Source organism: Mesorhizobium sp. SARCC-RB16n, from assembly GCF_008520305.1.
Taxonomy (GTDB): Bacteria; Pseudomonadota; Alphaproteobacteria; order Rhizobiales; family Rhizobiaceae; genus Mesorhizobium.
The window spans coordinates 80,284-136,774 of the sequence record NZ_ML703280.1; the positions used below are offsets into that span (position 1 = coordinate 80,284).

At 64.7% G+C, this 56,491-nt stretch carries 54 protein-coding genes and 1 pseudogene (2 of these 55 running past the window's edge); 36 read left to right on the top strand and 19 right to left on the bottom strand.

Translation table 11 applies throughout. From position 1 onward, the window contains the following. The 4 genes from C7I87_RS24895 to C7I87_RS24910 all read left to right on the top strand — a co-directional run. Positions 1-9 carry the final stretch of a BA14K family protein gene (locus tag C7I87_RS24895; protein ID WP_149906709.1) on the top strand. Its footprint begins 591 nt before the window's first position, so only the last 9 of its 600 coding nucleotides appear in the window; its start codon lies beyond the left edge, outside the window; it ends in the stop codon at positions 7-9. Positions 10-124: 115 nt separating this feature from the next. Next, on the top strand, positions 125-448 hold the full coding sequence (locus C7I87_RS24900) for a DUF2934 domain-containing protein (RefSeq protein ID WP_149906710.1): 324 nt from the start codon (positions 125-127) through the stop codon (positions 446-448). A 211-nt stretch (positions 449-659) separates the two neighbouring features. Further along, entirely contained in the window at positions 660-947 is a 288-nt protein-coding gene (locus C7I87_RS24905) for a PRC-barrel domain containing protein (RefSeq protein WP_149906711.1), read from the top strand. Between the two features lie 57 nt (positions 948-1,004). After that, positions 1,005-1,154: a hypothetical protein gene (locus C7I87_RS24910; RefSeq protein ID WP_149906712.1), complete on the top strand. Its 150-nt coding sequence runs from the start codon at positions 1,005-1,007 to the stop codon at positions 1,152-1,154. 43 nt (positions 1,155-1,197) lie between these two features. On the opposite strand, the gene C7I87_RS24915 is transcribed toward C7I87_RS24910, so the two are convergent. Together C7I87_RS24915 and C7I87_RS24925 are read right to left on the bottom strand one after the other, a co-directional pair. After that, positions 1,198-1,695 (bottom strand): hypothetical protein, encoded by a 498-nt coding sequence (locus C7I87_RS24915; RefSeq protein WP_149906713.1) that lies wholly within the window; start codon positions 1,693-1,695, stop codon positions 1,198-1,200. A 461-nt stretch (positions 1,696-2,156) separates the two neighbouring features. After that, positions 2,157-4,814, bottom strand: coding sequence for an HD domain-containing protein (locus tag C7I87_RS24925; protein WP_149906714.1), 2,658 nt, complete (start codon positions 4,812-4,814; stop codon positions 2,157-2,159). 327 nt (positions 4,815-5,141) lie between these two features. On the opposite strand from C7I87_RS24925, the gene minC reads away from it, so the two are divergent. The 4 genes from minC (at position 5,142) to C7I87_RS24945 (ending at position 8,997) form a co-directional block, all read left to right on the top strand. Next, a complete protein-coding gene (minC, locus tag C7I87_RS24930) occupies positions 5,142-5,984 on the top strand; it encodes a septum site-determining protein MinC (protein ID WP_149906715.1) in 843 nt (280 codons plus the stop codon). Positions 5,985-6,142: 158 nt separating this feature from the next. Next, a complete protein-coding gene (minD, locus tag C7I87_RS24935) occupies positions 6,143-6,958 on the top strand; it encodes a septum site-determining protein MinD (RefSeq protein ID WP_015316922.1) in 816 nt (271 codons plus the stop codon). Next, entirely contained in the window at positions 6,955-7,227 is a 273-nt protein-coding gene (minE, locus tag C7I87_RS24940) for a cell division topological specificity factor MinE (RefSeq protein WP_023774842.1), read from the top strand. Before minD ends, minE begins: the two co-directional genes overlap by 4 nt. Before the next feature lie 303 nt (positions 7,228-7,530). Beyond that, complete coding sequence (locus tag C7I87_RS24945; RefSeq protein ID WP_149906716.1) at positions 7,531-8,997, top strand: hypothetical protein; 1,467 nt, start codon at positions 7,531-7,533, stop codon at positions 8,995-8,997. A gap of 83 nt (positions 8,998-9,080) precedes the next feature. On the opposite strand, the gene C7I87_RS24950 is transcribed toward C7I87_RS24945, so the two are convergent. Both C7I87_RS24950 and C7I87_RS24955 read right to left on the bottom strand, forming a co-directional pair. After that, positions 9,081-10,322 carry an ATP-binding protein gene (locus C7I87_RS24950; RefSeq protein ID WP_149906717.1) on the bottom strand — a complete coding sequence of 414 codons (1,242 nt, stop codon included), beginning with the start codon at positions 10,320-10,322 and terminating at the stop codon, positions 9,081-9,083. Continuing rightward, positions 10,319-11,047 carry a response regulator gene (locus C7I87_RS24955; RefSeq protein ID WP_140762106.1) on the bottom strand — a complete coding sequence of 243 codons (729 nt, stop codon included), beginning with the start codon at positions 11,045-11,047 and terminating at the stop codon, positions 10,319-10,321. Before C7I87_RS24955 ends, C7I87_RS24950 begins: the two co-directional genes overlap by 4 nt. A gap of 221 nt (positions 11,048-11,268) precedes the next feature. On the opposite strand from C7I87_RS24955, the gene C7I87_RS24960 reads away from it, so the two are divergent. From C7I87_RS24960 to C7I87_RS25015, 12 genes are all read left to right on the top strand, one after another. Beyond that, positions 11,269-11,937, top strand: a complete 669-nt coding sequence (locus tag C7I87_RS24960) for a hypothetical protein (protein WP_149906718.1) — start codon at positions 11,269-11,271, stop codon at positions 11,935-11,937. Positions 11,938-12,037: 100 nt separating this feature from the next. After that, positions 12,038-12,283 (top strand): hypothetical protein, encoded by a 246-nt coding sequence (locus tag C7I87_RS24965; RefSeq protein ID WP_246696398.1) that lies wholly within the window; start codon positions 12,038-12,040, stop codon positions 12,281-12,283. 111 nt (positions 12,284-12,394) lie between these two features. Continuing rightward, the gene (locus C7I87_RS24970; protein WP_149906719.1) at positions 12,395-12,577 is read left to right on the top strand and encodes a hypothetical protein; all 183 of its coding nucleotides are present in this window, start codon (positions 12,395-12,397) and stop codon (positions 12,575-12,577) included. Beyond that, positions 12,561-13,838: an efflux RND transporter periplasmic adaptor subunit gene (locus C7I87_RS24975; RefSeq protein WP_149906720.1), complete on the top strand. Its 1,278-nt coding sequence runs from the start codon at positions 12,561-12,563 to the stop codon at positions 13,836-13,838. The genes C7I87_RS24970 and C7I87_RS24975 overlap by 17 nt, the downstream gene beginning before the upstream one ends. 4 nt (positions 13,839-13,842) lie before the next feature. Further along, positions 13,843-16,998 (top strand): efflux RND transporter permease subunit, encoded by a 3,156-nt coding sequence (locus C7I87_RS24980; RefSeq protein WP_149906721.1) that lies wholly within the window; start codon positions 13,843-13,845, stop codon positions 16,996-16,998. A 10-nt stretch (positions 16,999-17,008) separates the two neighbouring features. Next, positions 17,009-18,508 (top strand): efflux transporter outer membrane subunit, encoded by a 1,500-nt coding sequence (locus C7I87_RS24985; RefSeq protein ID WP_149906722.1) that lies wholly within the window; start codon positions 17,009-17,011, stop codon positions 18,506-18,508. A gap of 58 nt (positions 18,509-18,566) precedes the next feature. Continuing rightward, positions 18,567-19,253 (top strand): aspartyl/asparaginyl beta-hydroxylase domain-containing protein, encoded by a 687-nt coding sequence (locus C7I87_RS24990; protein ID WP_149906723.1) that lies wholly within the window; start codon positions 18,567-18,569, stop codon positions 19,251-19,253. 178 nt (positions 19,254-19,431) lie between these two features. Beyond that, positions 19,432-20,562, top strand: a complete 1,131-nt coding sequence (locus tag C7I87_RS24995; protein ID WP_149906724.1) for an ROK family transcriptional regulator — start codon at positions 19,432-19,434, stop codon at positions 20,560-20,562. Beyond that, positions 20,559-21,362 (top strand): ABC transporter permease, encoded by an 804-nt coding sequence (locus tag C7I87_RS25000; RefSeq protein WP_149906725.1) that lies wholly within the window; start codon positions 20,559-20,561, stop codon positions 21,360-21,362. Before C7I87_RS24995 ends, C7I87_RS25000 begins: the two co-directional genes overlap by 4 nt. After that, a complete protein-coding gene (locus C7I87_RS25005; protein WP_149906726.1) occupies positions 21,362-22,120 on the top strand; it encodes an ABC transporter ATP-binding protein in 759 nt (252 codons plus the stop codon). Before C7I87_RS25000 ends, C7I87_RS25005 begins: the two co-directional genes overlap by 1 nt. A 27-nt stretch (positions 22,121-22,147) precedes the next feature. Further along, positions 22,148-23,116, top strand: a complete 969-nt coding sequence (locus tag C7I87_RS25010) for an aliphatic sulfonate ABC transporter substrate-binding protein (RefSeq protein ID WP_373424764.1) — start codon at positions 22,148-22,150, stop codon at positions 23,114-23,116. 80 nt (positions 23,117-23,196) lie between these two features. Beyond that, positions 23,197-24,693, top strand: coding sequence for a sulfatase (locus C7I87_RS25015; protein WP_149906728.1), 1,497 nt, complete (start codon positions 23,197-23,199; stop codon positions 24,691-24,693). 28 nt (positions 24,694-24,721) lie between these two features. On the opposite strand, the gene C7I87_RS25020 is transcribed toward C7I87_RS25015, so the two are convergent. Further along, entirely contained in the window at positions 24,722-25,267 is a 546-nt protein-coding gene (locus C7I87_RS25020) for a DUF6428 family protein (RefSeq protein ID WP_149906729.1), read from the bottom strand. A gap of 42 nt (positions 25,268-25,309) precedes the next feature. Here C7I87_RS25020 and C7I87_RS25025 point away from each other — a divergent pair, with 42 nt between their 5' ends. The 8 genes from C7I87_RS25025 (at position 25,310) to C7I87_RS25060 (ending at position 32,094) form a co-directional block, all read left to right on the top strand. Beyond that, positions 25,310-25,663, top strand: a complete 354-nt coding sequence (locus C7I87_RS25025; RefSeq protein ID WP_149906730.1) for an ArsR/SmtB family transcription factor — start codon at positions 25,310-25,312, stop codon at positions 25,661-25,663. Then, entirely contained in the window at positions 25,660-26,367 is a 708-nt protein-coding gene (locus C7I87_RS25030) for an aquaporin (protein WP_149906731.1), read from the top strand. Before C7I87_RS25025 ends, C7I87_RS25030 begins: the two co-directional genes overlap by 4 nt. After that, a complete protein-coding gene (gene arsC / locus C7I87_RS25035; protein WP_149906732.1) occupies positions 26,364-26,777 on the top strand; it encodes an arsenate reductase (glutaredoxin) in 414 nt (137 codons plus the stop codon). The genes C7I87_RS25030 and arsC overlap by 4 nt, the downstream gene beginning before the upstream one ends. After that, complete coding sequence (arsK, locus tag C7I87_RS25040; RefSeq protein WP_246696399.1) at positions 26,758-27,996, top strand: arsenite efflux MFS transporter ArsK; 1,239 nt, start codon at positions 26,758-26,760, stop codon at positions 27,994-27,996. Before arsC ends, arsK begins: the two co-directional genes overlap by 20 nt. Before the next feature lie 147 nt (positions 27,997-28,143). Then, positions 28,144-29,025, top strand: coding sequence for an EamA family transporter (locus C7I87_RS25045; RefSeq protein ID WP_149906733.1), 882 nt, complete (start codon positions 28,144-28,146; stop codon positions 29,023-29,025). A 248-nt stretch (positions 29,026-29,273) separates the two neighbouring features. Beyond that, positions 29,274-29,633, top strand: a complete 360-nt coding sequence (locus C7I87_RS25050) for an SPW repeat protein (RefSeq protein WP_149906734.1) — start codon at positions 29,274-29,276, stop codon at positions 29,631-29,633. A 284-nt stretch (positions 29,634-29,917) separates the two neighbouring features. After that, positions 29,918-31,339 (top strand): NfeD family protein, encoded by a 1,422-nt coding sequence (locus C7I87_RS25055; RefSeq protein WP_149906735.1) that lies wholly within the window; start codon positions 29,918-29,920, stop codon positions 31,337-31,339. Beyond that, positions 31,336-32,094: a slipin family protein gene (locus C7I87_RS25060; protein ID WP_149906736.1), complete on the top strand. Its 759-nt coding sequence runs from the start codon at positions 31,336-31,338 to the stop codon at positions 32,092-32,094. The genes C7I87_RS25055 and C7I87_RS25060 overlap by 4 nt, the downstream gene beginning before the upstream one ends. A gap of 100 nt (positions 32,095-32,194) precedes the next feature. Here C7I87_RS25060 and C7I87_RS25065 read toward each other — a convergent pair whose 3' ends face one another. Further along, positions 32,195-35,710 carry an autotransporter outer membrane beta-barrel domain-containing protein gene (locus tag C7I87_RS25065; RefSeq protein ID WP_149906737.1) on the bottom strand — a complete coding sequence of 1,172 codons (3,516 nt, stop codon included), beginning with the start codon at positions 35,708-35,710 and terminating at the stop codon, positions 32,195-32,197. Positions 35,711-35,916: 206 nt separating this feature from the next. Further along, complete coding sequence (locus tag C7I87_RS25070) at positions 35,917-36,777, bottom strand: AraC family transcriptional regulator (RefSeq protein WP_246696400.1); 861 nt, start codon at positions 36,775-36,777, stop codon at positions 35,917-35,919. Between the two features lie 379 nt (positions 36,778-37,156). Between C7I87_RS25070 and C7I87_RS25075 the strand changes: the two genes are divergently transcribed. After that, positions 37,157-38,215 (top strand): helix-turn-helix transcriptional regulator, encoded by a 1,059-nt coding sequence (locus tag C7I87_RS25075; RefSeq protein WP_246696401.1) that lies wholly within the window; start codon positions 37,157-37,159, stop codon positions 38,213-38,215. Positions 38,216-38,256: 41 nt separating this feature from the next. Here the strand turns inward: C7I87_RS25075 and C7I87_RS25080 are convergent, their stop codons facing one another. Continuing rightward, positions 38,257-39,186 carry a LysR family transcriptional regulator gene (locus C7I87_RS25080; protein ID WP_149906740.1) on the bottom strand — a complete coding sequence of 310 codons (930 nt, stop codon included), beginning with the start codon at positions 39,184-39,186 and terminating at the stop codon, positions 38,257-38,259. A gap of 96 nt (positions 39,187-39,282) precedes the next feature. On the opposite strand from C7I87_RS25080, the gene C7I87_RS25085 reads away from it, so the two are divergent. Both C7I87_RS25085 and C7I87_RS36125 read left to right on the top strand, forming a co-directional pair. Further along, complete coding sequence (locus tag C7I87_RS25085; protein WP_246696402.1) at positions 39,283-39,942, top strand: zinc-dependent alcohol dehydrogenase family protein; 660 nt, start codon at positions 39,283-39,285, stop codon at positions 39,940-39,942. Beyond that, entirely contained in the window at positions 39,894-40,289 is a 396-nt protein-coding gene (locus tag C7I87_RS36125) for a zinc-binding dehydrogenase (protein ID WP_246696404.1), read from the top strand. Before C7I87_RS25085 ends, C7I87_RS36125 begins: the two co-directional genes overlap by 49 nt. A 45-nt stretch (positions 40,290-40,334) precedes the next feature. On the opposite strand, the pseudogene C7I87_RS25090 reads toward C7I87_RS36125, so the two are convergent. From C7I87_RS25090 to C7I87_RS25115, 6 genes and pseudogenes are all read right to left on the bottom strand, one after another. Continuing rightward, positions 40,335-42,643 (bottom strand): annotated as a pseudogene (locus tag C7I87_RS25090) (xanthine dehydrogenase family protein molybdopterin-binding subunit). Then, positions 42,640-43,623, bottom strand: a complete 984-nt coding sequence (locus C7I87_RS25095; RefSeq protein WP_149906741.1) for an FAD binding domain-containing protein — start codon at positions 43,621-43,623, stop codon at positions 42,640-42,642. Before C7I87_RS25095 ends, C7I87_RS25090 begins: the two are co-directional and overlap by 4 nt. Continuing rightward, complete coding sequence (locus tag C7I87_RS25100) at positions 43,620-44,102, bottom strand: (2Fe-2S)-binding protein (protein ID WP_149906742.1); 483 nt, start codon at positions 44,100-44,102, stop codon at positions 43,620-43,622. Before C7I87_RS25100 ends, C7I87_RS25095 begins: the two co-directional genes overlap by 4 nt. A gap of 90 nt (positions 44,103-44,192) precedes the next feature. After that, complete coding sequence (locus tag C7I87_RS25105) at positions 44,193-46,451, bottom strand: xanthine dehydrogenase family protein molybdopterin-binding subunit (protein WP_149906743.1); 2,259 nt, start codon at positions 46,449-46,451, stop codon at positions 44,193-44,195. Beyond that, entirely contained in the window at positions 46,441-47,499 is a 1,059-nt protein-coding gene (locus C7I87_RS25110) for an FAD binding domain-containing protein (RefSeq protein WP_149906744.1), read from the bottom strand. Before C7I87_RS25110 ends, C7I87_RS25105 begins: the two co-directional genes overlap by 11 nt. Then, positions 47,496-47,993 (bottom strand): (2Fe-2S)-binding protein, encoded by a 498-nt coding sequence (locus C7I87_RS25115; protein WP_140809919.1) that lies wholly within the window; start codon positions 47,991-47,993, stop codon positions 47,496-47,498. Before C7I87_RS25115 ends, C7I87_RS25110 begins: the two co-directional genes overlap by 4 nt. A 251-nt stretch (positions 47,994-48,244) precedes the next feature. Between C7I87_RS25115 and C7I87_RS25120 the strand changes: the two genes are divergently transcribed. Continuing rightward, on the top strand, positions 48,245-48,871 hold the full coding sequence (locus C7I87_RS25120; protein ID WP_149906745.1) for a TetR/AcrR family transcriptional regulator: 627 nt from the start codon (positions 48,245-48,247) through the stop codon (positions 48,869-48,871). 59 nt (positions 48,872-48,930) lie between these two features. Here the strand turns inward: C7I87_RS25120 and C7I87_RS25125 are convergent, their stop codons facing one another. From C7I87_RS25125 to C7I87_RS25135, 3 genes are all read right to left on the bottom strand, one after another. Then, positions 48,931-49,203 carry a hypothetical protein gene (locus C7I87_RS25125; RefSeq protein ID WP_149906746.1) on the bottom strand — a complete coding sequence of 91 codons (273 nt, stop codon included), beginning with the start codon at positions 49,201-49,203 and terminating at the stop codon, positions 48,931-48,933. Positions 49,204-49,557: 354 nt separating this feature from the next. After that, positions 49,558-49,821, bottom strand: coding sequence for a hypothetical protein (locus C7I87_RS25130; protein WP_149906747.1), 264 nt, complete (start codon positions 49,819-49,821; stop codon positions 49,558-49,560). 115 nt (positions 49,822-49,936) lie between these two features. Continuing rightward, positions 49,937-50,683 carry a DUF899 domain-containing protein gene (locus C7I87_RS25135; protein WP_149906748.1) on the bottom strand — a complete coding sequence of 249 codons (747 nt, stop codon included), beginning with the start codon at positions 50,681-50,683 and terminating at the stop codon, positions 49,937-49,939. Positions 50,684-50,953: 270 nt separating this feature from the next. Between C7I87_RS25135 and C7I87_RS25140 the strand changes: the two genes are divergently transcribed. From C7I87_RS25140 to C7I87_RS25150, 3 genes are all read left to right on the top strand, one after another. Then, positions 50,954-52,174, top strand: a complete 1,221-nt coding sequence (locus C7I87_RS25140; protein ID WP_149906749.1) for a helix-turn-helix domain-containing protein — start codon at positions 50,954-50,956, stop codon at positions 52,172-52,174. A 200-nt stretch (positions 52,175-52,374) separates the two neighbouring features. Beyond that, positions 52,375-53,007, top strand: coding sequence for a Vgb family protein (locus tag C7I87_RS25145; RefSeq protein ID WP_149906750.1), 633 nt, complete (start codon positions 52,375-52,377; stop codon positions 53,005-53,007). 85 nt (positions 53,008-53,092) lie between these two features. Next, positions 53,093-53,923, top strand: a complete 831-nt coding sequence (locus tag C7I87_RS25150) for an aldo/keto reductase (protein WP_149906751.1) — start codon at positions 53,093-53,095, stop codon at positions 53,921-53,923. A gap of 79 nt (positions 53,924-54,002) precedes the next feature. On the opposite strand, the gene C7I87_RS25155 is transcribed toward C7I87_RS25150, so the two are convergent. Beyond that, positions 54,003-54,374 carry an endonuclease domain-containing protein gene (locus C7I87_RS25155; protein WP_149906752.1) on the bottom strand — a complete coding sequence of 124 codons (372 nt, stop codon included), beginning with the start codon at positions 54,372-54,374 and terminating at the stop codon, positions 54,003-54,005. A 160-nt stretch (positions 54,375-54,534) separates the two neighbouring features. Continuing rightward, entirely contained in the window at positions 54,535-54,843 is a 309-nt protein-coding gene (locus tag C7I87_RS25160) for a hypothetical protein (protein ID WP_015316958.1), read from the bottom strand. Positions 54,844-55,406: 563 nt separating this feature from the next. On the opposite strand from C7I87_RS25160, the gene C7I87_RS25165 reads away from it, so the two are divergent. After that, positions 55,407-56,491, top strand: the 5' portion of a protein-coding gene (locus C7I87_RS25165; protein WP_149906753.1) for a helicase HerA domain-containing protein. 418 nt of this gene lie beyond the right edge of the window; only the first 1,085 of its 1,503 coding nucleotides appear in the window; the start codon lies at positions 55,407-55,409; its stop codon lies off the right edge, out of view.

Consider the following 56,491-nt stretch of genomic DNA (forward strand, 5'->3'; position numbering starts at 1 on the left):
TGCGAGTAGCCGCCTGGTGCGGGCGCGCGTTGAAGGCGCCTTGTGATCTCCGACGATCACGCAAATTTTTTGGATCGTTCGCACCAGCGCGGCGTTCATGCCTCACATGAGTGGAGGAATGGATATGAGCGACGACCGCGACGACAAGATCAGGACCCGCGCCTACGAGATCTGGCAACGCGAAGGCGGGGCGCATGGCGACCATGACCGCCACTGGCATCAGGCCGAAATGGAGATCGACAGGGAAGCCGCCCTGCCGCTGACGGCGGACGATGCGCTGCCGCGGACACGCGAGATCGCCAGCACGGACGTGCTGGCAGTCGAGGAGCTGGCCATGCGCGCGGGCATATCGGGCGACGAGGCGCAGGAGCTGCTCGACCGCCTCGGCACCGACCGCGCCGCGATCGAGCAGGCCGCGCGCAGCCTCAAGGCGAGGAAGCGCGGCTAGGTCACGCAATTCCCGAGGGAAAAACCGTTTCACGCTTTTCCTGGAATTGCCCTGACCAGCGCACAAAAGCGCCGCGCCGCCGGCAGCCAATGCCGGCGGAGTGGTGCTTTCTGGCCGGTATTATCCCAAGGCATCAGCGACATGAAATCGGTCGGAACCCTTGGCCGCCTCGGAGGTTCACCCTGTCCCAACCCCGAAGGAGAATGCACTCATGGACCACGCCAATCACGTAAGGCTCCGCCCCGCCGAACTGACACCGGACACGCTTGAAGGCGCGGCCATCTACGGCCCCAACGACGAGAAGATCGGCTCCATCGACCATATGCATGGCAGCGGCCTGGTCGTCATCGATGTCGGCGGCTTCCTCGGCATCGGCGCCAAGCCCGTCGCCGTCGCCGCCAGCGAACTCGATTTCATGCGCGACGAGGACGGCGACGTCCACGCCGTGACCAACTGGACCAAGGACCAGCTGAAAGCCATGCCCGAACACCGCGACTGAGAATTGAGAGGGGCTCGGCGACGGCCGGGCCCTTCGTCTTTTCCAAGGGAGAGACCGATGATCAGGAAGCTGAAAGACGGAAAATACCGGCTTTATTCAAGGAAGAAGGACGAGAAGACGGGGAAGCGGCGGAATCTGGGGACGTTCGATACGCGGGAAGCGGCGGAGAAGCATGAGAAGGAGGTGCAGTATTTTAAGCGGGGGTGAGGGGAATTGTTTGGTGCTCGCCCCTACATCGGCGGGCGTGCGCTCATTCTTTCGCCGGCTCTTCGTAGATGCCGATGATAAGCAGCCATGCGCCCGAAATGAGGAAGGCGAACAAAACGATCGCCCCAAGGGCTGCGATGTAGAGCCCTGCGCTGTGTCCGAGGACGAGCAGAATCGCGCCTGCGACTTCAGCAAGGTAACACATCGTGCCGCCCGCGAGCCGGGGGGCGGTCAGCCCGATGGAACTCATCCCCGACTTGATGGCCACGACATACCCTCTGACAAAGATGAATGTCGCGATGAGCCACAGGAAAAGCCATTCGAGGCCGAGTGCCGGCAGATATTGACCTCCCAGAAGCGCAAGGCTGCATGCCATGAAAATCGCACTGAAGCCCGACAGCATGTTGATTGCTCGGTTCTTGTGCGTTGTGTTGCGGACAATGCGTTCGGGGTTGATCGAGATCGCGACGAAGATCAACCCGGCAAGCCCTGCCGCGCCGCCGCCGACCATGACGAAGAAATTATTCCATTGATCCAACATGACTTGCCCCGCAGGTCTGAGCTTCAGGCGGCTCGATGGAGCCTAGCATAGCTGCGTTCTCGAACTCCACGGGGCGAGACAGCCGACCGGGAGGGCGTCGTTTGGCCGACAGGTCCGGGATCTTGCGGCCTGGCTGCGCCCATCATCGAGCAGCAATCAAGACCCCTGGATCGGCGGATGAGGTGAGGGGTGCACCTTCCCGGGGAAGGCCGATAGCCATGGGAAATTCTGATCGAGGCCAAATCCTGACTGGCGAGATGATCCGCAAACTGAAAGGTGGAAAATACCGGCTTTATTCAAGGAAGAAGGACGAGAAGACGGGGAAGCGGCGGAATTTGGGGACGTTCGATACGCGGGAGGCGGCGGAGAAGCATGAACGGGAGGTGCAGTATTTTAAAAGGGGGTGAGGGGGGCACGATGGGGCTCGCCATCAGCCAAAGGTAAAGGCCCCTCTCTTCAAGTTATAGCGATGCCAAAGACAACCATATCCCAGGCAGCATAAGCCGCTGTCCATTTTTTAACTGCAGTATTCGGGAATTCTCGCCGCTATATAGTCCAAAATCTACGTTGCCGCCTTCGAAGACTAGGTGCTTGCCTTTTGATTTAGCGTAGCGACCAAGGCATCCGATGAAGCTTAATGGCGCAGGCTTACTATCTTCTGGTAATACCCAATATGCTTGAGTGCCGGCGGTATCACCTGCAAGAAGGACATTTTTCAAGGTAACTTCAACTTCGTCCTCGGGAATAACAAATCCAGAACTATGGTTTACCGTGCCCATAATTGCCCATTGATCACGCTGATGATCAGCTGGTTTGATGGGTGCGTAAATCAACTCATTCGCCAAAAGTTTTTCGAAGACATCAGCAACCGTCAACCACTCATTGTCCACGAGGCAATTTGCGATGGCCAAAGGGTCGCCGCCGAAATGTGCGGCGTGTGCCGAGATGAAATTGCGCTCGCGAGCGTCAATGTCAGTGGCAAGCCATTTTTTGACTTGGCCAGTCGCCCATTGCTCGATGACAGGCCGCGACAGCAAGTCGCCAGAATCGCGTCGAGGTCCGCGCGGTGACAGGTCCAAACAGCCAACGAATTGCCTTCCATGGTCGACATGACCCTGTTTTTTCTTACCGAGCCCTCCAATTGTGTATACAGAAAGCTTGGCGCCAGACGGATTCAAAGATGCGCGTCCAATTATTTGCCCGTCGAAAATTATAGGTTCGATTATTTCTAAATTTTCTATAATAGCTTCAGGAATATCCTTTGTTTTTACGCCATTAATTCTCTGAAGCCAATTTTGGCCGTTTTCTTCTACCCAATTAGATGCGATTTTATGAATTTCTTCGTCAGGATCTTGTTTGATAAAAATATCAACATCGATCGCTGGGCATAGCATTTCGACGAGTTCAGGAAGAGTAAACTTCGTAGCGGGTCGCAAGTAAGATTTTCCGTCTTCGTACACCTGCGTCTGGTTGTCTCGATGCAGGATCTTGTCTTTCGTATCTGACGAGACAAAAATATCGACTACGGTAGAATAACTCATCTGGAAGTCTGAGGCGCCTTCCTTAACGATCGGACGCAACGCTAAGCCGGAACTGAAACTGAGCGTTCGTACCGCTGAAGATCCGGCGTCAAACGGTCGCGTGGTTACGTTGATTTCTTGGCTGATCATGAAGACCGAGAAAAAACCAATTCCAAAACGGCCAATCTTCTTGAAATGACTCCCGAGGAAACCCGGGCGCTCCTCCCGCAATGTCCAAGACGACCAACCGCTTTCGCCGAAAGCTAAGAAAGGCCCTGTCAAAACCGCAGACGACATACCGATACCGTTGTCTGCCACTCGCAACCAATAACCATTTTCCCCCGATTCATTCTGACCTGGCCGAAGGTCGATCATTAGCTTGCCGGCGAACTCACTTTCCAAAACCCTACGCGCTCTAACGGCGTCGACGGCGTTTTGTATCAATTCTCTCAGGGGGACGGTGTCGTCGTCTCCGTATAGTCCTCTGCCGCCGAACATTTGCACTATCTTGCCGGTGTCGTTGATCCGTACCTCTGCGTCGATAGGAACCCATCCGTCGGTTTGAACGTGCTTTGAAAAACGCCTAGGGTCAGAAATATCCTTAACTCTCGTGATTTCGAACGGCGGTAGGGAGGCATCACGGAGGACTTGGTCAGAGGCGCGTAATTCGCGATCAGCGGTGTTCGCGAGATCGAAAGCAATCCACCAAGCTCTCGCTTCCTTCTCATTAAATGGCACGGAGCTGGTGACCATGAGCGCACTGGGGTCTTGGGAGTCAGGCGCAATGGACAATCGATTCTGGGCGGTCCAGTGGTCGAGGGAAGCTCCTTCAGGTTGAAGCAGGGCAAACTCGAAATCCGGTGCACGCGCAGCATCGATTTGAATCGCGTCGGCTGTTCGTATCAAAGCTGCAAGTACCATTGGACGAATTAGTCCGCGCTTATGATAAGGAGGAATAGGATTCTTCTGGCGCCCCAGGGATTCCAGCTTTGAGATGCTCCAGTGGTGGCTTGCTGCAATTTCGCCAATTAGCGGGCCGAAATGAGATCGGACCGTCGGGTCGTCAAGAAGGTAAAAATCGGCGCCAAGTACCGGGTGTTTAAATGTGGCGCTGAGAATGTTTTTTGCCTGCCGCGCGTGCAGCGCTCTCAGCACATCGAACAACACAGCCTTTCTCAGCCCAATGGATAGAGTCGCAAGGTCGTCGTTCCTATTACTTTGATCCCCCTGCATCTTGGAGGCAAGCGCATCCTTCCATTCCGGTGTCTTGATTAGGGTCCGTATCCCGCCTTCGAAGGCAAGGACGGTATGGGCTGCGTCATGAATAAGGATCGCGATACCGAAGATGAACGTTTCGATTGGCGACAGCTTGTATTTCTTTCCAACAATGATGTCAGCGCATTCCCATAGGCGTGTAAAGTGAGCCTCATCATGTAGCGTCAAGCCCTCCGCATCCGCTGCGATACGCTTTGCGAGCGAACACGCGCGTTCCCAAGCAACTGAATACATTTCAACAAGATGGGTGGTCGCTTCATCATCGTCGGCGATCTTTCCAAAGGATGCGCGCCATAGCTGCGTTTTTTCGTAGGGTTTTGGCATAGCTTCCTGCTTAAGCAAAATTCCGAGTCGCAAAGCCGTTGTACAATAGATTTTTCTCCTAACAACCGAACGGAACTATGAAAAACGGGATTCGTAAGCGGCTAGCTAGTTTTTAAGCGACTAAGTTGGCGTTACGTCGGCTGTGGCGAACCGCTGCGGGCACGCCCGTCCGAAAACTTCAACTTCTACCGTCATAGAATGAAGCCGAATTCCCCCTAGGGTGGTGCCAGAAAATAGGCTTCCAACGCTTATCTCACCCCCTCCGCATTAACCATTCGTTAACCATTCCCACCCTAGCGTTTACCTCTCAGTAAGGATTCGCTGGCCGTGACCTTTGCCGCCCCCGTCGAAACAAAATCCATTCGCTTTCGCGCCCGTTCTTTCGTGGCCTTCACGCTCACGCCGGAGGCGCCAATTGCGGCTTGGCTGGAGGGGCTGGATCACTGGATCGGCAATTCGCCGGGGTATTTTGCCGGGCGGCCGGTGGTGCTCGATTTGAACACGCTGAAGCCTGAGGTCGCCGATATCGCGCTGCTGGTCGCTTCGCTCGGTGCGCGCGGTATCCGGGTCTATGCCATCGAGCTCGAAGGCGCTTCGCTCGGGCTCGACCTGCCGCCGCTGCTCTCCGGCGCCAAGGAGGCGACTTCGGACGGCCTGCTTTCCGGCCGCAAGGGCAAGGCGGAGGCGGCTGATGAAGCCGGCAAGCTGGAGACGGTGTTTTCGGAGCGCGGCAAGGATGCCGGCAAACCCGCAGAGGGCAGGCCCATCGAAATCAAGGCCGAGGCCGGCAAGGGCAAGGCGGCCAAGGCGGCGGAAGCCGGCGCGGTGGAGGCGGTGCAGGCGGGCACGCTGATGGTCAAGTCGCCGATCCGCTCGGGCCAGTCGATCTTCCATCCGCATGGCGATGTCATCGTGCTCGGCTCGGTCGCGTCCGGCTCGGAAATCATCGCGGCGGGCTCGATCCATGTCTATGGCACGCTGCGCGGCCGGGCCATTGCCGGCTCGCAGGGCAATAGGTCGGCGCGCATCTTCTGCCGCAAGAACGAGGCGGAACTGATCTCTGTCGATGGCTGGTACACGACGGCCGAAGAGATGGAAGGCGTGTCGCGCGGCAAGGCGGTGCAGGCCTTCCTCGAGGGCGACATGCTCGCCGTCGTGCCGCTGAACTAGGGCGGCGCGGTGCTGACGCCCGGTTTCACGGTTCCGGCCTGGGCAGGCGCCGAGGCAAGATCGCCGCGCGCAAGCTTCGGACCGGTTTGGGATGGCATGATGGCAGGCTCTGACCGTGCGGCGCACGGCAACAACAACAGGCAACGGAGGCTTTTTCCATGGGCAAGGTAGTGGTCGTCACATCGGGCAAGGGGGGCGTCGGCAAGACCACCTCGACGGCCGCACTAGGGGCCGCCGTCGCCAAGACCGGCAAGAAGGTGGCGCTGGTCGATTTCGACGTCGGCTTGCGCAACCTCGACCTGATCATGGGCGCCGAGCGGCGCGTGGTGTTCGACCTCGTCAACGTCATCCAGGGCCAAGCCAAGCTGTCGCAGGCGCTGATCCGCGACAAGCGCGTCGACACGCTGTTCCTGCTGCCGGCCTCGCAGACGCGCGACAAGGATGCGCTGACCGAGGACGGCGTCGGCGAGGTGATCGACAAGCTGCGCTCGGTCTTCGACTATGTGTTCTGCGACAGCCCGGCCGGCATCGAGCGCGGCGCGCAGCTTGCCATGCGCTTTGCCGACGAGGCGGTCATCGTCACCAATCCGGAAGTCTCGTCGGTACGCGATTCCGACCGCATCATCGGCCTGCTGGACGCCCGCACCATGCGCGCCGAGCAGGGGGAGCAGATCGCCAAGCATGTGCTGGTCACCCGCTATGACGCGGCGCGGGCCGCGCGGGGCGAAATGCTCTCGATCGACGATGTCCTGGAGATACTGTCGGTGCCGCTGCTCGGCATCATACCGGAAAGCCAGGATGTGCTGCGCGCCTCCAATCTCGGTTCGCCGGTGACGCTGTCGGAGCCGCTCAACAACGCTGCCAAGGCCTATCTCGAAGCGGCAAGGCGGCTCGAAGGCGAAGATTTGCCGGTGGTGGTGCCCTTCGAACGCAAGGGTTTCCTCGACCGTCTGCTCGGAAGGAGGGCCGCATGAGCATCCTCGACCTCTTCAAGCGGCGCACCAGCGCGCCGGTGGCGCGCGAGCGGCTGCAGGTGCTGCTCGCCTATGAGCGCCGCAGCCGTGGCCAGCCCGATCTCGTCTCCATCCTGCGCGAGGAGATCATGGCTGTGATCGCCAAGCATGTGCAGATCGACCAGGACTACCTCCAGGTCTCGATGGACCGCGGCGAGACCATGTCGACGTTGGAAATCGACATCCAGATCCCCAACAAGAGCGCCGTGCCGCTGGCCATGGCGGGGTAATTTTTTACCCTCCCCCTTGTGGGGAGGGTCGATCCGCATCGCGGATCGGGGTGGGGCTGCGCCACCTTCCAAAATGTAGGTTTCCATTTCATGGGGCGAGCGACCTGGGTTCTGTGGTCTCGGCGCCGCCCCACCGACACGCCTTTTACTGACGCGGGCATTGGCTGCTCGCGGCGTCCAAATCGCCAATGTCGGAAATTTACATTTCCCCCCGGGGCCTTCCCTTGCGGAATAAGCGGATGTAAGGATACATATTAGCAGTTTATTAAATATTTGGTTCTGTTGCGTAAGAGGGAGTTCCGTATGAACTTCAAGAGCCTGATCAAGCGTGCTGAAGACGTAGATAACGCACTCCAGGAGCTGCAGGACGATCTGGCGGACGCCCTGGATGCCAGCCTGGACAGCGAATTCGACGAGCCGCCAAAGGGCGACGATGTCCCCGATGTCGCGTCAGGCGCCGACGCCTCGCCACCCCAAGCCGATGCGCCACAAGCGAATGCCGCGGACAATCCGGATGGGGCGGGCAACGCCGACACTGCCGAAACCGCGCCACGACTGACACCCCATGCGCAGACCCGGCTGGCGGCGCTGAATGCCTTCGAAGGGATGTTCCACGACGCCAGGGATTATCTGGACGAGATCAACGGCAAATTGTCGGAGATTTCGACCTCGCACCATCTGACGCGCGAATTCCTCAACATCCTCCACACCGACATTCTTCGCGCCAACGAGCTGGAGCTCGCAAATGCCGGCCTGATCGCGCAGCAGAGAACGCTGTCGGAAAAGCTGCACGACACAGCTGCAAAGCTGCGCGAGCGTGAAGGCGCGTGCGAATTGCTGCAGCAGCGCGAGACGAGCCTGGTCCAGGACCGGGATACGCTTCGCGCAACGCTTGCAGCGGTAAGGCTCGAACTCACGGAGACGGCCAATGCCAACGCCAAACGCGACGCCGAATTCGGCGACATCGCCAACCGGCTGACGGCCAGGACGGTCGAGGCCAACAGGCGCCTGCGCGAGAGCAAGATGCTGCGGGAGAAACATGTCAGCCTGTCGGCCGAGCTCGACAAGGTGCTGAAGCGGGAGAGCCAGGCGCGCCACAGGCTGGACGAGCTTTCCGCAGTCCACGCCAGCGAAGCAGCGCGGCTCGCCGAACTGATGGCGGCGCTCGGCAAGAGCGAGAAAGAGGAGATCCGGCTGCAGAAGGCGCTCGAGGCCACGCAGGCGAAGCTGGCGGAAAAGACCGAGTCGGCCAGCATGATGGAAGGCGACTGGGAAGCCGAACGGGCTCGCGCCCAGACGGAAATGCGTGGATTGCGGTCCGAGATACAAGATCTGGAATCGCGGCTGGAGCGGACCTCGAACGAGAACAGCGCGGCCGTCGCCGAGATCGCCAGGCTCAAGACCGAGCTGGACGACGCAGTGGCCGAAAAGAAGATCGCCGATGAGAGATTGTCCGTGCTCACGCATGAGAACGAAGCCGACAAGCTGAGCCTTTCCAGGGCGAACGCCAATCTTTCGCAGCTGGCGCTGCAACAGGCGTCGGAGGACATACAACGGGATGTCCAGCGGCAGGAATGCGAGGACCTGCGGGCAGAAATCGCGTCGCTCAACGCCCGGATCAAGGAATTGCTGCCCTACGAGCGGCTCCACAAGGTCACCAACGGCCGGTCGCGCGAGGGCGAAGTGGTCGAGATCGCCACCGTGGTGGCCGAGAAAGCCCGTGCAACGAACAGGCGGCCCATCCGCAGGAATCTGCGCGCCACGTCGTAGCTCGCTTCGCGGTCGCTGGCCCCATTGCCTGGCAGCGTCCCGGCTTTGGGCTGCCTTTCACGATGCGGCCGGGCCTCACGCAATCACACCGCCGCGAACACCACGGTCTGCGCCAGCCCGCCGCCCCGGCGGTTTTGCAGCGTCACGGTGCCGCCGTAGCGCTCGATGATTTCCTTGGCGATGGCGAGGCCGAGGCCGGCGCCGGGAATGGATTGCAGGCGGCCGGGGTCGACACGGAAGAAGGGCTCGAACGCCTTGTTGATGAGGTCGGGCGGAATGCCGGGGCCGACATCCGAAATCGAGAGCACGGCGCGCTTGTCGGCGAGGTCGAGCGCGATCGTGCAGGCCTTGCCGTGGGTGGCGGCGTTGACGATCAGGTTGCGCAGCGCGCGGCGCAGGCCGAGCGCGCCGGCGCGCACCGAAACCTTGTCGAGATGCCCGATCGAGACGGAATGACCGAGCATGGTCATCTCGGCGGCGATGTCGCGCACCATCTTTTCCAGGTCCAGCGGCTCGACGGCATCCTGGTTGACCTCCTCGCGCACCAGGCGGATGGCGCTGTCGGCGATGCGGTCGAGTTCGTCGAGGTCGTGCAGCCACTTGTCGCGCTCCTCGTCGAGGAATTCGGCGCGCAGCCGCATGCGCGTCATCGGCGTGCGCAAGTCATGGCCGGCGGCGGCCACCAGCCGCATGCGGCTCTCCATGGCCGTCTTCAGCCTGGACGAGAGCTGGTTCAGCGCATGCGCCGTAGCCTTCACCTCGGCCGAGCCCACCTCCGGCACCGGCGCCAGCACGCCGTCCGAGCCGATCTTGGAGACAGTAGCCTCCAGCATTTCGAGCGGCCGGATCAGCACCGAAGTGAAATAGACCGAGACAGCCGTGGCGCCGGCCACGATCAGCGAGATCCAGCCGGCGAGCACCAGCCATTCGCGCCTGGGCGGATCGATATGGGCAATTTCCAGGATCGCCCAACGGCTGTCGGGCAGGCGCATGGAGGCAAACTGGGTGGGGTCGTCGGCTTTCTCGCTGACGATGGCCTCGAAGTCGAAACCTCGGCGGCGCAGCAGATCATTGAGCATCGCCGTCTCCTGCCGGTCCACCTTGCCATCGGCCGGTCGGTCGCTGAATTGCACCCGCAGCACATCGGGTATGGGCCCCGGCAGCAGCCGCACCACGAGCTCCATCTGCTGTGCAACCCAGGGCACGACGAGTTCCGGCGGCGGCCCGCCGCCGCGCACGCTGAGCACGGCCACCGTCGCCAGGCCGACGACGCCGACGATCGAAGCAACCAGCAACAGGATGAGGCGGCGGCGCAGCGAGTTCACGCCTGCGCCTCCACCGTCTCGACCCGCGCGGTGAGCTGGTAGCCGCCATTGCGCACGGTCTTGAACAGCGGCCCGTCGCCGGTGTCGGTGAATTTGCGGCGCAGCCGGCTCATCAGCACGTCGACCGAGCGTTCGAGCGGGTCGCGCTCGCGGCCTTGCGTGAGATCGAGCAGCTGGTCGCGCGACAGCAGCCGGCCGGGGCGGTCGAGGAAGACTTGCAACAGGTCGAATTCGGCGCCGGTGAGATCGACGGCCGCGCCTTGCGCATCCGTCACCTTGCGGGTGTCCGGCTCCAGCCTGTAACTGGCGAAGCGGTAGGCGCGGGGCGGGGGCGCGGGCGCCGCTTCCTCGGGCGTCGAGCGCCTGAGCACGGCGCGGATACGGGCGGTGAGTTCGCGCGGGTTGAACGGCTTGCCGAGATAGTCGTCGGCGCCGAGCTCCAGCCCGATGATGCGGTCGACATCTTCCTTCAGTGCCGTCAGGAGGATCACAGGGATATGCGGCTTGCGATCGCGCAAGGCGCGGCAGATGTCGAGCCCCGAACCATCCGGCAGCATGACGTCGAGCACGGTCAGGTCGAACTGGCCCGAGGCCAGCTTCTGCTCGCATTCGCGCCGGTCGGCCGCCACCGAGACGCGAAAACCTTGGCCGTCGAGATAGCGCCCGAGCAGCGTCCGGATTTCGCGGTCATCGTCGACGACGAGGATATGGGGTTGTGACTGCATGTACCGTGCCTTGCCCATGATCCTGGGGCTTGTCCTGATTATAGGGAGCGCGCGCGCAAGCGGCATGGAAAATTGCAACGCAATGTTTCTGGCCGGCTCATGGAAACATTCGGAAACAAATTGCCCTTTTGCGGAAACCTTCGGCAACACGCCGACGCGAAGCAGACAAACACGCTTCCTATCCTCCTCACGTCCAAAGCATGGATGAAAGGAGCACCGTCATGCGAAGCAGACTTCTTGCGCTCGGCCTGTTTTCCGCCGCCGCGATTCACCCCGCGCTGGCGGCGCAGCCCGATCCGGGCGCGGCACCCGGCGAGCCGCCGGTCATGGCAATGCAGGATGGCCCGGACCATGGCCCGATGCGGCATGGTCCGCAAGGTTGGGGCCCGCAGGGTTTCGGCCCCCGCCGCATGGGGCCGCCGCCGGAATTCATGCTGGCCGCCCGGCTGGCCGCGCTCGAAACCCGCGTCGGCATCCGCAGCGAACAGCTCGACGCCTGGCGCGACTACACCAGCGCGCTGCAGGCGGTGCTGTCGCCGCCGCGGCCTGATCGTGGTCCGGGCGGCACCGGCGGTCCTGGCGGGCCGGATGGCGCGCCGCAGGCGAAAGGCCCCGATGCGGGTCCTGGCGGCAAGCCCGATGCCTTCGCCTTCCAGGAAAGGTTGGCCGACGACGTCACGGCGCGCGCCGCCTCGGCCGCGAAGCTGAAGGATGCGATCGCCGAACTGCGCGCCAAGCTCACACCAGAACAACTCGAAATCCTCGCATCGGCGGAACGCCCCCACGGACCACCCCCCGGTCCCTGGGGCGGCCCGCCGAATGATGCAGTCGGTCCTGCAGGCCCGCCCAATGATGGCCTGATGTCGCCGCCCCGGCCCGGGAACGGCTGACAACTGACCGCTGCGCCGGCCGGCCCCGGTAGCCAACCCGTTCCTGGGCCGGCCGGTTTCCTTCCGGGATGGCGGATCGCGCCATCCCGGATTCACCTCCATGCAACAAGGCACGACAATGTGGGAAGCCCTGATGCTGCTGCGGCTGATCGCATCGGCCACCCCGAAATTTTCGCTCGGCCATGCCAGGCGCACCGGCTATCCGGCGCTGCCCAGGCGCGCCGGCCACACGGCGCTGCCGGCCGACACGCTGAAGGGCGCGATCCGGCTGAACTTCGCGGCCTGGCGCCTGTCGCTCCCGCTTTCGCAACGGCCCGACGAAAATCATGACCGCAAGATCGCGTGAGACTGGCAAGGCGCTTGGCATGTCGGCGCTGATCGGCATAATGACGCGAAGGGCATCGCGGCCAGCCACTCGATCCTCGGGCGCGCTCCAGCCGCGAATAAGGAGCGCGATATGAGCCGCTTCGAAGCACTGCTCAATGCCGCCCGCGGATGGGCGCGGCCCTTCGTCACGACATCGACCGTCCCTAGCCTTGCCTCCGACCGCCGGCGTTCGGCCTCGCTCCCCATGGCGCGATCCGAAGCGGTCACCGCACCTCCAGCGAAAGATCATTCAAGCCATGTCCATCCAGTCTAGCCAGTCCTCCCTGCCGGTTCGCCGGCTCGCGCCCTGGACGGCCGCGCTCGCCGCGGCCCTTCTGCTGGCGGCCTGCTCACAGGAGCAAGCCAAGGCTCCCGCGGGCATGGGCGGTGTCGGCAAGCCGGAAGTCGGCGTCGTCACGGTGCATCCGCAGTCGGTGGCGATCACAGCCGAACTGTCGGGGCGCACGGCGGCCTCGCTGATCGCCGAGGTGCGCCCTCAAGTGAACGGCATCATCCAGCAGCGCCTGTTCAAAGAAGGCAGCGAGGTGGTGGCCGGGCAGCCGCTCTACCTCATCGATCCGGCGAGCTACAAGGCAGCCTATGACAGCGCGGTCGCCGCCCAGCAGAAGGCGGAAGCGGCGGTGCCTACCGCGCAGGCGAAGTTCGATCGTTATGCAGGCCTCCTGAAGCAGAACGTTGTTTCCAAACAGGATTATGACGATGCCGCCGCCACGCTGGCGCAGGCGCAGGCGGATGTGGCTTCCGCCAAGGCCAGCGCCGAAACCGCGCGTATCAGCCTCGACCGCACTTCGATCACCGCGCCAATCGCCGGCCGCATCGACAAGTCCACGCTGACGCCGGGCGCGCTGGTCACCGCCAACCAGGAGACGGTGCTGACCACGATCCGGTCGCTCGACCCGATCAATGTCGACGTCACGCAGTCGAGCACCAACCTGCTCAATTTGCGCCAGGCGATTTCGGAAGGGCGGCTGAAGTTCAGCGGACCCAATGTCAGCGTCAAGCTGAAGCTCGAGAACGGCACCATCTATGCGCAGACCGGCAAGATGGAATTCGCCGGCGCCAATGTCGACCAGACCACCGGCACCTTCGCCTTGAGAGCCGAGTTCCCCAATCCCGACCGCCTGCTTCTGCCCGGCATGTATGTGCGGGCGCTGGTCGAGGAGGGCGTCGCCCAGAACAGCTTCCTGGTGCCGCAACGCGGCGTCACCCGCAACACGAAGGGCGAAGCGACGGCCATGGTCATCAATGCGCAGGGCAAGGTCGAGACGCGCGTGCTCGCCGTGCGCAACACGGTCGGCAACAACTGGCTGGTCGATAGCGGTGTCGGCGATGGCGACCGCGTCATTGTCGAGGGGCTGCAGCTCGTGCGCCCCGGCGGCGATGCGACCGGCGTCGAAGTGACGATCGACGAAGCGACCGGGGAGATCAAGGACCGCGGTCAGACATCGGCCTTGCCAGCCCCATCCAAGATGGCCAGCACCGGCCAGCAGCCCGCCGCCTCGACCGGGAACTGAGACGATGTCAGGATTTTTCATCAACCGGCCGATCTTCGCCTGGGTGATCGCCATCGTGATCATGCTGGGCGGCCTGCTCGCGCTCACCACGCTGCCGATCTCGCAATATCCGCAGATCGCGCCGACCACGGTCAATATCAGCGCCACCTATCCCGGCGCCGACGCTCAGACGGTCGAGAACTCGGTGACCAAGGTCATCGAGCAAGGCATGACCGGCATCGACAATCTCGACTACATGACGGCGACGTCGACCTCGACCGGTTCGGCCTCGATCACGCTGACCTTCACCAGTTCGGCCAATCCCGACACCGCCCAGGTGCAGACGCAGAACAAGCTGCAGCTGGTGCAATCGCAATTGCCGCAGGTGGTGCAGAGCAACGGCATCACCGTCTCCAAATCCTCGACCGGCTTCCTGATGGTCATCGGCTTCGTCTCCAGCGATGGCAAGATGAACTCGACCGATCTCGCCGACTATGTCGACGCCACCGTCAACGACACGCTGAAGCGCGTCGAAGGCGTCGGCTCGACGCAGCTCTTCGGCTCCGGCTATGCCATGCGCATCTGGCTCGACCCGGACAAGCTCGCCAAATACGCGCTGATGCCGAGCGACGTGGCGAGCGCCATCGAGGCGCAGAACACGCAGGTTTCGGCCGGCCAGCTCGGCGGCCTGCCGGCGCGCAACGGCCAGCAGCTCAACGCCACGGTGACCGCCAAGAGCCGGCTGCAGACCGCGGAGCAGTTCCGCAACATTATCCTGAAGAGCCAGACAGACGGCTCGCTGGTCCGCCTCAACGATGTCGCCACCGTCGAGCTCGGCGCCAAGAGCTATACGACGCAAGCCCATTACAACGGCAAGCCGGCGGCCGGCGTCGCCATCAACCTGGCGACCGGCGCCAACGCCATCAGCACCGCCGAGGCGGTGCGCTCGACGATCAACCGACTGAGCTCGACCTTCCCGCAAGGGGTCGAGGTCGTCTACCCCTACGACACCTCGCCCTTCGTGCGGCTGTCGATCGAGGAGGTGGTCAAGACGCTGGTCGAGGCGATCGTGCTGGTGTTTCTGGTGATGTTCATCTTCCTGCAGAATTTGCGGGCGACGATCATCCCGACAATCGCGGTGCCGGTGGTGCTGCTCGGCACATTCGGCGTGCTCTCCTTCTTCGGCTATTCGGTCAACACGCTGACCATGTTCGCCATGGTGCTGGCGATCGGCCTGCTCGTCGACGACGCCATCGTCGTGGTCGAGAATGTCGAGCGCGTCATGGCCGAGGAAGACCTGTCGCCGAAAGAGGCGACGCGAAAATCGATGAACGAGATCACCGGCGCGCTGGTCGGCATCGCCACCGTGCTGTCGGCAGTGTTCGTGCCGATGGCCTTCTTCGGCGGCTCCACCGGCATCATCTACCGGCAGTTTTCGGTGACCATCGTCTCGGCGATGGTGCTGTCGGTGCTGGTGGCGCTGGTGCTGACACCGGCCCTTTGCGCCACGATCCTGCGGCGCCCGAAGGACCATGCGACGCAGACAGGCCCGTTCGGCTGGTTCAATCGGATGTTCGATCGCGGCACGACGGCCTATCGCGACGGCTCGCACGGCATCATCAACCGGTCCTGGCGCTTCCTCGCCGTGTTCCTCGCCATCGTCATCGCCGTAGGCTGGATGTTCGCCCGCCTGCCGAGTTCGTTCCTGCCGGAAGAAGACCAGGGCATCCTGATCACAAGCGTGCAGCTGCCGGTCGGCGCGACGCAGGACCGAACCGAGCGCGTTCTGGCTGAGGTGACCGATCATTATCTCAAGGACGAAAAGGATGTGGTCGACGGAGTCTTCACCGCCTCCGGCTTCGGTTTCGGCGGCGCCGGGCAGAATGTCGGCATCGGGTTCGTGCGGCTGAAGGATTTCGCCCAGCGCAAGTCGCCGGCCTCCGCGGCGCAGGCGATCGCCGGCCGCGCGATGGGCGCTTTCCGCAAGATCAGGGATGCGCAGGTCTTTGCACTCGCGCCGCCCGCCATCCAGGGTTTTGGCAACACCAACGGCTTCGATTTCTACCTGCAGGACGTCAACGGCGCCGGCCACGACGCGCTGATCCAGACGCGCAATCAGCTTCTGGGTCTTGCCGCGCAAAGCAAGCTGCTCGCCAACACGCGTCCCAACGGCCAGGAGGACCAGCCGCAATTCTCGGTCGACATCGACCAGGAAAAGGCCAGCGCGCTCGGCGTCAGCCTTGCCGACATCAACAACACGCTGTCCAGCGCCTGGGGCAGCGACTATGTCAACGATTTCATCGATCGCGGGCGGGTGAAGCCGGTCTATATGCAGTCGGACGCGAATTTCCGCATGCAGCCGGAGGACCTCGACAAATGGCAGGTCCGCAATTCCAGCGGCGCCATGGTGCCGTTCTCGGCCTTTGCCTCCAGCCACTGGACATTCGGTTCGCCCCGGCTCGAACGCTACAATGGTTCGGCCGCGGTCGAGATCCAGGGCGCGGCGGCAGCGGGCGTGAGCTCGGGTGCGGCGATGGACGAGATCGACAAACTCGTCGCGCAGCTGCCGGCCGGCTATTCGCATGAATGGACCGGGCTGTCGCATCAGGAGCGGCTTTCGGGCAACCAGGCGATGTCGCTCTATGCGATCTCGGCCCTGGTCGTGTTCCTGTGCCTGGCGGCGCTCTATGAGAGCTGGTCGATCCCGTTCGCCGTCATGCTGTCGGTGCCGATCGGCATCTTCGGCGCGCTGGCGGCGGCAAGCCTGTTCGGCCAGACCAACGACGTCTATTTCAAGGTCGGCCTGCTGACCACGATCGGGCTGGCCGCCAAGAACGCCATCCTGATCGTCGAGTTCGCCATCGAGCGGCAGACGGCCGGCATGGGGCTGGTGGAGGCGACGCTGGAGGCGGCGCGACAGCGATTGCGGCCGATCCTGATGACGTCGCTGGCCTTCATCCTCGGCGTCACGCCGCTCGCGATCGCCAGCGGCGCCGGCTCGGGGGCGCAGAACTCCGTCGGCATCGGGGTGATGGGCGGCATGATCGCGGCAACCGTGATCGGTGTGTTCCTGGTGCCGCTTCTGTTCGTCACGGTGCGGCGCATCTTCAAGGGCAGGGTGGCCAAACCAGATCCCGGGCAGGATACGGGCGAAAGGCCGGTGACGGCCAACCAGCAATAAGGGTCTTTACATGACAGGTTTTGAACGTGGCTCGGTGGCCGCGGAGCGGCTCATTGTGCCCATGATATCGGCTATTTTGCTCGCCGGATGCGTCGTCGGCCCGGACTATCGGACGCCCATCCTGCCGATGCCGGCAAACTGGAGCGGCCAGAAATCGACGAAGTCCGCCCAGCCGGCGCAGCTGTCGCAATGGTGGCAGCGCCTACGCGACCCGCAGCTCAACACGCTCGTCGAGGAAGCGGTCGCCGGCAATCTCGATGTCGCCAGGGCGAAGGCCAAGATCCGTGAGGCGCGCGCCAGCTACCACCAGTCCGCCGGCGCGCTGTTCCCGTCGGCCGACGGCTCGGCATCGGCGACGCGCAACAAGACGGCCACCGCCGCGGCCGGCGGCACCGCCAGCGATGCCTACAGCCAGTACCAGGCCGGCTTCGACGCCAGCTGGGAACTCGACCTGTTCGGCGCCAACCGCAGGGGGGTCGAGGCCGCGCGCTACGGTGTGGACGCCTCGCAGGAGGAACTGCGCTCGACGCTGCTGACGCTGGTCGGCGATGTCGCGTCCACCTATGCCCAGGCGCGCGGCTACCAAACACGCATCGCACTCGCCCGGCGTTCGGCCGCGTCGCAGCGACAGACCGCCGAACTCACCCGCACCATGGCGCAGGCGGGCACCGCGACCGCCGCCGATGTCGCCAAGGCGATGGGACAGGCTACCAGTACGGAGGCCGCCGTGCCGACGCTGGAGGCAAGCTATGCCGAGGCGGTGCATCGCCTGTCGGTGCTGACCGGCCGCCCGCCGGCAGCACTCAGCGAGCGGCTGAAGCGCAGCACACCGATCCCGGCGCCAAGGCTGCCGATCCCGACCGGGATCCCCGCCGACATCCTGTTGTCGCGCCCGGATGTGCTCATGGCCGAGCGGCAATACGCGCAATACACCGCCAGGGTCGGCCAGGCCGAGGCCGCGCGCTATCCCACGGTCAGCCTGACCGGGGATATCAGCACCACGGCCTACAAGCTCGGCGATCTCGGCAAGAACTCCTCGATCGGCTGGTCCTTCGGGCCGACGCTCAGCGTGCCGCTGTTCAATGCCGGGCAGTTGAAGGCGGCCGTCGAGGTCGCCCAGGCGCAGCGTGACCAATATTTCATTGCTTACCGGTCTTCGGTGCTGACCGCGCTCGAGGATGTCGAGAACGCGCTCGTTGCGCTGGCGCAGGAGCGTATCCGCATCAGCAAGCTTGCCTCGTCGGCGAAATCCTATGGCGATGCGGCGCGGCTGGAAGGCACGCTCTACAAGGCCGGCGAGACCAGTCTTCTCGACGTGCTCGACGCCCAGCGCTCGCTCTACTCGGCCGAGGATTCATTGCTGCAGAGCCGCGTCCTGCTGGCGACCAACTATATTGCCCTCAACAAGGCGCTCGGCGGCGGCTGGGACGGCGCGGTCGATACCACCAAGCCCGAGATCGTCGACGTCAGGACCGGGCCACGGATAGTATCGAAGTTCACGACGCAATGAACAAAATGTGCAACCCGAACCATCGGCAGTCCGTTTATAGTGTCCGCGAGGCAATGAGATGTCGCGTATTTACGATCTTGCATCCAATGGCGTCCGGCGTGTCTATGAAAAGCGCATAGACGCGCCGGCTATCCTCGATGCCGCCACCGACTTTCCGAACGCGGCGAAATTCACCGCCGCCTGGCGCGGCATACGCGACGAGGCGCTCGCCGTGCGGCTGGGCCTGGCGCCGCGCTTCCATGACATCATGCCGGAGCAGGCCGAGATTTCGGCCAATGACGGCCTCGACTGGCGCATGTTCGTGCTCAAGGCCTACGACATCGGCATCCCTGAAAACCTGGCGCGAATGCCGGTTCTGAGCCAGTTGCTCGCCGAGTGCCCGGAAGTCAAATCGGCGGCCATCTCGTTCCTGGCGCCGCGCAAGCACATTCCCAGCCATCGCGGACCGTTTCGCGGCATCATGCGCTTTCATCTCGGCCTGGTCATTCCGCAGCAGGCCGATGGCCGCCCCGCGACCATCATGATGATCAATCATCAGGAGAAGCGAATCACGGATGGCGAAGGCATGCTGTGGGACGACACTTTCCCGCATGAGGTGATGAACAACGCCGACGAGGCGCGCATTGCGCTGCTGCTCGACGTATGGCGTCCGGGAATGCCGCTGGACATGGAAATCCTGTCCCGGCTGATCGTGCGCGGCGTGCAGGCCGGGATGCGCCACAGGGGCGTGTCCTTCTCCGGCTGAAGGTGGCGGCCACTCCATAACGCCACATGACGGCGGGACGATACCGGCCGATGCGCCGCACCGGCCGGTACCGACGAGGCTTCCTCAGCGCTCTTCAGCGGGTGTCATCAGCAGCTTTTCGCCTGCTTGACAGGCTTAATTAATTTATTAACATTAGAAAATAATAGGGAGGACAAGAATGGGTGTCCATCACGGAGCGATCCTGCGCATCCTGCGTGACGACGGTCCGCAGTCGCGCGCCGAACTGGCGCGGCGCACCGCGCTCTCGCCGACCGCGCTGACCCATCTGACGGCGCATCTGCTCAGGGAAGGGACGGTCGTCGAGCTCAACCAGGCCGCCGCCGGCGACGCGCCGGTCGGTCGGCCGGCTATCGGCGTCGCCTTGGTCCCGGATGCCCTGTCCGTGGTTGGCGTGCACATCGGCGCCGGCACCATCCATGCCACGATCACCGACCTCAAGGCTTCGTCGAAAGCCATGGCCTCGCAATATTTCGACACCGCCACCAGCGAACCGGCCGCCGTGATCGGCAAGGTGGTGCGGACCGTGGAGCAACTGATCCGCAAGACCGGTGTCGAGCGGTCCCGCCTGATCGGGCTGGGGCTCGGCGTGCCTGGTCCGGTGGACACCAAGCGACGCCGCAATTTGCAGTCGGTCAACTACGACTGGAAGGACGTGCCTTTCGCCGACGAGCTCGAAACGGCGCTCGGCATGCCGGCTGTGGTCGAGCACAATGTCAGCGCCATGGCGCTGGCGGAGTCGCGCTACGGCATCGGCCGCGACGCCACGGCGCTGCTTTACATCTACCTGCGCACCGGCCTCGGCGCCGGGCTGGTGATCAACGGCATGCCTTTCCGTCCCGGCGGCTACGGGGCCGTCGAACTCGGCCATGTCCAGGTGGTCGAGAATGGCGAGCTTTGCGCCTGCGGCAACAGAGGCTGCCTGGAGACGTTCCTGTCCGAACGGGCGCTCGCCCGCGACGCCCATATCGAGGCGACGCATCCCAAGCGGCTGCTGGCCGAACTGGAGAAATATCCCGAGCCCTGGAACGCGGCGCTCAGGCACCTGACGACGGCGATCGCGACCGCGACCAACCTGCTCAATCCGGACCTGATCGTCTTTGGCGGCCATCTCGCCGAAGCGCCGGAAAGCTTCATCGACCATATCCGCGAGGGCGTGCCGCCCCGCGTGCTGCCGCCCATGCGCGACGTGCTGCGCATCGAACGGTCGAGCCTCGGCCCCGGTGCCGGCGCCATCGGCGCGTCCGCCGCGGCGCTCGATCATTTCTTCTATTCGGGGGTTTCGCGATGAGCGAGGCAGCCAAGACGACCCGTCTAGCCGGTACGCCGACGGAAGGGCAGGGCATCGACTATCCCGGCCTCGCCCTCAATCTCGTCGGGCTCGTCGCCGGTGTCGCCATCTGGTGGGCGCTGACGGCGGGCGGCGCGGTGGGCCTGCCGCCACCGCCGCAGGTGGCGGCGCGGTTCGGCGATGTCATCGCCAGCGGGCAGCTTGCCACCGACATCATGTCAAGTTTGGCGCGTGTGCTGACCGGCTTCCTGCTCGGCGTGATCCTGGCGATCCCGGTCGGCTTCGTCATGGGCTGGTACAAGGTAGCGCGCTCGCTCATCGAGCCGTATCTGCAGTTCTTCCGCATGATCCCGCCGCTTGCGATCATTCCGCTGGCGATCGTCACCATGGGCATCGACGAGACGCCGAAAATCTTCGTCATCTTCCTGGCCTCCTTCCTGGCCAGCGTCGTCGCCACCTATCAGGGCGTCATCAGCGTCGACAAGACCATGATCAACGCCGCGCGGGTGCTTGGCGCCAAGGACATGACGATCTTTCTGCGCGTCATCATCCCGGCATCGACGCCGTTCATCCTGGTCGGCGTGCGCATCGGGCTTGGATCGGCCTGGGCGACGCTGGTTGCCGCCGAACTGATCGCCGCGCAGTCCGGGCTCGGCTTCCGCATGCAGCAGGCGCAGCTCTATTACGACCTGCCGACCATCTTCGTCAGCCTGATCACCATCGGCCTGCTTGGCCTTGCGATGGATCGCATCCTGCTGGTGATCGAGCGCCGGCTCACCGTCTGGCAGGAGCGCGTGTGATGGCCCCCAAGATCATTTTCGACAACGTCACCCGCCGCTTCGATCTCCAGGACGCCGCTTTCATCGCGCTCGATCGGCTGTCGCTCGACATCGCCGACGGCGAGTTCGTCACCGTCGTCGGCCCATCCGGCTGCGGCAAGTCGACGGCGCTCAACATCGCCGCCGGCCTGCTCAAGCCAAGCGAAGGCACCGTGCTGGTCGACGGCAAGGCGGTCGAAGGGCCGGGTCCGGAGCGCGGCATGATCTTCCAGCAATACGCGCTCTTTCCCTGGTTAACCGTTCGCCAGAATGTCGAGTTCGGGCTGCGCATCAAGGGCGAGGAGGCTTCGCGCCGGCGTGAGATCGCCGAGCGTTTCATCGACCTCGTGGGTTTGCGCGATTTCGCCGACGCGCTGCCCAAGACGCTGTCGGGCGGCATGAAGCAGCGCTGCGCCATCGCGCGCGCCTATGCGGTCGATCCATCCATCCTGTTGATGGACGAGCCGTTCGGCGCGCTCGACGCGCTGACGCGCGTGCAGCTGCAGGACCAGTTGCTCGACACCTGGAGCCGGGAGCGGCGCACGGTGATGTTCATCACCCACGATGTCGACGAGGCCGTCTATCTCGCCAACCGCGTCATCGTCATGGCGGCGCGGCCGGGCCGGCTGAAGGAGATCATCGATGTCCCGCTGCCTTATCCCAGGACCGAGGAAATCCGGCTTTCGGCCGAGTTCATGACCATCCGCAACCGCGTCTGGCAAGCGGTGTACCACCAGTGACAGTAACAGGAGGAGAGTAACGTGACACTGACAAGACGGAACTTCATCGCATCCTCGGCGGCACTTGCCGCGTTCGCCGCAGGCGGCATTCAGGCCAAGGCGGCGGGGACGCCGGCACGCATCGGCTACAACGGCGATTTCTGGGGCGCGAGCATCTCCGGCGTGGCCGCCGATCAAGGCTTCTACGCCAAGCACGGCGTCGACGCCAATATCAAGGTCTTCACCAATGGTCCGATCCAGGTCCAGGCGCTGGGCGCCAACAGCCTCGAATTCGGCTATCTCGGGCCGGGCGCGCTCTGGTTGCCGGCGACCGGCAAGGCCAAGATCATCGCCGTCAACGATGTCGGCTTCTCCGACCGGGTGATCGCGCAATCCGGCATCAAGTCGATCGCCGAGCTCAAGGGCAAGAAGGTGGCGATCGCCGCCGGCACATCGGGCGACATGCTGCTGCGGCTGGCGCTGCGCAAGGCCAACATGGCGATGACCGACCTCGACATCGTGCAGATGGACCCGAGTACCATCGTGGCGGCCTTCGCCTCCAAGCAGGTCGCCGCGGCCGGCATCTGGTATCCTTTCGTCGGCATCATCCAGAAGAGCGTTCCCGATCTGGTGGAACTGGCCAAGAACGACGATTTCTACCCGCAGACCACTTTTCCGAGCGTCTTCATTGCCCGCAACGACCTGGTCAAGAGCAATCCCGATCTCGTCAAGAATGTGGTCCGCGCCATCAAGGACGCGCAGGATTTCCGCGCCGCCAACCAGGACAAGGCGATAGAGATCACCTCGAAACTACTCGGCATTCCGGCCGACCAGTTGAAGACGGAGGCCGGCTACGGCCGATTCATGACCTCGGCCGAGCTCATCAAGCTGACCAAGGACGGCAGCGTGAACGGCTGGTTTAGGACGATGAACGACCTGTTCAAGACCTTCGGCAAGCTCGAAACCTCGCTCGACCCCAAGGATTACTATCTCGGCGATCAGTATATTTCAGCCTGATGCCGGCTCTTGAACGCCACAGGCCCCGGTATCAGCCGGGGCCTGCTCCTGAAAAATCATAGACCTGCGGTGAGTCCTTCATGAACGTTCTCTATATCGACATCGACAGCCTGAGGCGCGACCATCTCGGTTGCTACGGCTATCATCGCAACACCTCTCCCGTCATCGATGGCCTCGCCCGCGACGGCATCCGCTTCGAGAACGTCTATGTCTCCGACGTGCCATGTCATCCGTCGCGCACGGCGCTGTGGAGCGGCCGCCACGGCATGCGCACCGGCGTGGTCGGCCATGGCGGCACCGCCTGCGAGCCGTTCCGCGAGGGTGCCGAACGCGCCTGGGCCGGCACCTTCTACGAGGAAGGCTGGATGCGCGCGCTGCGCGATCTCGGCTACCACACCACGACCATCAGCAGCTTCGGCGAACGGCATGGCTGCTGGCACTGGTATGCCGGCTTCAACGAGATCATCAATCCGGGCAAGGCCGGCATGGAGAATGCCGACGAGGTGTCGGGCCTGGCGCTCGACTGGCTGAAGCGCAATGGCTCGGCCAAGAAATGGTTCCTGCATGTCAATGTCTGGGACCCGCATACGCCCTATCGCGCGCCGGACTCCTTCGGCGATCCCTTCGCCGATCAGCCTCTGCCGGAGTGGATGACGAAAGACGTGTTCGAGAAGAGCCATGCCGGCTACGGTCCGCACAGCCCGCAGGAACCCTCGGGCTTCGATGTCGCGTCGGGCGGATCGACATATCGGCGCATGCCGTCACCGATCGACGACATGAGCAAGGTCAAGGCCTGGTTCGACGGCTACGACACCGGCGTCCTCTACGCCGATCACCATGTCGGTCTGATCATCGAGGAACTGAAGCGGCAGAACCTGTTCGACGACACCATCATCGTCATCGGCGCCGACCATGGCGAGAACCTCGGCGAACTCAATGTCTGGGGCGACCACCAGACGGCGGACGAGTTCACCTGCAACGTGCCGCTGGTCATCCGCTGGCCCGGTGCCAAGGACATGCGTGGCGTGAATTCCGGCCTGCATTATCATTTCGACTGGGCCGCCACGCTGATCGACCGGCTTGGCGGCAGCGTGCCGGCGCTTTGGGACGGGCAATCCTTCGGGACCGCGCTTGCCGCTGGCGAGGAGGGCGGGCGCGATTTCCTGGTGCTGAGCCAGGGCGCATGGGCGGTGCAGCGCGGCGTGCGGTTCCGGCTCGACGGGGCCGACTGGCTGATGCTGCGCACCTACCATGACGGCTACAAGGATTTTGGGCCTGTCAGCCTGTTCAACCTCAGGGAGGATCCGCACGAGCAGCATGACCTTTCCAGCAGCCGGGGCGACGTGGTCGATCACGCCAGCCGCCTGCTCGAGGACTGGCGCACCACGATGGCCAGGAGAAGCGACAGCGATGTCGACCCGCTGGTGACGGTGATCCGGGAGGGCGGGCCATTCCATTGCCTTGGCGAGTTGCCGGGCTACCTCGAAAGGCTGCGCCGGACCGGCCGTGGCGCGGCCGCGGCGGCACTCGAACAGCGCCACCCGGAACCGCCACCGCGACGCAAATCGCTGAACTGAGGACGGCGGCGGCCTCGCCCGACCGCGGCTATCCGCAGCAAGGTTGCGAGCCGGCGGAAGGCTCGCAACAGGCCTTGGCTTTTCGCTCTTCCGCCAGCCAGCGGTCGCGCGGCTTGCAGCTTGCAGGCCGGGGCGAAAGCTCGACATGGACCGCGCCGTCGACCAGCCGGGGAAGGGCGGCCCGATAAAGCGCGATCGGGCGCACGCCGTCGCTGACCTCGAAGGTCAGCCGGGCGGAAGGGTCGAGATCGACATGCTCGGTCACCTTGCGGATGATCGCCGAGAATTTCCCCGCCGGCATATGGGTGCGGTCGCCCTCGTCGACGTCCCAGAGCTGGACGAAGATCTCGGCCCAGGCTTCCGGATTGGCGCCGCAGTCCAGCGCGGCGAACGTGCCGGCCTTCACCTCGGTGACGTGGTAACCGGGTCTCACCGGCCGATCATCGTAGAAAAACACCAACGGCCTGTCCTTGTGACCGGCCAAAAAGCCGAGCAGGCCGGCGATGGTGATGTCCTTGGGGTCACCGGTGATGGCGGGGGCGGTTTCAAATTCCCGATTGTCAGAGGCGAGCATGTGCGCTAGTCCTTGTTTCAACATTTCTAGGATTGTTGAAATATGGATGAGCGTCAAGCCTTGTCGGCCTTCGCCGCCCTTTCGCAAGAAACACGACTGCGCATCCTGCGGCATCTGGTGATCGCGGGTCCGGATGGTGTTGCCGCAGGCGCTATCGCAGAGAAGGTCGAGGTCTCGGCGTCCAATGTGAGCTTCCACCTGAAGGAACTCGAACGGGCAGGACTGGTGAGCGTGCGGCGTGCTTCCCGTTCCATGGTCTACAGCGCCGAGTATGACGCGCTGAGCGGGTTGATCCGCTTCCTGATGGAGGATTGCTGCTCCGGAAGGCCCGAAATCTGTGCTCCGGCGCTGGCGCCGAGCTGCTGCGCGGTCGATGCGCAGGAGGTGGTTCGATGACAGTTGAACGCCAATTCGACCTGCCGCGCCGTCTGGTCGCCGAGAGCCTTGGCACGGCGATGCTGGTGGCTACGGTCGTCGGTTCAGGCATCATGGCGCGGTCGCTGACGAGCGACGGCGCACTGGCACTTCTCTGCAACACGCTGCCAACCGGTGCGAGCCTGGTCGTGCTGATCACAATCCTCGGCCCGATATCCGGTGCCCATTTCAATCCGGCCGTGTCGCTCGCCCTAACCCTTTCGCGCCGCCTGTCGGCCAGCGATTGCACCTTGTACATCCTGGCCCAACTTGCCGGCGGCATTGCCGGAACGATGATCGCTCATCTGATGTTCGGGCTGGCGCCGCTGGCGCTGTCGACGCATGGCCGCACCGGCGCCGCGCAATGGTTTTCCGAAGGCGTTGCGACCTTCGGCCTGCTCGCCGTCATCCTGGCCGGCTTGCGCTTCGAACGCGCGGCCGTGTCCTGGCTGGTCGGCCTCTATATCACCGCTGCCTACTGGTTCACCGCGTCGACTTCCTTCGCCAATCCCGCGGTCGCGGTGGCGAGGGCGTTCACCGACACGTATTCCGGAATCAGCCCGGCAAGTCTTCCCGGCTTCATCGCCGCCGAGTTCGCGGGCGCCGGCCTCGCCTTGGTGCTGATGACATGGCTGCTTCAGCCGCAAGCCGAAATCCAACTTCTTGCCGTCGAGGCCAGGCCATGACCGTCACGATCTACCACAATCCCGACTGCGGCACCTCGCGCAACACGCTTGCCATGATCAGGGCGAGCGGCGAGGAGCCGGTGGTCATCGAATATCTGAAACATCCACCCAGCCGGGAGCGCCTGCGCCAGCTTATTGCCGCCATGGGAATTCCGGTGCGCGCCCTGCTGCGCGAAAAGGGCACGCCCTATGCCGAGCTTGGCCTGGCTGATCCCAAATGGAACGATGAGGAACTGCTCGATGCCATGCTGGAGCATCCGATGCTGATCAACCGGCCGATCGTCGAAACACCCAAGGGGACGCGGCTGTGCCGGCCGTCCGAGCTTGTGCTCGACCTGCTCGACCATCCGGCGACCCAGTTCACCAAGGAAGACGGCGAGGTGGTGACCGTTGACCGTGGCTTCAAGTGATCGGGGCCTTTCCGACCTCGATGCCTCGGAACGCGCGCCGATAGCCGCAATTGCCGCCCTGGGGATCACCCAGATCATCGGCTACGGCACGCTCTACTACAGCTTCAGCATCCTTGCCGCCGACATGGCGAGGGATTTGGGATGGCCAACCGAATGGATTTTCGGGGCGCTTTCGGCCGCCTTGCTGGTTGGCGGCCTGACGGCGCCCTGGCTGGGACGCTGGATCGACCATTTCGGTGCCGGAAAAGTCATGACCGCCGGCTCGGTCCTGGCAGCGGCGGCACTCGCCGCCTGTGCCTGTGCTCCCACTGTCGTGGCCTTCGTGGCGGCGCTGATCGTCCTCGAAGTGGCATCGAACCTGGTGCAGTACGGCGCCGCCTTCGCGCTACTGGTGCAGATCAGGCCGCATGCCGCGCAACGCAGCATTACCTACCTCACCCTCATTGCCGGCTTCGCGTCGACCGTGTTCTGGCCGATCACCTCGGCCTTGCATGCGTTGATGTCGTGGCAGAATGTCTATCTTGCCTTCGCCGGGCTGAACCTGCTTGTCTGTCTGCCGCTGCACGCCTGGCTTTCGCATGGACTGGCCAAGGGCAGGCGAGCGGCGAGCGCGCCGCCACGGCATATCATGGGATCGCTTCCCGCCCCGGCGCGGCCGCTCGGCCTTGCACTGATGGTGATTGCCTTCTCGCTGCAGAACCTGATCGGCGCTGCCGTGCTGGTGCATATGGTGCCGCTGCTTTCCGGGCTTGGTCTTGGGGCGACCGCCGCGATCGTCGGAACGCTGTTTGGGCCGTCACAGGTGTTGAGCCGTTTCGTCAACATGGTGTTTGGCGGCAAGCTGTCGCCCCCGATGCTCGCGATCATCTCGGCCGGCCTGATGACGGCCGGTGTGGTCGTGCTGGATAGCACCGCCCCTTCCATTGCCGGTGCGATGGCGTTCGCCGTCATCTTCGGCATGGGCAACGGGCTTTTCAGCATCGTCACCGGCTCGCTGCCGCTCACACTGTTCGGCAGCGATGGCTATGGCCGGCTGCAAGGGCGGGTTATGTCGGCCCGACTGGTCGTCTCGGCCGTCGCGCCCTTTGCCCTGGCATTCGCCATCGTGCATATCGGCATTGCCTGGTCGCTCGGGGCGATGGCGCTTCTGGGCGGTGCCGCGCTGCTCGTCCTGGTGGCGATCACGAGACTGCCGGAGGCGCGTATCGACCGCGTGTGACATCCGACGCCGTTGCCTGCCGGTTCATGCCATTTGGCCGTGCCCTCATCGAGGCATCCGCGCTGCATCACGACAGCCAGGCCCGTTCTACCCTATTGCGGTGCTGCCGGGCAGGTTTGCGCCTGCCGGCATGGAGGATAGCACCAAGTGACATCGACGCCGGTTGCCAGCCGCGAAGCAGCACCCTTGCCCGTCGCGGCGCTGATGGGCGCGATGGTGTCGATCCAGATCGGCGCTACCTTCGCCAAGTCGCTGTTCCCGGTGATCGGCGCGCAGGGAACGACGACGATCAGGCTGGTGGTCGGCGCGCTGATGCTGATCGCGGTGCTGCGGCCCTGGCAGATGCGGCCCTCGCGCGCCACTCTGCCATGGCTCGTCGCTTATGGGGTAACGCTCTGCGCGCTCAACCTTCTGTTCTATGCCGCACTCGCCAGGATCCCGCTCGGCGTCGCGGTGGCGCTGGAGTTTTCCGGTCCGCTCCTGGTGGCCACCTTGACCTCGCGGCGCGCCACCGACTTTGCCTGGATCGCGCTGGCGGTCGCCGGCATCCTGCTGTTGTCACCCTTCATCCGTTCGCTGCAGCCGCTCGATCCGACCGGCGTGCTGCTGGCGCTGGCGGCCGGCGGCTTCTGGGCGCTCTATATCGTGCTGGCGCAGAAGGCGGGCGCGGAACTCGGCACCCGCACCACCGCCTATGGCATGGCCATCGCCGCCGTGCTGGTGCTGCCCTTCGGCATAGAACAGGCGTGGAGCGGCCTGCTCTCGCCATCGATCCTGGTCGGCGCGCTGCTCGTCGGCCTGTTCTCCAGCGCGCTGCCGTTCTTCCTGGAGATGGTGGCGCTGACCCGCATGCCCGCCCGCATCTACGGCACGCTGACCTGCCTGGAGCCGGGGCTCGGCGCGCTGGCCGGGTTCTTGTTCCTGCGGGAAAGCCTGACCATGCCGCAACTGGCCGGCATCGCCGCCGTGATCGTCGCCGCCGCCGGTACCGCGCTCACCTCGAAGCCGCCGGTGCCTTCGCCGGAGTAGGGGCGAGGCCGTCCCCTTCGGCCCCCGGGCAAAAACCCCGGCTGCAATCCCTGCACTGGGAATGCCGCCTACTGATCCCGTTCGGGAGCGGAGCGACCGCAAAGGGTGCAGGGAACCCCACCTACGCCCGGCCGAGCCTGCCGCCGAGCAGGTCTTGAAGGCCATGTGAAGCATAATTATATCAACAACTAAGCGTGGGTCGCACGCGAATGTAATGCTTTGGTCAAGCTTCATCTATGGAGGTTGTCATGGCTAATATGCTCATGGAAGGAAAGAAGGGCCAGGACTGGCTCAATCTGGTCCTTGCCATCTGCCTGTTCATCTCACCTTGGATAATCGGCTTCGCCGCTGAAACCGCACCTGCATGGAACGCCTGGGTTGTTGGCGTCGTGCTGGGTGGCATGGCTCTGGCAGCGCTTACCGCATTCGCCGAGTGGGAAGAATGGGTGAGTGTCGTTCTCGGGCTCTGGCTGATCGTTTCGCCCTGGCTACTCGGTTTCATGGCGAACACACATGCGATGGCCACTGACGTCGTTCTCGGCGTTCTGGTGGTTGCCGTATCCGGTTGGGCCGTCTGGGACTTCCGTCATCCGCACGCGCACGCGTGATCGGGACGGACCAAGGGTGGGGGCTCGGCGCGCGAGTGACGGGCTCCTCCCGCAGATTTGGAATGCGCGTCCGAGGTACGCGAAATTTGGGCTGGCGCTCTGTGCCGCGAGGCGATGGGTGCCGCGCGCCGTAGAAGTTCGGTCACCGCCCCCGATTTTGTGAATGTCCGCCGGCATCCGTTGGCCGGTCCGCCCCTGCCGATCCGGCCACCGGCTTGCGATCGGGAGGCCGCGCCCATGGATTTCGGTGAGATCGAACCCATATCTTGGGTAGGAGTTTGAGCGTGACCTTCGCGCGGGTGGCCCTTTTCGCCGCGGCCTTCGTCGCCGTGGCTGTCGTTTCTCTCTTCCCTTCGGCCGGGAGCGAGAAGGTTGCGTTGAGCGTGGCGATCGATGGCGCCATCGGGCCGGCAAGCAGCAGGCAGCTCAAGGAAGCGCTTGATGCCGCGGCCAGGCGCGATGCCGCAGTCCTCATCTTGCAGCTCGACACGCCGGGCGGGCTGGTCACCTCGATGCGCGAGATGATCGCCGATATCCTGGCGTCGCCGGTGCCTGTCATCGGCTATGTCGCACCGGCCGGCGGCCATGCGGCAAGCGCCGGCACCTATATCCTCTACGCCACCCATGTCGCTGTCATGGCGCCCGGCACCAATCTGGGTGCGGCGACGCCGGTGGAGATTGGCGGCTTGCCGTCGCTTCCGGGCGGCGACAAGGGCGACCAGAAGGGCGGGGGCGACCAGAAGGGCGGGGGTGACCAGAAGGGCGGGGGTGACCAGAAGGAAACCGGCGGGCGGCCGGCGGGCGACGCGATGATGGCCAAGGTGACCAATGACGCGGTCGCCCTGATCCGCTCTCTTGCCGAACTGCGCGGGCGCAACGGCGACTGGGGCGAGAAGGCCGTGCGCGAAGCGGCGAGCCTGTCGGCCAATGCGGCATTGCAGGAACATGTGATCGATTTCGTCGCCCGCGACACCACCGAGCTGCTGCAACTTGCCGATGGGCGTACCGTCGATGTGGCCGGCAAGAAAGTGGTGCTGGCGACGAAGGGGCTACCGGTCGAGACGCTGGAACCGGGCTGGTTCATCCAGCTGCTTTCCGTCATCACCGATCCGAACACCGCCGTCATCCTGATGCTGGTCGGCGTCTATGGCATCGTCTTCGAGTTCACCAGCCCGGGGGCCGTGGCGCCCGGCGTCATCGGCACCATCTGTCTCGTGCTCGGCCTCTATGCGCTCGATCTCCTGCCGATCAACTATACCGGGCTTGCCTTGATGCTGCTCGGCGTCGTTTTCCTCATCATCGAGGCCTTCAATCCCACCGTCGTGCTCGGGCTCGGCGGCGTGGCCGCCTTTCTGTTCGGTGCCGCCATGCTGCTGCGGGTCGAGGGGCCGGGCTTTGCCGTGTCATGGGCGATCATCGGTCCCGCCGCCGCGCTGACGCTTGGATTGGCGCTGCTGAGCGGCACTTATCTCTGGGCGGCGCGCCGGAATCCTCCGCGCGTCGGCGGCGAAGCGATGCGCGGCCAGCCGGCCGAGATCCTCGACTGGCAGGGCGGCGAGGGCCATGTGCTGGCCTTGGGCGAGCGCTGGCGGGCCAAGGCCGATGAACCCGTCGCGGCCGGCGACAGTGTCGAGGTGACCGACATCAGCGACCTCGTGCTGACCGTGCGGCGGCGCGACGCGGGAAGGAATGGAGCAAGGCAATGAACATCGGTTATGTGGCCTACCTGCTACTTGCGGTTCTTGTGGTCATCTTCCTGTCCGCGGCCATCCGAATCCTGCGGGAATATCAGCGCGGCGTGGTCTTCACGCTCGGCCGCTTCACCGGGGTCAAGGGACCTGGCCTCATCATCCTCGTTCCCTTCGTCCAGCAGATGGTGAAGGTCGACCTGCGCGTGGTGGTGCAGGACGTGCCGCCGCAGGACGTGATTTCGCGCGACAACGTCTCGGTGAAGGTCAACGCCGTGCTTTATTTCCGCATCGTCGACGCCGAGCGGGCGGTCATCCAGGTCGAGGACTACATGGCCGCCACCAACCAGCTGGCGCAGACCACGCTGCGATCGGTGCTCGGCAAGCACGAGCTCGACGAGATGCTGGCCGAGCGCGACAGGCTCAACAGTGACATCCAGGAAATCCTCGACCAGCGCACCGATGCATGGGGCATCAAGGTGTCCAATGTCGAGATCAAGCATGTCGACCTCAACGAGAACATGGTCCGCGCCATCGCCAAACAGGCCGAAGCCGAGCGGCTGCGGCGCGCCAAGGTGATCAATGCCGAAGGCGAGCAGCAGGCGGCGGCGAAACTGGTCGGGGCGGGCCGCATGCTGGCGGCCGAGCCACAGGCCATGCAACTGCGCTATTTCGAGGCCTTGCACGACATCGCCGGCGAGCGCTCATCCACGGTGGTGTTCCCGCTGCCGGTGGACTTGCTCAGCCAGTTCATGAAGGGGCAGGGGAAATAGGGGAGATCGGCATCGGAACTGCCAATCTTCGCCTCGTGCGGAAGATTGGCAGCTTCGCCGTCTTCGCCCTCGCTGCGCCAATCGTCAGACCTCCTCGTTGTCAGAACCTGACGCTGAGATCTGCCTTGGCGCCGTTGTCGGTGTTGTGGGCGCCGAACTGGCCGATATAGGACAGGCCGAGCGTCGCGTTGGCCGACATCGGCAGGTCGAAGCCGGCCTCGATCACCGCGCTGTCCCTGGCGACAGGCACGCCGGCGATGGCAAAGGCATTGCCCCCGGCGAAGGCGAAAATCGAGGTCGGCGTGACGTCGCCAAAGGCGTGGCGCCAGCCGAGCGTGCCGCGCGCGGTCGCGCTCATGCCGCCGAGCGCGACGTCGGTCGAGGCGCGCAGCCCGAGCGTGGTGAAGGTGGCATTGGTGCTGGATCCGGCGCTGGTCAGCGCCGCGGCGCCACCTTGCTCGGAGAACCCGTCAGTATGCACGCTGACATAAGCGAGATTCGCGAAGGGCTCGAACTTGAAGCGGCCGGCACCAGCCTTGTAGGCGAGTTCGCCGAACACCTGCGCCGTGCCGGCGTCATAGTCAGCCGACAGTTGGTCGGCGAAGCCGTTGAAGGCTACCGAGCGTTTTGTCGAGATGTGGTTCCAGCTGTAGGCGGCGCCGGTGCGGAAGGCTATGGCGCCCCAGTTGGTGCCGCCATAGAGTCCGAGATGATAGTTGTCGGTGGCGCCGCTGGAATGGCGGTCGTCGGCATCGAAGGACGAATGGCTGTAGCCGCCGATGATGCCGACGCGCCAGTCGCCGATCGGGCTGTCGGCGCCGACCAGGAGGCCACCGGTCGAGCGATCGAAGGCGGCGGCATTGCCGTCGCTGCCGGTCTGGCCCCAGGAGCCGAAGGCCTGGCCCCAGACGGCAAAGCGGTCGGTGTCGGCCGCCACCATTTCGGGCCCGGCCTCGCCATAGGCCATGACCGGCAATGCGGCTGCGCCGGCATCGCCAAAAGCGGCGCTGATCCGCCTGGTGGCGGCGTCGCGGATGAAGCGGCTGTCCTCGACCAGCATGCCCTTGGCCGAGGCATGGATCTCGCCCGAGAGCTGGTCGAAGGCGTCCTGGGCGGCTGCCTCACTCGGCAAGGCAAAGATGGTATCAAAGAGCGGATTGCCGCTGCCAAGGCTTTCGGCGCCGCCGCCGGTGGCGATCTGGTTAGGCGTCAGGCCGACCGCGGCGAAGGACTTCGCCTGCACCACATCGAGATAGACATGCGTCGGGTCGTAATTGGCGATAAGGCCAATGAAGGGGCCGGCCCCGCTGAGCGTGTAGGTGCCCATGACGCCCGCATCGGCTTGCAGCACGGTGTAGTGCGTGCCCAGCACATAAGGCGCGGCGTCCGTCTTGACAACGTCGAGGACCGCGCCGTCGGCGATCGTCGCCGTGCCCGTCGCCAGGATGAGGTCCGACTGGCCGGTCGAGGTCAGCTCGACTTGGTAGATCGAGCCCGCCGCCTGGTCGAGATTGCCCGCGACATGCAGCGTGCCGATCGAATTGCCCGGCGCGATGATGCCGCCCGATAACGCCGTGATGCCGCCCACCGTGCCGTTGCCGCCCAGCATGCCGCCCGTGATCGTCACCAGCGAGTTGGCCAGCGAACCGTTCACGGCTAGCCGCCCGCCGGTAACGTCGGTCGCACCGGTGAAGCCGCTCGAATCGGCGGTCAGGTTCGTCGTGCCGGCGATCTGGTTGATCGTGCCCGCGCCGCCGATCGCCGACGCGAAGGTGTAGCTTGTGTCGGTGTGGTTGAAGTTGATCGCACCCGCGCCTTGTCCGAACTGAACGCTCGCCGCATTGAGCGCGCCGGCCGCCGCCGCTGGCGATCCGCTCGCCGCTCCGATGTTCAGCGTGCCGACGGAGCCCGCCAGGAGGGCGATGTCGACCACGCCGCCGGCCGACACTGCGCCGCCATTCGCAATCGTCAGCGTGCCGGTTCCGGAATTGCCGATCCTCAGGTCGCTGCTGTCGGTCCAGATCGAGCCAGCGCCGTCGACTGTAACGACGCTGACAGAGGCCGCTTGCACACCGACAATGCCTGTGCTCGCGTTGCTGACCGCCCCACCGTTCAGGATGTTCAGAACGCCGGAGCCGAAATCACCGACAAACAAGCCTCCGCTGTTGGTCCAGGTCGAGCCTGCGCCGGTGATCGTTGCCGTGCCGGCTGAGCCCTTACCGCTGGCTAAGGAACCATCAACGTCGCTGACTGCCCCACCGTTCGAGATCGTCAGCGTGCCGGTGCTGAATTTGCCGATCGCCAGGTCGCTGCTGTTGGCCCACGTTGAACCCGTACCGTCGATCGTCACGATACCGGTCGAGCCGGCCGATTCCCCGACATAGCCCTTCACGTTGCTGACGGCACCACCGTTCAGGACGTTCAGCGTGCCGCCGCCGAAATCGCCGACAATCAAGATTCCGCTGTTGGTCCAGGTCGAGCCTGCGCCAGTGATCGTTGCCGTGCCGACCGCGCCTGCTCCGCTCCCTACAATACCGTCAACGTTGCTGACCGCGCCGCCGCTCGAGATCGACAGCGTGCCCGTGCTGAGGCCGCCGACGTACAGGTCCGCGCTGGTCCAGGTCGAGCCAACGCCTGCGACGGACACCATGCCGGTCGAGCCCGCCGAATTGCCGATATAGGCCGTATGATTGCTGACAGCGCCGCCATTGGTGATCGCCAAGGCGCCGGCGCCGAAATCGCCAACAGCCAGGTTGGAGCTGTTGGTCCAGGTCGAGCCGGCACCGTCGATGAATACTATGCCGGTCGAGCCTGCTTTCGCGCCTATTGCCGCCGCGCCATTGCTGACGGTGCCGCCTTTCGAGACCGTCAACGTTCCCGTTCCCTGGTCGCCGACAGCCAGGTTGGAACTGTTTGTCCAGGTCGAGCCCGCACCGACCATCACGATGCCGTTGGAGCCCGCGTGCCAACCGATGGTGCCCATGGCATTGCTGACCGCGCCGCCATTGTTGATGTCCAGGGTGCCGGTGCCAAATTCGGCGATGTAGAGATCCCCACTGTTGGTCCATGTCGAGCCAGGGCCGTCCACCGTTACGGTGCCGGTGCCCAGGCCGTAGCCGACATGACCCACTGTGTCGCTCACAGCGCCGCCGCTGGAGATCGTCAAGGTGCCGGTGCTGCCGGTGCCCAAGGCAAGGAAAAGGTCCGAACTGTTGCTCCAGACGGAGCCTGCTCCAGTGACGCTCACGGTGCCGCTCGCGTTCGACACGTAGCCGAGATAGCCGGCAGTGTCGGAGAGGGTGCCGCCGTTCGTAATCGTCAGCGAGCCCGAGTAACTCGAAATGGTGCCCACAAACAGATAGTGGGCCGCCGCATTCGCCGCATCGACCACGGCCGGGTGCGGGAACACGGGATCGAGAATGACGTCGTCGCTCGATGTCGGGACAGCGGCGGGGTTCCAGTTCCCGGCGGCGAACCAGTTCGTGGAGGCGGCGCCGGTCCAGACCTCGGCTGCCGATGCAGGGATCGGCTGGCCAAGGCCGACCAGCGCAGTCGAGGTCAGCGCCAGGCATTTCAACGCGTTAGCCTTGCGGCCTCCAAATCCATTCCGCAGCATTCGATCCCCTGACATGACAGTCGTTTCACCCTGAGGCTGACATGTCATTGGCGCCCGGCCTTGTCTTGGGCAGGGCGGCACTGGAATTGGACTGGAGCGAAAAGCAGCGTCTTTTGCGCGCACTGTGGCGGTTCGGCGTCATCGGTCGCGCAGGCGCTGCGGAATCGGCCTCGCACGGGCTGGTATCGGACCGAAAGCTGCAAAACTTATCTGGCGCTTGTCGGCGTATAGCCGAAGCGGCGACGAAAGCAGCGGTTGAAGTACGATACGTCGCTGAATCCGCTTGTCAGGGCGATGTCACTGACCCGCATGTCGCTGTGTAAGTGCGAGAGCATCCTGTGGGCGCTCTGCAAACGCAGTTCGAGAACGCGTTCGGAGAAGCTCATTCCCGTCTCCTGAAGGAGGTCGTGGACATAGCGCACCGACAGGCCGAGTTGTTGCGCGACACTTTGGGCGGAGATGCCGGGATCGATAAAATCCTCGGCGATCCTCGCCAGGACGGCCTCCAGCCTGGCAGCGCGCAGGCCTCGAAGCCCGGCCAGTTCAGCAGCCCGACCTTTCGCGCCGGTCGCCAGGCCGATCAGATCCACGATCGTGTCCGTCGCGTGCGTGATCAGATCCGCCGAGCCAAGCGGGCTGCCGCTTTCAAGAAGCAGGCAATAGCGTTTGAGAAGATCGAGGGCTTCGCTGTCGGCGCCGATCTTCAACCCCAGCCTGTCATCGATCTGCGGGAAGGCACGCAGGAGGATCGCGCGTGGGACCGCCACATTCGTCCAGACATTGCTGCCGGCACAGGTCATTTTCAGAGCTTCCGATGCAGTGACAAGCACGGCCTCTCCCTGACCGACGGCGTATTCGCGGCCGACCTCTACCCCTGACAACACGGTGTCGGCCTTGTTGATCAGCAACAGATAGCCGTCACTGTCGTCATTGGCGATGTTGCTAGCTTTCCTTGTCGCGTGCTTGATGGTTCCGGACATCCGACCGAGAACCACTGAACCGACAGCCATGGCCTCGATGGGCGCTTCGAACGGCAGGTTTTCCGGACTGCCGTATTCGACCGACAATATTTCCGCGACACGGACGTCTTGCCACAGGGAAGATCGCTCGCGTTCGTCAAGATGTGGTGACAACCGAGCCGATGAAAACACCGTCTTTCGAGACAATGGGGTACCTCGACAAGTATCCACGGCTTAAAAATATCGAACGCGATGCTTTCCATTGCGACAATAACCGGCAACACTGGCGTTCAGGCGATCAAGTTGAACCCATAGTCGAGAGCGGCCGCGACTGGCGTCATCCAAAAGTATGACGTCACAAATTCCTCCGAGGCGAGATCGGGGCGTGCCTGGAGGTGTGGTGGAAAGGCTGAGCAGCGAAGTCCTGAGTTCGATTATCGGCGATATCTATGATTGCGTTTTGAACCCGGAAGGCTGGGCCGGAGTCATGACCCACATCACGAAAGCCGTCGACGCGGCCTATACCACCATCGCCCTTGCCGGCACCGCCCATAATAGCGGCCGTTTCGCGGCTCAGTCACCTTGGGATCCCGTGCAGATGCGGGTGCTCGAGGAAGACTATGACTTTGATGGAATTCCCGGACTGAAGGCAGCGGTCGTCGGCGATGTCGACCGGCCCGTTGCGACGTTGTCGCTCATGAGCGAAAGCGAACTCCAGCTGACGCCGTTTTTTCAGAACTGGGCCAAACCACAGGGGCTGCGCGAGGCTTGCATCACCAAGTTCGTTCATACGCCGGACCGAATCGGGCTTCTGGGCTGCACCACCCGAGCCAGCAGGGGAGGTATTTCGATCGAGGAGCAGCATTTCCTGGCATTGCTCTCGCCGCATCTGCGCCGTGCTTCGCTGATCGGCGACCTGCTCGACCAGGGCCGCGTCACCACCCATCTTTATCGCCAGGCGCTCGACCATCTGGCTGTGCCTGTCGTGCTTACCCACGCCAATGGGGCAATCCTCCATGCGAATGCGGCAGCCGAACAGATGTTTTCGGTGCAGGGTCCCATTCTCTCCAGGAACGGCCTGCTCCAGGCACAGAATTCGATGGTGGCCCGCGCCCTGCTGGACGCGATCGCCAGTGCGGCGAGCGCGGATGCTTCGCTTGGCGCGCGCGGCATAGGGCTGCCTGTTTCGGCCCAGGGCCAGCCGCCCGCCGTTGCCTATGTGTTGCCGCTAACTGAAGGAACGGCGCGCGCGGTTTTCCGGCCAGCATGCGCGGCTGTGTTCATATCGACGACGACATCGGCTTCTCCCCTCCCGGAGGCCGTTCTGACCACGCTGTTCGACCTTACACCCGCGGAGGCGCGGGTGCTGCTGCGGATCGGCAGCGGATTGTCAGCCTCCAAGAGCGCGTTGTCGCTCGGCATCGGTGAAAACACCTTGAAGACCCACCTCAATCGAATTTTCGCCAAAACCGGCACGAGACGCCAAGCCGACCTCGTCAAACTCGTGTCGGACATCGGCACGCCGCTGGCGGCTCATGGACCCTGAAGGCGGAGCGCGTGGTCTCTACCGCCAGCGGGTCAGAGGCTTTACCCCCTCCAGGGCGGCTCCGGCGCGAAGCGCTTGCCGATCCAGTCGGCGAAGGCGCGGGTCTTGGCGGCTTTTCCCTTGGCCGAGGGCGTGACGACATAGACCGCGCCTTCGTCCGCCAGCGTCCACGCCTCCAGCACGGGTACCAGCCGTCCGTCGGCAAGCTCACGGCCGACCAGCCAGTCGGTGCTCATCATCAGGCCGAGGCCTTGCACGGCGGCTTCGACCAGCACCTCGGCATCGTCTGTGACCAACGGCCCGGAAACCTCGACGTGCGCGCGCCGGCCCTCGCGGTCGGTCATCTCCCAGGCCGGAAAGGTCTGGAAGCCCGAGAAGCCCAGACAGGAATGGTCGAGCAGCGCTTGCGGTGTCTCCGGCGTGCCCCTGCTGGCGAGATAGGAGGGAGCGGCGCAGAGCAGACGGCGTCGCGTCGCCACCTTGCGTGCCACCAGGCGCGAATCCTCCAGGCTGCCCAGCCGCACGGCGACATCGAAGTTTTCGGCGACCAGATCGGTGAAGCGGTTGGAGAATTCGGCCTCGATGCGGATATCGGGAAATTCGGCAAGGAACTGAGGCAGCAGCGGCCCGATCCACATGCGCCCGAACGTGCCGGGCAGCGCCAGTCTGAGCAGGCCGCGCGGGCGGCCACCCGCATGCGCGGACGCGACGGCCTCGGCCTCGTCGACGGCAGCGAGGATGGCGCGCACACGCACCAGGAATTCAGCGCCTGCTTCGGTCAGCGACACGCTGCGCGTCGTGCGGGAGAGCAACGTTACCCCCAGCCGCGTCTCCAGCGATTGCAAGCGCCGCGACAGGATGGTCGCGTCGCGCCCGACCCGCGCCGCCGCGCGAGTGAAGGAGCGCGCCTCCGCGATAGCGGCGAAGGCGGCCATCTCGGCAAGGGCCGCGGGTTCGTGAGATTGCTGCATGTTTCACAGTTCTCAATTGCAGAAAACAAGGATTATCCAGAGATAGCGCAGCAAATAGGTTCACTCAATCGACCATCGTCTGACCGGAGTCAAACCGTGAAAGCCATCGAACTGAGCCAGCCCAGGCTGGACGCCTTCCGCGCCGCTACCGTTGCTACCCCCGAACCGCAGCGCGGAGAGGTGCTGATACGCCAGCGTGCGGCGAGCCTCAATTTCGTCGACGCGGTGGCGAGCGGCAATTATCCCGGACCGAGCTTCCCGCTCATCCCCGTTGCCGACGGTGCCGGCGAGATCGTCGCGCTGGGCGAGGGCGTTACGATATTCGGCACCGGCGATCGCGTCGTCGCGCATGCCAAGCCGCGCTGGATCGGTGGCCGGCCGCGGCCCTATGAGATGACGCAGATGCGCGGCATCTCGCTGCCGGGGTCGCTGGCCGAATATGTCGCGCTGCCGGCCAATTCGCTCGTGCCGGTCCCGGCGCATCTCTCCTTCGAGGCGGCCTCGACGCTGCCGATCGCCGGCACCACCGCGTGGAACGCCATCCGCGCCGCCGATGTCGGGCCAGGCTCGGTGGTCGTGCTGCTTGGCACAGGCGGCGTCTCGATCTTCACCCTGCAGCTCGCGAAGGCCGCCGGCGCCACGGTCATCATCACCTCGTCATCGGACGAAAAGCTGGAGCGGGCGAGGCGCTCGGCGCCGATCATCTCATCAACTACCGCGCGAAGCCCGACTGGGACGGCAAGGTGCTCGAACTGACCGATGGCCTTGGCGCCGACCTTATCGTGGAGACCGGCGGCACCGCCACCTTCGCCCGCGCCGTCAACGCCACCGCGCCCGGCGGCACGCTGTTCACCATCGGCTTCGTCACCGGCGCCGAGGCCACCATCAATCTGCTGCCGATCATCATCAAGGCGCTGAAGGTGATCGGCAACAACACCGGATCCGTATCGGATCTTCTCGACGCCGCCCGCGCCATCGGCGCGGCCCGGATCGAACCTGTTGTCGACAAGATGTTTTCACCTGATGAGGCGACCGAAGCCTACGCCCATATGGCCGCCGGCGGCCTGCATTTCGGCAAGCTGGTGTTCGGGCTGGAGTGGTGAAGCAGCCGATCTCCCCCATTTGGGGGAAGATTATTCGCTTCACCGTCAGATCAGCTTCTCCAGCGTGATCGGCAGATCCCTGATCCGCTTGCCTGTTGCGTGGAACACCGCGTTGGCAATGGCCGGCGCCATGCCGACGATCGCCAGTTCGCCGACACCCTTGCCGCCGAGCACCGAGGAGTGCAGGTCGGGGATGCCGACGGAGATCACCTCGATGTCGGGAATATCGGCATTGGTCGGGACGAGGTAATCGGCGAGGTTGGTGTTGACGATGCGGCCGTGGCGGCGGTCCATGATGCCTTCTTCGAGCAGCGCCTGGCCGATGCCCATGATGATGCCGCCCTTCCACTGGCTTTCGGCCAGCTTCGGATTGTAGAGACGGCCCGAATCCAGCGCCGACACCACGCGCGAAACCCGCACCGTGCCGAAATCCTCGTCGACGCGCACCTCGACGAAATGCGCGCACCAGGAGTGGCGGGAATAGTCGCCCTCGGTGTGCGGCAGCGCCATGGCGATGGTGGTGTAGTTCTTGTAGCGATCCTCGGCGCTCGAATGGCCGGCATGGTGTCGCCGGTCGCTTCGATGCGGTCGCGGCCGACGCTTTTGAGAAGTTCGGCGATCGAGACATCGGGGCCTTCGCCGCGTGGCGAACCGATGCGGCCATTGGCGACGACCAAAGTGTTGGCCTGCAGCGCGTTGAAGGGCGAGCGCGGATCGCTGATCGCCAGGCCGATCAGCTGGTCGAGCGCCGAGGTCGCCGCCTTATAAACCGCGCCGGTCATTACGCCGGCCAGCCGCGAGCCGCCGGCAACGCCGGCGCGGGGAAAATGGGAGTCGCCCAGTTTCACCACGACGTCGTCGGCGCTCACGCCGACCGTTTCGGCGGCGGTCTGCGCCAGGATTGTGTAGGTGCCCTGGCCCATGTCGATCGAGGAGCTTTCGACCTCGACCGAACCATCGGCCAGGATGCGCACGATCGCTTCGCCATAGGCGCGCCGCACCGGATAGGTGCCGGCGGCGACGCCCCAGCCGATCAGCTGGTTGCCATCGCGCATAGAGCGTGGCTCAGGCGTGCGCCTGGCCCAGCCGAAGCGGTCGGCGCCCACTGCAAAAGCCTCGCGCAACTGCCTGGTCGACCAGGCTTTTTTCGCGTGCGGGTCCTGTTCGGCGTAGTTGCGCAGCCGGATTTCCAGCGGATCGATGCCGACCTCGTAGGCGAGTTCGTCGATGGCGCTTTCGATGCCGAAGGCCGATGGGTTCTCGCCCGGCGCGCGCATGGCGCCCGGCACCACCGAATTCACCCGCACGACATTCTGCTTCGAGGAGAAATTCGGCGTCGCGTACATGATCGAGGTGACCGAGCCCAGCGGCTCGACCCACATGCCTTCGATCGATGTCTCGTTGACGCCGCGATGCACGATCGACTGGATTTTTCCGTCATGCTCGGCGCCGATCGTCACCGTCTGGCGCGTCGCGGCGCGGCCGCCATAGCCGGTGAAGGTCTGTGGCCGCGTCATCACCAGCCGCACCGGCCAGCCGAGCATTTTCGCGGCACTTGCGGCAATCGCGCCATGACCGAGCGCCAGCGCCTTGGAGCCGAAGCCGCCGCCTATATAGGGCGACACCAGCCGCACATTCTCGAACGGCAGGCCGAACCATTCGGCATAGGTGCGGGCCATGCCGTCCAGCCATTGGCTCGGCTCCCACACGGTGAGGTGGTCGCCTTCCCAGCGGGCGATAAGGCCATGCGGTTCCATCGGCGCCTGGTATTCGCGCGGCGTGTTGTAGGCGGCGCAGATCCGTACCGGGGCGGAGGCGAAGGCGGCAGCCGCGTCGCCCCATTCCTTGGTCATGGCGTCGACCGGAATGCCGTCGCCGGCCTTGCCGTCGCTGAGGTCGACGATGGCCGGCGTCTCTTCGTAACTGACCTTGACCATCGCTGCGGCGGCCACGGCCTGCTCGAACGTCTCGGCGACCACTGCGGCGACATGTTGGCCCGAGAAAGTGATGTCGCGCGCCAGCGGGCAGTAGGGTTTGTCGGGCGGCGGGGTACCGAACCAGTCAGAGGCGGTTCTCAGGCTGATGATCGTGTCCGGTGTCAGCACCTTGAGTACGCCCGGCGCTGCCTCGGCCGCCTTGCTGTCGATGGCGATCACCTTGCCGGATGCGATCGTGCTTTCGACCAGCACGGCATAGGCGAGGCCTTCGAGCTGCTGCTCGACGGCGTATTTGGCGGCACCCGTGATCTTGGCCGGGCCGTCGACCCGCGACAGCCGGCCGCCGACCGCGTCCACGCCGCCGTCGGACGCATCGCCCCGTTTCGATTCACCAACTCTGATGTTGTGAACGGTCATGCCGTTTCTCCCATCTTGAGAATAGCCCGTGCGACGACGCGCGGCGCGAGTTCGATCTTGTAGCGGTTGGCGCCATGGTCGACGGCACCCTCGACGGCGAGCAGGCTGGCGGTCCGCACGGCGTTCGGCTCCAGCACCTTGCCTTTCAGCGCGGCTTCCACGGCATGCGCCCGCCAGGGTTTGGTCGCGACGCCACCAAGCGCCACGCGAAGGTCGCGGATGGTGCGTCCGTCGGATTCCAATTCGAGCCCGACGGCGGCACTGGCCGCGGCAAATTCGTAGGACTGCCGGTCGCGGATCTTCAGGTAGGTCGAGCGGCGGGCCGCGGCGGAAGAGGGGATTTCGATGGCGGTGATCATCTCGCCCGGCTCGATCGCGTGTTCCTTGTCCGGCGTCGTGCCGGGCAGCAGGAAAAAGTCATCGACCAGGATGCGCCGATCGCCCAGATGAACCGTTGCGTCGAGGGCGACGAGCGCGGTGGCGAGGTCGCCGGGATACATGGCGATGCAGGCTTCGCTGGTGCCAAGCACGGCATGGCCCCTGGTAACGCCGCCGATTGCCGAACAGCCGCTGCCTGATACACGCTTGTTGCAGGCGGCGAAATTCGAGGGATCACGGAAATAGGGGCAGCGCGTGCGCTGCATCAGATTGCCGCCGATGGTCGCCATGTTGCGGATCTGCGCCGAGGCCGCTTGCCAAAGCGCCTCCGAGATGGCGGGAAAGCGGCTCTTGATGTCGTCGTGGTCGGCGACATGGCCCATTCTGGCGAGCGCGCCGAGGATGGCGCCGCGCTCGTCGATCTCGATCCGGTCCAGCCCCCTGAGATGGGTGATGTCGACCAGCATGTCGGGCTCGGCGACGCCGCATTTGGCGAGGTCGATCAGCGTGGTGCCGCCGGCGAGCAGCATGGCGCCGGGGAGCGTGGCCGCCTGGCGGGCGGCGTCGGCCGAGGTGGCGCGAAGATAGGAAAAATCCCTCATGACGCGACCTCCAGCGCTGCCTGGCGCACGGCGGCGACAATGTGCGGATAGGCGCCGCAGCGGCAGAGATTGCCGGCCATGTATTCGCGGATTTCCTCGTCCGATCCGGCGTGGCCCTCGCGGATGCAGGCGACCGCCGACATGATCTGGCCTGGCGTGCAATAGCCGCACTGAAAGGCGTCCTGCTCGAGGAAGGCAGCCTGCACGGGATGCAATTCGCCCTCCCGTGCAAGCCCCTCTATGGTGGTGATGGTGCGGCCCTCGGCCTGCGCAGCCAGCGTCAGGCAGGCCAGCACGCGCTCGCCGTCGACATGGACGGTGCAGGCGCCACACTGGCCATGGTCGCAGCCCTTCTTGGTGCCGGTCAGGCCGAGCCTGTCACGCAAGGCGTCGAGCAGCGTGACACGCGGTTCGAGTTCCAGCGTGTGATGCCGGCCGTTGATATCGAGATGGACGGGAATTGTGGTCTTGCTCGTCATGGGCGTCTGGCTCCAGTTGCTTGACGCTTGAGGGGATGAATTGGAGTTAGGGTGGGGAGGATCCAACCGTTGCTTCGGGCGGACCGCTCCTCACCCCAGCAGGTCCTCGATCCGGATCGGAAAGCGCCGCGGGCGCACGCCGGTCGCATGCCAGACCGCATTGGCAACGGCGCCGGCGGTGCCGGTGATGCCGATTTCACCGACGCCCTTGATGCCGAGGGCGTTCACGTGAGGGTCGTCCTCGTGAACCAGCAGCGCCTCGACCGACGGCACGTCGGCATTCACCGGGACATGGTATTCGGCGAGGTTGGCATTCTGGATGCGGCCGGAGCGCCGGTCGGTGACGGCTTCCTCATGCAGCGCGAAGGAAACGCCCCAGATCATCCCGCCATAATACTGGCTGCGCACCAGCCGCGGATTGATGACCCGTCCAGCAGCGAATGCGCCGACCAGCCGGGTGACGCGGATCTGGCCTAAATCCGGGTCGACCTTCACCTCGGCGAAGACGGCGCCGTGTGCGTGCTTGGCATAGGCCTCCTGCGACGTCGGATCCGGAGCACCCTTGCCATGGCCTTCGATCTCGGCAAGGCCCGCGCGGGCGAGGATCTCTGTGTAGCTTTCGCCGCGGCTTTCGTCGTCGCGCCGATAGAGGCGTCCGCCGCGCGCCAGCACGCCTTCATTGCCGGCACCGAACAGGGGCGAGGCCTCGTTGCGGGTGGCGAGATCGGCAAGTCTGGCGATGACGGCCGCACCCGCATTGTGGATGGCCATGCCGGCGGTCGCCGTATGGCCCGAACCGCCGGCGATGCCCGCATTGGGCAGGTCGGAACTGCCGGCCCTGAAATCGATCTGGTCGATGTCGAGCCCCAGCCCATCGGCTGCAATCTGGGCAAAGGCCGTCCAGGCGCCTTGCCCCATGTCCTGAGCGCCGGTCTCCATCAAGCCGCTGCCGTCGGCCCTCAGCACGGCTCGGGCCTCGGCCTGGAACATGATGGCCGGGAACGTCGCCGTGCCCATGCCCCAGCCGGTGAGGTAACCGTCCGCGTCGCGCATCCGTCGTGGCTCCAGCGGGCGGCCCGCCCAGCCAAACGCCTCGGCCGCCTGTTCGTAACATTCGCGCAGCGCCTTGGACGAGAACGGCTTGCCGGTCATCGGTTCGACTTCGGCATAATTCCTGAGCCGGAATTCCAGCGGGTCCATGCCGCAGGCATGCGCTGCCTCGTCGATGGCGCTTTCCAGCGCGATCGAGCCGGTGGCTTCGCCGGGGGCCCGCATGAACAGCGGCGTGCCGGTGTCGAGCCGCACGGCATCGTGCGAGGTGGCGATGGCCGGGCTGGCATAGAGCGTGTGCGAGGCATCCGCCGCCGGTTCGAAGAAATCGTCGAACGTGCTCGATGTGGTCCTGGCGTGATGGGAAATCGCGGTCAGCCGCCCTTCGCCATCCATGCCCATGCGCAATGTCTGGCGGGTCGGGGCGCGATGACCGACCGGGCCGAACATCTGCTCGCGCCGGAGCACCAGCTTGACCGGACGGCCGACAAGCTTCGCCGCCAGTATGCCCAGCACCTGCGGCCCGGAAATCATGCCCTTGGAGCCGAAACCACCACCCAGGAACGGGCTGCGGATGTGGACGTTTTGCGGCGCGATGCCAAACAGGCCGGCGATGCGGCCCTGCGCCATGGCAAGGCCCTGGCTTGGCGTGTCGATCGACAGACGGTCGCCATCCCAGGCGGCGACGATCGCGTGGGGCTCCATGGCGTTGTGGTACTGGGCCGGCGTCTCGTAGGTCGCCTCGATCCGCGTCCTTGCCGATTCGAGGCCGGCCTCGACGTCGCCCATCTGCTGCACCGCCGGATTGCCGACGCCGACACCGCGCGGCACGAAACTTTCGGCGCCGTCGAGACCTACGCGCGCCGGCTCCGTTTCATAGCGCGGCGACAGCAGCGCCGCCCCTTCGGTCGCCGCTTCCAGCGTCTCCGCTATCACCACGGCAATGCTCTGGTTGGGATAGCGAACCCCGTCGTTCTGCAGCAGGTCGAGCCGGAACATGAAGGGATGGTCCTTGGCATCCGGATCGGTGGCGAGCGCCGGCCGGTTCAGTGGCGTCATCACCTCGACCACGCCCGAATGCGCCTTGGCCGCCTCGATATCCAGCGAAACGACCCGGCCGCGCGCGATGCTCGAGACGGCAAGCACGGCATAGAGCATGCCGGGCGGGTGGTTATCGGCGGCGTAGCGCGCCGTCCCGGTGACTTTCAAGAATCCGTCGCGGCGGGTCAGCGGCTGGCCGATGCTGGAGCCCTGTCGCGTATGGGCGGGCTGTTGGTTGAGGCCGAGTTCAAGCGTCATGACGCACTCCGGGAAGGGAGGAAAAGGGGGAAGCAGGCAGCGCGGGCATAACAGCGGGCGTTCCGGCAAGAGCGGACGTCAGCGCCCTGACGACAATGCGGCGGGCAAGTTCGATCTTGAAGGCGTTGTCGCCGGAGGGGCTGGCGTCGGCCAACGCGGCATCAGCGGCGCGAACGAAGCTCGCCTCGTCGGCATCGGCGCCGAGCAGCACCGCTTCCGCCGAACGCGCGCGCCACGGTTTGGCTGCCACGCCGCCGAGCGCCAGCCTCGCACCGCGGATCTTGCCGCGATCGACGACAAGCGCCGCGGCCGCCGAAACGACGGCGAAGGCATAGGAGGTGCGTTCGCGCACCTTCAGGTAGCGGGCGTGAGAGGCGAAGGACGCTGCTTGCGCCGGCAGCCGCACAGCAACGATCAGTTCGCCCGGCTGCAGCACAGTCTCGCGCTGCGGCGTGTCGCCTGGAAGCCGGTGGAATTCCTCCAGCGTCACATGGCGCCGGCCTTCCTTGCCCTCGATCTCGACCACGGCGTCCAGCGCGACCAGCGGCACGCAGAAATCGGAGGGATGGGTGGCGATGCAGGCATCGCTCCAACCCAAAATGGCGTGCAGGCGGTTCTCGCCGCCCAGTGCCGAGCAGCCGGAACCGGGTTGGCGCCTGTTGCAGGCGCTGGCGGTGTCGTAGAAGTAACTGCACCGCGTGCGCTGCAACAGATTGCCGCCGACAGTGGCGGCATTGCGAAGCTGCGCCGAGGCGCCCGAAAGCAGCGCTTCGGCCACCGCCGGATAGGCCTTGGCGAAGGCTGGATCGTGTGCGAGATCGGCATTGCGGACCAGCGCGCCGATGCGCAAGCCGCCATCATCGAGCGTTTCGATGCGATTGAGTTCCGGCAGGCGGCTAATGTCGACGATCCGTTCGGGGCTGGTGATGCCACCCTTCATCAGGTCGAGCAGATTGGTGCCACCGGCGAGATAGGCCGAACCCGGCTCTGCGGCCGCCGCAACGGCGTCGGAAATGGTGGCCGGCCTGAAGTAATCAAAGTCTCTCATGCCGCGGTCCTCCGGTCGGTTCTGGCAAGTTGTTGCTGGGCCTCCAGGACGGCCTCCACGATGCCGCCATAGGCGGCGCAGCGGCAAATGTTGCCGCTCAGTCCCTCGCGGATGCGCTCGGGATCGTCGCCAGCCTGTCCTTCGGCGATCAGGCCGAGCGTGCTCATGATCTGGCCGGGTGTGCAGAAACCGCACTGGAAACCGTCATGAGCGATGAAGGCGGCCTGCACCGGATGCAGTTCTTCACCGTGAGCGACACCTTCGATGGTCAGCACCTCGGCGCCGTCATGGCTGACCGCCAGCGCGAGACAGGAGTTTATGCGCTTGCCATCGACCAGAACCGTGCAGGCGCCGCACTGGCCGCGGTCGCAGCCCTTCTTCGTGCCGGTGAGCTCAAGCCGCTCGCGCAGCAGGTCGAGCAAGGTGACGCGGGTGTCGACCTCGAGTTCATGGTGGTGTCCGTTGACGGTAAGCGAGAGGGGAAGGGTGGTCATGGGCGTCTGGCTCCAGTTGCTTGACGCTGAGGGGAATGAATTGGTGCTCTGGCAGAGAAGGACAAGGTCAGGCGACAGCCAATCCGACGCGGGTTGGGAAGGTGACAGCTTGCAGCTTCGAAAGACGTGACATACCGGGCTCCCGATTATATGATGAAGGTTCTCCACTAAAAGCGGAGGTGCCTCCGTTTATCTACGTGGGGGCTGGCCAGGCATGGTTCAAGCCCCCATATCCCTGGTGGAGAAAAAAATTGGCTTTTGAGCCCGTTACAACTGTCGACCAAAAACCCGCTGCCGCCGACAAGCCGTTGCGTGCCGATGCGCGGCGCAATCGCGACCGGCTGGTCGAGGTGGCGGCTTCAGTCTTCGCCGAGCGCGGCATCGACGCCTCGCTGGAGGAGATCGCGCGGCGCGCCGGCGTCGGTATCGGCACGCTCTACCGGCATTTCCCGACGCGCGAGCATCTGGTCGAGGTGGTCTACCGCCGCGAGGCGGAGGCGCTGTGCGCCGCCGCCGGCGAGCTTACGGCAAAACATCCCTCCGATGTCGCGCTGGAAGAATGGATGCACCGCTTCGTCGACTATATCGCCACCAAGCGCGGCCTGGCGACCAGCTTGCGTATCCTGTTCACCACCAATTCGACGCTGTTTTCCGACACGTCGGGACGGGTGTCGCAGGCCTTGCGGCAACTGGTCGAGGCGGCGGTGGCCGACGGCACGATCCGCGGCGACGTCGATGCTTCCGACGTGCTGCATGCGCTGGGCGGTATCTACTCGGCACCCGACACGCCTGAATGGCGCGACCGCTCGCGCCGGCTGGTCAAGCTGTTGATGGACGGCTTGCGGTTCGGGGCCGTGAGGACAAAGCCGGGCGTATGATCTCAACACCGAAGAGCTGGGCTTGACTGATCCCAGGCAAAGCCCAGACGTCGCGGCGGCTACGCCTTCGCTTCGACCAGGACCACGAGGGATTCCGGCACCACGCCGTCATGGGCCATCGCATCGGCGGCAGCCTTGCTCTGCATCATTCCCGCCAACTTAGCCATGTCGGGAACGTCCATCATCACCGCCACCCGGGACGGGTTCTGGGGATCGATGAATGTGCGGATGTTGGTAACCCCCAGCGTACCGAAAAGCTCCGCCCGCTTGGGTGAATTGAGCCAGTGCTTGGCATCTTTGGTGATGTTGTGGTGGGCAACGACTGTCGGCATGGCCTCCTCCCAAGGTGACGCCGACGGTCGAAATCCCGCCTTTCGCAGCGCTCCACCTTCGCGAGCGAGTGAGCGCCGTTTCCCTCTACCTGTCAATTAGCAATTGCTTATGCGCTTCTGGAGCGCCTTCGGCGCCATCGGCGTCGGGGCGGTGGTTCTCGTCGAGGGCGCACCAGGAGGGAGTCCTTGGCGGGACCATGTCTCGCGCCTGCCTGTGTCGCCAAGGTTTCTTCTCTTTCGATGGTTTGCGTTGGCGGTTGAGGTGCCTAGCGCGCAGATTCAAGGGACGCGCTTAAACCTTTGTTTTTGTGCATATCGTCACCCGGGACCGCCGCGTATCTCAGGCGGCATGCTTCAATCCCGGTCCGCCTGTCTTCCCGATATCACCCGCAGCCAGGGCACCAGATGGAAGGCGCTCATCAAGAGGTACATGGCTGGCATTCCGACGATCGGCGAGGACGAGCCCATGCACAGCATCGCCCCGTCGCCGCCGGAGACGCAGGTGAGCAGCGCCATAAGGGCGAAGGTCGGTGCGGCGGCGAGGCACAGCCAGTCGGCCATGCCAAGGGTGTTTGCGGTTTCGCCGGCGCCGTGGGCGGACGTATCGATGTTGCTCATGGTCCTTCTCACTTGATGGAGTGCGGTTACGCTATTGGCACCAGCCGGGAGGCCCCCGCCTTCCGATGAGGCCCGGCGCCGCTTGCGGTGGAGCCGGGCGCTCTGGTGAAGGTTTCTACTGGCCGCCCTTGTCGCGGAACGCGGCCTCGCCGGCGGCGGACACTTCGGCCCATTTCTTGTCGGCCCCGGCATCGTAGTTGTCGTGCCAGTTCCACCAGCTGTAGAGCGGCGTCTGGGGATAGCCTTCGGGCGAGTCTTCCCAGACTTCCTGGCGGCCGAGCGGGGTGACATCGAGATAACTCCAGACGGTCCCCATCGCCTCGTCGCCGCGGTTGTTGATGAAGTAAGTACGGAAGATGCGGTCGCCATCATGGATGAAGACGTTGTGGCCGTGCCATTCGTCGACGCCGAAATCCTTGTCGAAGCTGTCGGTGATCGTATACCAGGGGATATCCCAGCCCATCCGCGCCTTTAGCCGCGCAATGTCGGCCTGCGGGGCGCGCGAGGCGTAGGCAAGCGTGGTGTTGCGGGCGTTGAGATGGGCGAGGTGACCGACCTGGTCGGCGCCGAGCGAGCAGCCGCGGCAGGCGTGCTCAGGCCAGCCATAGACGCCGGGCTCGAAGAAGGCGCGGTAGACGATCAGCTGGCGCCGGCCTTCGAACAGGTCGAGCAGGCTTACCTTGCCGTCGGGTCCCTCGAAAACATAAGCCTTGTCCACTTCCGTCCATGGCATGCGCCGGCGTTCGGCAGACAGCGCGTCCCTGGCGCGCATCGTCGCCTTTTCCTTCACCAGCATCTTTTGGTGCGCGGCTTCCCAGTCTTGCCGTGAAACGATCGGTGGGGTCTTCATCGTCATGGTCATTGGTCTTCTCCTTTGCCAGTCGAGGCATCGTTGCGGTGTGGTGTTGCCTGGGGATGTCGGGGAGCCGCAGGCGCGGCGGAATCCGAGAGTTCCGGCCCGGCGCAGCAGGGGTGGCGTGCGGCGTGCCTGGCCGTATCATTCGGCGCGTCGAGGTCGAGGTCGGTGGAGGCAGGCATTTTCTGGTTCTCCCTTGCTTGCTGGCGGACGGTACTGACGTAAGTTAGGGCGGCACAGCGCCGAGGTGGGAGTTACAAGTGTGACGGGATTTGAATGGACTCGCTGATCACCGCGGCGGCTCTGGCGCTGGCGACCGGCGATCCGCTCGGCGCGCTCGACCGCGTCGCCCTGCGCGAAGACGCGCCGGCGCTGGCGCTGCGCGGCATCGCCATGGCGCAGCTCGGCGACTTCGACCGCGCCAAGCTCCTGTTGCGGCGGGCCGCGCGCGCCTTCAGCCCGAAAGAGGCGGTGGCGCGCGCCAGATGCGTCGTCGCCGAGGCCGAGATCGCGCTGGTCTCGCGTGATCTCGGTTGGCCGGCCAAGGCGCTCGACGCGGCCCGCACGGCGCTGGAAAAGCATGGCGACCGGCTGAACGCGGCGCATGCCGGCCATCTCAAGGTGCGCCGCCTGCTGCTGATCGGCCGTCTCGACGAGGCCGAGCATGTGCTGGCAGGGCTCGACCCGGCACCGCTTCCGCCGGCGGCCAGGGCCGCGCACGAGCTCGCCGTCGCCGGCATCGCCATGCGGCGCCTGCGGACCAGGCCGGCGCGCGCGGCGCTGGAGTGGGCACGCCATGCCGCCCATAAGGCCGGCATTCCCGGCCTCATCGCGGAGGTCGACAGCGCATGGCTGGCGCTGGAGACACCCGCGGCGCGGCTGATCGTGCAGGGCAGGGAGCAGCCGCTGCTGCTCGAAGAGGTCGAGGCCTTGCAGGGATCGCCGGCGCTGGTCGTCGATGCTTTCCGCTACGTGGTGCGCAGCGGCGGGGTCACGATCTCGCTGGCAAGCCGGCCGGTGCTGTTTTCGCTGGCGCGGACGCTCGCCGAAGCCTGGCCCGGGGATGTGTCGCGGGGAGAACTCGTGGCGCGGGCCTTCGGCGGCAGGCACGCCGATGAATCGCATCGCGCGCGCCTGCGCGTCGAGATCGGGCGGCTGCGCGCCGAGCTTCGCGCACTGGCCGGCATCAGCGCCACCAAGCATGGCTTCACGCTGGCGCCGCGCGAGGCGCGCGCGGTGATGGTGCTGGCGCGGCCGATCGAGGAACGGCACGCGGCCGTACTGGCCCTGCTGGCCGATGGCGAGGCCTGGTCGAGCTCGGCCCTGGCGCTGGCGCTTGGAACCGGCCAGCGCAGCGTGCAGCGGGCGCTCGAGCCGCTTGCCGAGGCCGGGAAGGTGCAATCCTTCGGCCATGGCCGGGCGCGCCGCTGGATGACGCCGCCGGTGGCGGGTTTCACGACCACCTTGTTACTCCCGGCGCCGCTGCCCAACGGCTAAGGTGTGCGGATATTCAGGTGAGGCCGGCCTGCAAACGGCGGCTTCCTGCGCTTCCGGTGCTCACGTACGAAAAGTACGCTCCGCTCCGGTTCTCGGAAGCCACCATTTTCGGCGCGGCCTGACCTGAATCTCTACACACCTTGGAACATGATTCCGAGCCGAAGGTCAGCGGGATGACGACCCCACTAAAGGATCAAGACATGAAACATTCAGCGGCCGAAATCCTGAGGGAATACGGACCCTTTCCCGGTGCCAATACGGTGGCCGGGGTGAGCTTTGACGGCAAGAACGTCTGGTTCGCCTCGGGCGACAGGCTGAATGCCTTCGATCCGGAGAGCGGACAGGTGTTGCGTTCGATCGATGTCGCGGCACATGCCGGCACCGCCTATGACGGCCGGCATTTCTTCCAGCTCGCCAAGGACCGCATCCAGAAGATCGATCCCGATACGGGCGAGGTGCTTTCCACCATTCCGGCCCCCGGCAATGGCGGCGATTCCGGGCTGACCTGGGCCGAGGGCACGCTGTGGGTCGGGCAGCACCGCCAGCGCAAGATCCACCAGATCGATCCCGAGACCGGGGCGATCCTGCGCACCATCGAGTCCAACCGTTTCGTCACTGGGGTGACCTGGGTCGACGGCGAATTGTGGCACGCCACCTGGGAAGGCGACGAAAGCGATCTGCGCCGTGTCGATCCACGGACGGGCAAGGTTCTGGAGAAGCTCGACATGCCTGCCGGCATGGGCGTCTCGGGGCTGGAATCCGATGGCGGCGACCGCCTCTTCTGCGGCAGCGGAAACGCCGGCGTGGTGAGGGCGGTGCGCCGGCCGAAATGAGGCCACGAATTTTCCCCGGCGACTGGCCGCTGCGCGATGTCGAGCCTAGATAGGCTGGACCATCCCCCCGCAAAAGGACCAGATCATGCCCGAACAGATCACGTTGAACGACGGCGCCGCCATCCCCCAGCTTGGCCTTGGCGTGTGGCAGGTCGATCACGACATCACCGCGCAGGTGGTGGGCTGGGCGATCGAGGCCGGCTACCGGCTGATCGATACCGCGCAGGGTTATCAGAACGAGGAAGGCGTCGGCGAGGCGATCCGCGCCGCCGGCGTGCCGGGAAGAGACCTGTTCATCACCTCGAAGCTGCGCAACGGCGCCCACCAGCGCGACGCAGCGCTTCGTGCCTTCGACGACACGATGCAGAAGCTAGGCGTCGAGCAGCTCGACCTGTTCCTGATCCATTGGCCGGTGCCCGGCCAGGATAAATATGTCGAGGCCTGGAAGACGCTTGTCGAGTTGAAGCAGGCCGGCCGCATCAAGTCGATCGGCGTTTCGAATTTCAACAGGGATCATCTGGAGCGCATCATCGGCGAGACGGGCGTGACACCAGTCGTCAACCAGGTGGAGCTGCATCCGCGCTTCCAGCAGCGTGATCTCAGGGAGTTTCACGCCTGTCACGACATCCATACGGAAAGCTGGAGCCCGTTGGGCAGCGGCCGCTTGCTGAGCGACCCGACCATAGCAGGCATTGCCCGCAAACACGGGAAGTCCGCCGCGCAGACCATCATCCGCTGGCATCTCCAGCAAGGGCTGATCGTCATCCCGAAATCGGTCCGCCAGGACCGTATCGCCGCCAATTTCGATGTGTTCGATTTCGAACTGGACGCGCAGGACCTCGAGACGATCGGCGGCATGGATTCGGCCGACGGCCGTAACGGCCCGAACCCGGCGACGGCAGCATTTTTGTTCTGAGGGAGTGAAGCCGCCAATCTCCCCCCTCGTGGGGGAGATGCCCGGCAGGGCAGAGGGGGGGCATTGTCCCGCCGGCCTCTCAGTCCGTATCACCCAAACCCGCCATGATTACAATATGCTGGCAGACATTGTCGATGTCGTGGATGACATCGTCAATCCAGAATCGCAGCACGGTCCAGCCGTTCTGCTCCAGACGCTTCGTCCTGACCGTGTCGTTCACTGCAAGATCTGCATCACCATGCTGCGATCCATCGAGCTCGACGACGAGCTTCTTCTGCGGGCACGTAAAGTCGGCGATATAGCCGGCAATCGGAAATTGTCTTCGAAAGCCAAGCCCCATCAGCCGATGCGCGCGAAGTTCATTCCAGAGCTTCAATTCCGCGTCGGTCATGCCCTTACGCATCGATCGAGCGTTTGCGCGGTTTTGTGGGGGCAATGGCGTGTGCGGCATGGCAGCTTCGATTGTGATTGAGGTTGGCGCTCTACGGCGCCCCCCTCTGTCCTGCCGGACGTTCGTCGTTCGGAAAGCCAAGCAATTGGCTTTCCGTCCGCTTCGCAGATCACTCCTCAACCCCCACGAGGGGGGAGATTGGCAGCTTCGCCTCGGCGCGCTAAATTCCCGACCCGTCCAGCTGTTGCGCGTCGTCGCCTTCCCATGGCGCCGGCATCGAGGCGCCCCGGCTGAGATTGGCCGAGGGCATCGGCATCCAGCATTTCAGCTCCGGCTCGGCGTATTCGACGACGCGGCCGGGCGAGGAATCGGAGGCGCGCCAGCCTTCGTCACCGAACTGATCGGCGCGTGACCAGTAGGCGAGGTCGACTTCCGCTGGTCCCTGTTCGGACGGGCGGACCGTAACGAGTATCCGGCTGCCGTCTTTTGGCGCGCTGGACATGTGGCGCCAGCGGTCGGGCTCGTCCATCGTTTTTCCTCCTGCCTTGCTGCGGGATGAAGTGTCGCCTCGCCATCGGAGGCGGTCAACCCAAACTTTGCACCACCCCCCCTGTTTCAATCGGACTGCTCGTTCCGTCTGCTCCGCGGGGAATGTACGCTGGTATCGCCAGCTCGAGGCCGTCGACGCCTGGTGTGATTCCTTCGATGGGGGGCCGCACCGCATCTGCCGCCGGTACCACCGCAGGATGCGATGACATGACGGACAGAACTGACGACCGGCGCGTACACAGAAGAACTTGAAGACGCCGGTCGCCATTTGGGGCGTTGGGTGCATCACGTTGGGGCACGATGCAGGGTCAGGTTAGGCGGATGCCTAGTGTCCGCAATCGGAACGCCGGCCCATGGTGAACAGGTGGTTACTATCCACAGGCCAGGGCTCTAAACGCCAGGGGCCTGCCAGTTTTCGGCGGTCCATCGCGGCCTCGTCATCGTTCTCTCGGCTGTGCGCAACGCGAATCGCCGGCCATGCCACGCTCGACGGGCCGCGGTCGGGTTGGTAAGTCCGTCTGCGAAGGAGCTGGTGAGTCTGGCATGACCGTTGCGATCGAGATGGGACACACGACGGCGGGCGCTCCGGCGAACCTCGATCTCGAGGAGCTGCTGGCGACCCGCCTTCTGGTGCAGGGCAATTCGGGCTCCGGCAAGTCGCATTTGCTGCGGCGACTCCTGGAGCAGAGCGCGCCTTGGGTGCAGCAGACCATCATCGACCCCGAAGGCGACTTCGTTTCGCTGGGCGAACGCTACGGCCATCTGGTGATCGATGCCGAGGAGCATACCGAGCGCGGCCTGCAGGCGGCCGGCGAGCGGGCGCGCATCCACCGTGTCTCGAGCGTGCTCAACCTCGAAGGGCTCGATGCCGAGAATCAGATGCGGCGCGCCGCCGCCTTCCTCGGTGGGCTGTTCGAGGTCGCGCGCGACCACTGGTACCCGATGCTGGTGGTGGTCGACGAGGCGCAGCTTTTCGCGCCGGCGGTGGCCGGCGAAGTGTCGGACGAGGCGCGCAAACTCTCGCTCGGCGCCATGACCAATCTGATGTGCCGTGGCCGCAAGCGGGGGCTCGCCGGCATCATCGCCACGCAACGGCTGGCCAAGCTCGCCAAGAACGTCGCGGCGGAAGCCTCCAACTTCCTCATGGGCCGCACTTTCCTCGACATCGACATGGCGCGCGCCGCCGATCTCCTGGGCATGGAGCGACGGCAGGCGGAAGCCTTTCGCGATCTGGAGCGCGGGCAGTTCATGGCGCTCGGGCCAGCGCTGTCGCGCCGGCCGCTCGGCCTGCGCATCGGCCCGACCGACACCAGCCCGCGCAACGGCACGCCCAGGCTGATGCCGCTGCCGGAGGCGGCGCTCGAGGATGCCCGCGCCATCATCCTGGCCGCCCCGCCGCCGGAAACGATGCGCGCGCCGCGCCGGGTGGCGTCGCCGGATCTGCTGGAGCAACTGATGGCGGCGAAATCGGCGCCGCGCGACATCCGCCCCGAACCGGCGGAGCCGGCGCCCAGCGCTCAGGATCTGGCCGAACGGCGCGAGCGGATGGACCGCATCCTGCGCGCCATCCTGGCCGAACCCGATGCGGGATTTCGCGTCATCGGCGCCCTCTACCAGGAGTTCGTCGT

Bases quoted from the DNA above. Each gene is read 5' to 3' on its own strand.
- C7I87_RS25060 (WP_149906736.1), top strand. From the start codon at position 31,336: ATGAACATCGGTTATGTGGCCTACCTGCTACTTGCGGTTCTTGTGGTC.
- C7I87_RS24925 (WP_149906714.1), bottom strand. From the start codon at position 4,814: ATGCCAAAACCCTACGAAAAAACGCAGCTATGGCGCGCATCCTTTGGA.
- arsC (WP_149906732.1), top strand. From the start codon at position 26,364: ATGACCGTCACGATCTACCACAATCCCGACTGCGGCACCTCGCGCAAC.
- C7I87_RS25110 (WP_149906744.1), bottom strand. From the start codon at position 47,499: ATGAGAGACTTTGATTACTTCAGGCCGGCCACCATTTCCGACGCCGTT.
- C7I87_RS25075 (WP_246696401.1), top strand. From the start codon at position 37,157: ATGACCCACATCACGAAAGCCGTCGACGCGGCCTATACCACCATCGCC.
- C7I87_RS24990 (WP_149906723.1), top strand. From the start codon at position 18,567: ATGTCGCGTATTTACGATCTTGCATCCAATGGCGTCCGGCGTGTCTAT.
- C7I87_RS25015 (WP_149906728.1), top strand. From the start codon at position 23,197: ATGAACGTTCTCTATATCGACATCGACAGCCTGAGGCGCGACCATCTC.
- C7I87_RS25135 (WP_149906748.1), bottom strand. From the start codon at position 50,683: ATGACCATGACGATGAAGACCCCACCGATCGTTTCACGGCAAGACTGG.
- C7I87_RS25005 (WP_149906726.1), top strand. From the start codon at position 21,362: ATGGCCCCCAAGATCATTTTCGACAACGTCACCCGCCGCTTCGATCTC.
- C7I87_RS25130 (WP_149906747.1), bottom strand. From the start codon at position 49,821: ATGAGCAACATCGATACGTCCGCCCACGGCGCCGGCGAAACCGCAAAC.
- C7I87_RS25140 (WP_149906749.1), top strand. From the start codon at position 50,954: ATGGACTCGCTGATCACCGCGGCGGCTCTGGCGCTGGCGACCGGCGAT.
- C7I87_RS24995 (WP_149906724.1), top strand. From the start codon at position 19,432: ATGGGTGTCCATCACGGAGCGATCCTGCGCATCCTGCGTGACGACGGT.
- C7I87_RS25020 (WP_149906729.1), bottom strand. From the start codon at position 25,267: ATGCTCGCCTCTGACAATCGGGAATTTGAAACCGCCCCCGCCATCACC.
- minD (WP_015316922.1), top strand. From the start codon at position 6,143: ATGGGCAAGGTAGTGGTCGTCACATCGGGCAAGGGGGGCGTCGGCAAG.
- C7I87_RS25050 (WP_149906734.1), top strand. From the start codon at position 29,274: ATGGCTAATATGCTCATGGAAGGAAAGAAGGGCCAGGACTGGCTCAAT.
- C7I87_RS24965 (WP_246696398.1), top strand. From the start codon at position 12,038: ATGCAACAAGGCACGACAATGTGGGAAGCCCTGATGCTGCTGCGGCTG.
- minE (WP_023774842.1), top strand. From the start codon at position 6,955: ATGAGCATCCTCGACCTCTTCAAGCGGCGCACCAGCGCGCCGGTGGCG.
- C7I87_RS25115 (WP_140809919.1), bottom strand. From the start codon at position 47,993: ATGACCACCCTTCCCCTCTCGCTTACCGTCAACGGACACCACCATGAA.
- C7I87_RS25025 (WP_149906730.1), top strand. From the start codon at position 25,310: ATGGATGAGCGTCAAGCCTTGTCGGCCTTCGCCGCCCTTTCGCAAGAA.
- C7I87_RS24915 (WP_149906713.1), bottom strand. From the start codon at position 1,695: ATGTTGGATCAATGGAATAATTTCTTCGTCATGGTCGGCGGCGGCGCG.
- C7I87_RS25095 (WP_149906741.1), bottom strand. From the start codon at position 43,623: ATGAGGGATTTTTCCTATCTTCGCGCCACCTCGGCCGACGCCGCCCGC.
- C7I87_RS25145 (WP_149906750.1), top strand. From the start codon at position 52,375: ATGAAACATTCAGCGGCCGAAATCCTGAGGGAATACGGACCCTTTCCC.
- C7I87_RS24910 (WP_149906712.1), top strand. From the start codon at position 1,005: ATGATCAGGAAGCTGAAAGACGGAAAATACCGGCTTTATTCAAGGAAG.
- C7I87_RS25125 (WP_149906746.1), bottom strand. From the start codon at position 49,203: ATGCCGACAGTCGTTGCCCACCACAACATCACCAAAGATGCCAAGCAC.
- C7I87_RS25155 (WP_149906752.1), bottom strand. From the start codon at position 54,374: ATGCCGCACACGCCATTGCCCCCACAAAACCGCGCAAACGCTCGATCG.
- C7I87_RS25065 (WP_149906737.1), bottom strand. From the start codon at position 35,710: ATGCTGCGGAATGGATTTGGAGGCCGCAAGGCTAACGCGTTGAAATGC.
- C7I87_RS24900 (WP_149906710.1), top strand. From the start codon at position 125: ATGAGCGACGACCGCGACGACAAGATCAGGACCCGCGCCTACGAGATC.
- C7I87_RS25105 (WP_149906743.1), bottom strand. From the start codon at position 46,451: ATGACGCTTGAACTCGGCCTCAACCAACAGCCCGCCCATACGCGACAG.
- C7I87_RS25100 (WP_149906742.1), bottom strand. From the start codon at position 44,102: ATGACGAGCAAGACCACAATTCCCGTCCATCTCGATATCAACGGCCGG.
- C7I87_RS24970 (WP_149906719.1), top strand. From the start codon at position 12,395: ATGAGCCGCTTCGAAGCACTGCTCAATGCCGCCCGCGGATGGGCGCGG.
- C7I87_RS25000 (WP_149906725.1), top strand. From the start codon at position 20,559: ATGAGCGAGGCAGCCAAGACGACCCGTCTAGCCGGTACGCCGACGGAA.
- C7I87_RS24945 (WP_149906716.1), top strand. From the start codon at position 7,531: ATGAACTTCAAGAGCCTGATCAAGCGTGCTGAAGACGTAGATAACGCA.
- C7I87_RS25150 (WP_149906751.1), top strand. From the start codon at position 53,093: ATGCCCGAACAGATCACGTTGAACGACGGCGCCGCCATCCCCCAGCTT.
- C7I87_RS24960 (WP_149906718.1), top strand. From the start codon at position 11,269: ATGCGAAGCAGACTTCTTGCGCTCGGCCTGTTTTCCGCCGCCGCGATT.
- C7I87_RS25080 (WP_149906740.1), bottom strand. From the start codon at position 39,186: ATGCAGCAATCTCACGAACCCGCGGCCCTTGCCGAGATGGCCGCCTTC.
- C7I87_RS24905 (WP_149906711.1), top strand. From the start codon at position 660: ATGGACCACGCCAATCACGTAAGGCTCCGCCCCGCCGAACTGACACCG.
- C7I87_RS24975 (WP_149906720.1), top strand. From the start codon at position 12,561: ATGTCCATCCAGTCTAGCCAGTCCTCCCTGCCGGTTCGCCGGCTCGCG.
- C7I87_RS25030 (WP_149906731.1), top strand. From the start codon at position 25,660: ATGACAGTTGAACGCCAATTCGACCTGCCGCGCCGTCTGGTCGCCGAG.
- C7I87_RS24955 (WP_140762106.1), bottom strand. From the start codon at position 11,047: ATGCAGTCACAACCCCATATCCTCGTCGTCGACGATGACCGCGAAATC.
- C7I87_RS24985 (WP_149906722.1), top strand. From the start codon at position 17,009: ATGACAGGTTTTGAACGTGGCTCGGTGGCCGCGGAGCGGCTCATTGTG.
- C7I87_RS25160 (WP_015316958.1), bottom strand. From the start codon at position 54,843: ATGGACGAGCCCGACCGCTGGCGCCACATGTCCAGCGCGCCAAAAGAC.
- C7I87_RS24980 (WP_149906721.1), top strand. From the start codon at position 13,843: ATGTCAGGATTTTTCATCAACCGGCCGATCTTCGCCTGGGTGATCGCC.